54 protein-coding genes and 2 pseudogenes (1 of these 56 running past the window's edge) are annotated in these 54,647 nt (G+C 68.0%); 32 read left to right on the top strand and 24 right to left on the bottom strand.

From position 1 onward, the window contains the following. The 3 genes in view from ACIQ0W_RS11950 to ACIQ0W_RS11940 are tightly spaced (at most 9 nt apart) and all read left to right on the top strand, a layout consistent with a single transcriptional unit that may run on beyond the window. On the top strand, positions 1-470 hold the 3' portion of the coding sequence (locus ACIQ0W_RS11950; protein WP_396642968.1) for an SAF domain-containing protein. The gene continues 157 nt to the left of window position 1, outside the view; 470 of the gene's 627 nt are visible here — the last part of the coding sequence; its start codon lies beyond the left edge, outside the window; the stop codon is at positions 468-470. After that, positions 467-1,795, top strand: coding sequence for a CpaE family protein (locus ACIQ0W_RS11945; RefSeq protein ID WP_396642967.1), 1,329 nt, complete (start codon positions 467-469; stop codon positions 1,793-1,795). Before ACIQ0W_RS11950 ends, ACIQ0W_RS11945 begins: the two co-directional genes overlap by 4 nt. A gap of 9 nt (positions 1,796-1,804) precedes the next feature. Continuing rightward, a complete protein-coding gene (locus tag ACIQ0W_RS11940; RefSeq protein WP_396642966.1) occupies positions 1,805-3,298 on the top strand; it encodes a sensor histidine kinase in 1,494 nt (497 codons plus the stop codon). A 6-nt stretch (positions 3,299-3,304) separates the two neighbouring features. On the opposite strand, the gene ACIQ0W_RS11935 is transcribed toward ACIQ0W_RS11940, so the two are convergent. Then, positions 3,305-3,553, bottom strand: a complete 249-nt coding sequence (locus ACIQ0W_RS11935) for a WhiB family transcriptional regulator (RefSeq protein WP_036295594.1) — start codon at positions 3,551-3,553, stop codon at positions 3,305-3,307. Between the two features lie 257 nt (positions 3,554-3,810). Here ACIQ0W_RS11935 and ACIQ0W_RS11930 point away from each other — a divergent pair, with 257 nt between their 5' ends. Beyond that, on the top strand, positions 3,811-4,236 hold the full coding sequence (locus ACIQ0W_RS11930) for a histidine kinase (RefSeq protein WP_396642965.1): 426 nt from the start codon (positions 3,811-3,813) through the stop codon (positions 4,234-4,236). Positions 4,237-4,239: 3 nt separating this feature from the next. On the opposite strand, the gene bcp is transcribed toward ACIQ0W_RS11930, so the two are convergent. The 3 genes from bcp to aroA are packed head-to-tail and all read right to left on the bottom strand — an operon-like array spanning position 4,240 to position 7,195. Next, a complete protein-coding gene (gene bcp / locus ACIQ0W_RS11925) occupies positions 4,240-4,716 on the bottom strand; it encodes a thioredoxin-dependent thiol peroxidase (RefSeq protein ID WP_396642963.1) in 477 nt (158 codons plus the stop codon). Beyond that, positions 4,713-5,810, bottom strand: coding sequence for a ribosome small subunit-dependent GTPase A (rsgA, locus tag ACIQ0W_RS11920; protein WP_396642962.1), 1,098 nt, complete (start codon positions 5,808-5,810; stop codon positions 4,713-4,715). Before rsgA ends, bcp begins: the two co-directional genes overlap by 4 nt. Before the next feature lie 14 nt (positions 5,811-5,824). Then, on the bottom strand, positions 5,825-7,195 hold the full coding sequence (gene aroA / locus ACIQ0W_RS11915) for a 3-phosphoshikimate 1-carboxyvinyltransferase (protein ID WP_396642961.1): 1,371 nt from the start codon (positions 7,193-7,195) through the stop codon (positions 5,825-5,827). A gap of 34 nt (positions 7,196-7,229) precedes the next feature. Between aroA and ACIQ0W_RS11910 the strand changes: the two genes are divergently transcribed. From ACIQ0W_RS11910 to ACIQ0W_RS11900, 3 genes are all read left to right on the top strand, one after another. After that, the gene (locus tag ACIQ0W_RS11910) at positions 7,230-7,910 is read left to right on the top strand and encodes a sigma-70 family RNA polymerase sigma factor (protein WP_396642959.1); all 681 of its coding nucleotides are present in this window, start codon (positions 7,230-7,232) and stop codon (positions 7,908-7,910) included. Then, positions 7,907-8,152 (top strand): zf-HC2 domain-containing protein, encoded by a 246-nt coding sequence (locus tag ACIQ0W_RS11905; RefSeq protein ID WP_396642957.1) that lies wholly within the window; start codon positions 7,907-7,909, stop codon positions 8,150-8,152. The genes ACIQ0W_RS11910 and ACIQ0W_RS11905 overlap by 4 nt, the downstream gene beginning before the upstream one ends. A gap of 99 nt (positions 8,153-8,251) precedes the next feature. Beyond that, entirely contained in the window at positions 8,252-9,556 is a 1,305-nt protein-coding gene (locus ACIQ0W_RS11900; protein ID WP_396642956.1) for a GNAT family N-acetyltransferase, read from the top strand. Between the two features lie 85 nt (positions 9,557-9,641). Here ACIQ0W_RS11900 and ACIQ0W_RS11895 read toward each other — a convergent pair whose 3' ends face one another. After that, positions 9,642-13,418: a multifunctional oxoglutarate decarboxylase/oxoglutarate dehydrogenase thiamine pyrophosphate-binding subunit/dihydrolipoyllysine-residue succinyltransferase subunit gene (locus ACIQ0W_RS11895; protein WP_396642955.1), complete on the bottom strand. Its 3,777-nt coding sequence runs from the start codon at positions 13,416-13,418 to the stop codon at positions 9,642-9,644. A 156-nt stretch (positions 13,419-13,574) separates the two neighbouring features. Between ACIQ0W_RS11895 and ACIQ0W_RS11890 the strand changes: the two genes are divergently transcribed. From ACIQ0W_RS11890 to ACIQ0W_RS11875, 4 genes are all read left to right on the top strand, one after another. Next, positions 13,575-15,029 (top strand): GuaB1 family IMP dehydrogenase-related protein, encoded by a 1,455-nt coding sequence (locus ACIQ0W_RS11890; RefSeq protein WP_396642954.1) that lies wholly within the window; start codon positions 13,575-13,577, stop codon positions 15,027-15,029. A gap of 249 nt (positions 15,030-15,278) precedes the next feature. Next, on the top strand, positions 15,279-16,649 hold the full coding sequence (locus ACIQ0W_RS11885) for a hemolysin family protein (RefSeq protein ID WP_396643006.1): 1,371 nt from the start codon (positions 15,279-15,281) through the stop codon (positions 16,647-16,649). Next, positions 16,646-17,692, top strand: coding sequence for a hemolysin family protein (locus ACIQ0W_RS11880; RefSeq protein ID WP_396642953.1), 1,047 nt, complete (start codon positions 16,646-16,648; stop codon positions 17,690-17,692). The genes ACIQ0W_RS11885 and ACIQ0W_RS11880 overlap by 4 nt, the downstream gene beginning before the upstream one ends. A gap of 67 nt (positions 17,693-17,759) precedes the next feature. Continuing rightward, positions 17,760-18,851: an epoxide hydrolase family protein gene (locus ACIQ0W_RS11875; RefSeq protein WP_396642952.1), complete on the top strand. Its 1,092-nt coding sequence runs from the start codon at positions 17,760-17,762 to the stop codon at positions 18,849-18,851. Positions 18,852-18,886: 35 nt separating this feature from the next. Here ACIQ0W_RS11875 and ACIQ0W_RS11870 read toward each other — a convergent pair whose 3' ends face one another. Then, positions 18,887-19,975: an NADH:flavin oxidoreductase/NADH oxidase gene (locus tag ACIQ0W_RS11870; protein ID WP_396642951.1), complete on the bottom strand. Its 1,089-nt coding sequence runs from the start codon at positions 19,973-19,975 to the stop codon at positions 18,887-18,889. 43 nt (positions 19,976-20,018) lie between these two features. Here ACIQ0W_RS11870 and ACIQ0W_RS11865 point away from each other — a divergent pair, with 43 nt between their 5' ends. The 7 genes from ACIQ0W_RS11865 (at position 20,019) to ACIQ0W_RS11835 (ending at position 26,616) form a co-directional block, all read left to right on the top strand. Further along, positions 20,019-20,918, top strand: a complete 900-nt coding sequence (locus ACIQ0W_RS11865) for an NAD(P)H-hydrate dehydratase (protein ID WP_396642950.1) — start codon at positions 20,019-20,021, stop codon at positions 20,916-20,918. Between the two features lie 57 nt (positions 20,919-20,975). Continuing rightward, positions 20,976-22,244 carry a hypothetical protein gene (locus tag ACIQ0W_RS11860; protein WP_396642949.1) on the top strand — a complete coding sequence of 423 codons (1,269 nt, stop codon included), beginning with the start codon at positions 20,976-20,978 and terminating at the stop codon, positions 22,242-22,244. A 14-nt stretch (positions 22,245-22,258) separates the two neighbouring features. After that, entirely contained in the window at positions 22,259-22,606 is a 348-nt protein-coding gene (locus tag ACIQ0W_RS11855) for an MTH1187 family thiamine-binding protein (RefSeq protein WP_396642948.1), read from the top strand. Positions 22,607-22,736: 130 nt separating this feature from the next. Next, positions 22,737-23,186, top strand: a complete 450-nt coding sequence (locus ACIQ0W_RS11850) for a DUF6855 family protein (protein ID WP_396642947.1) — start codon at positions 22,737-22,739, stop codon at positions 23,184-23,186. Between the two features lie 67 nt (positions 23,187-23,253). Continuing rightward, entirely contained in the window at positions 23,254-24,516 is a 1,263-nt protein-coding gene (locus ACIQ0W_RS11845) for an MFS transporter (RefSeq protein ID WP_396643005.1), read from the top strand. Between the two features lie 71 nt (positions 24,517-24,587). Then, positions 24,588-25,925 (top strand): TrkH family potassium uptake protein, encoded by a 1,338-nt coding sequence (locus ACIQ0W_RS11840; protein WP_396643004.1) that lies wholly within the window; start codon positions 24,588-24,590, stop codon positions 25,923-25,925. Continuing rightward, positions 25,918-26,616: a potassium channel family protein gene (locus tag ACIQ0W_RS11835; protein ID WP_396642946.1), complete on the top strand. Its 699-nt coding sequence runs from the start codon at positions 25,918-25,920 to the stop codon at positions 26,614-26,616. The genes ACIQ0W_RS11840 and ACIQ0W_RS11835 overlap by 8 nt, the downstream gene beginning before the upstream one ends. A 17-nt stretch (positions 26,617-26,633) precedes the next feature. On the opposite strand, the gene ACIQ0W_RS11830 is transcribed toward ACIQ0W_RS11835, so the two are convergent. Together ACIQ0W_RS11830 and ACIQ0W_RS11825 are read right to left on the bottom strand one after the other, a co-directional pair. Continuing rightward, positions 26,634-27,839, bottom strand: coding sequence for a homoserine O-acetyltransferase (locus ACIQ0W_RS11830; protein WP_396642945.1), 1,206 nt, complete (start codon positions 27,837-27,839; stop codon positions 26,634-26,636). 299 nt (positions 27,840-28,138) lie between these two features. Then, the gene (locus ACIQ0W_RS11825) at positions 28,139-29,461 is read right to left on the bottom strand and encodes a bifunctional o-acetylhomoserine/o-acetylserine sulfhydrylase (RefSeq protein WP_396642944.1); all 1,323 of its coding nucleotides are present in this window, start codon (positions 29,459-29,461) and stop codon (positions 28,139-28,141) included. A 168-nt stretch (positions 29,462-29,629) separates the two neighbouring features. Here ACIQ0W_RS11825 and ACIQ0W_RS11820 point away from each other — a divergent pair, with 168 nt between their 5' ends. From ACIQ0W_RS11820 to ACIQ0W_RS11805, 4 genes are all read left to right on the top strand, one after another. Next, a complete protein-coding gene (locus ACIQ0W_RS11820; protein ID WP_396642943.1) occupies positions 29,630-30,415 on the top strand; it encodes an SDR family oxidoreductase in 786 nt (261 codons plus the stop codon). 69 nt (positions 30,416-30,484) lie between these two features. Beyond that, positions 30,485-30,979, top strand: coding sequence for a phosphoribosyltransferase (locus ACIQ0W_RS11815; RefSeq protein ID WP_396642942.1), 495 nt, complete (start codon positions 30,485-30,487; stop codon positions 30,977-30,979). 4 nt (positions 30,980-30,983) lie between these two features. Beyond that, positions 30,984-31,676 carry a uracil-DNA glycosylase gene (locus ACIQ0W_RS11810; RefSeq protein ID WP_396642941.1) on the top strand — a complete coding sequence of 231 codons (693 nt, stop codon included), beginning with the start codon at positions 30,984-30,986 and terminating at the stop codon, positions 31,674-31,676. Positions 31,677-31,685: 9 nt separating this feature from the next. Beyond that, complete coding sequence (locus tag ACIQ0W_RS11805; protein ID WP_396642940.1) at positions 31,686-32,303, top strand: GNAT family N-acetyltransferase; 618 nt, start codon at positions 31,686-31,688, stop codon at positions 32,301-32,303. 51 nt (positions 32,304-32,354) lie between these two features. Here ACIQ0W_RS11805 and ACIQ0W_RS11800 read toward each other — a convergent pair whose 3' ends face one another. The 7 genes from ACIQ0W_RS11800 to ACIQ0W_RS11770 form a co-directional block, all read right to left on the bottom strand. Next, a complete protein-coding gene (locus tag ACIQ0W_RS11800) occupies positions 32,355-33,221 on the bottom strand; it encodes a potassium channel family protein (RefSeq protein ID WP_396642939.1) in 867 nt (288 codons plus the stop codon). A gap of 66 nt (positions 33,222-33,287) precedes the next feature. After that, complete coding sequence (locus ACIQ0W_RS11795) at positions 33,288-34,088, bottom strand: ABC transporter ATP-binding protein (protein WP_396642938.1); 801 nt, start codon at positions 34,086-34,088, stop codon at positions 33,288-33,290. Continuing rightward, a complete protein-coding gene (locus ACIQ0W_RS11790) occupies positions 34,085-34,906 on the bottom strand; it encodes an ABC transporter ATP-binding protein (RefSeq protein ID WP_396642937.1) in 822 nt (273 codons plus the stop codon). Before ACIQ0W_RS11790 ends, ACIQ0W_RS11795 begins: the two co-directional genes overlap by 4 nt. Next, a complete protein-coding gene (locus tag ACIQ0W_RS11785) occupies positions 34,903-35,829 on the bottom strand; it encodes an ABC transporter permease (protein WP_396642936.1) in 927 nt (308 codons plus the stop codon). Before ACIQ0W_RS11785 ends, ACIQ0W_RS11790 begins: the two co-directional genes overlap by 4 nt. Beyond that, positions 35,826-36,776 carry an ABC transporter permease gene (locus tag ACIQ0W_RS11780; protein WP_396642935.1) on the bottom strand — a complete coding sequence of 317 codons (951 nt, stop codon included), beginning with the start codon at positions 36,774-36,776 and terminating at the stop codon, positions 35,826-35,828. The genes ACIQ0W_RS11785 and ACIQ0W_RS11780 overlap by 4 nt, the downstream gene beginning before the upstream one ends. Then, a complete protein-coding gene (locus tag ACIQ0W_RS11775) occupies positions 36,773-38,284 on the bottom strand; it encodes an ABC transporter substrate-binding protein (protein ID WP_396642934.1) in 1,512 nt (503 codons plus the stop codon). The genes ACIQ0W_RS11780 and ACIQ0W_RS11775 overlap by 4 nt, the downstream gene beginning before the upstream one ends. A 183-nt stretch (positions 38,285-38,467) precedes the next feature. Beyond that, positions 38,468-39,406, bottom strand: a complete 939-nt coding sequence (locus tag ACIQ0W_RS11770; protein WP_396642932.1) for an alpha/beta fold hydrolase — start codon at positions 39,404-39,406, stop codon at positions 38,468-38,470. 119 nt (positions 39,407-39,525) lie between these two features. Here ACIQ0W_RS11770 and ACIQ0W_RS11765 point away from each other — a divergent pair, with 119 nt between their 5' ends. Both ACIQ0W_RS11765 and ACIQ0W_RS11760 read left to right on the top strand, forming a co-directional pair. Continuing rightward, entirely contained in the window at positions 39,526-40,008 is a 483-nt protein-coding gene (locus tag ACIQ0W_RS11765) for a carboxymuconolactone decarboxylase family protein (protein WP_396642930.1), read from the top strand. Beyond that, positions 40,005-40,724 carry a tyrosine-protein phosphatase gene (locus ACIQ0W_RS11760; protein ID WP_396642929.1) on the top strand — a complete coding sequence of 240 codons (720 nt, stop codon included), beginning with the start codon at positions 40,005-40,007 and terminating at the stop codon, positions 40,722-40,724. Before ACIQ0W_RS11765 ends, ACIQ0W_RS11760 begins: the two co-directional genes overlap by 4 nt. Positions 40,725-40,908: 184 nt before the next feature. Here ACIQ0W_RS11760 and ACIQ0W_RS11755 read toward each other — a convergent pair. Together ACIQ0W_RS11755 and ACIQ0W_RS11750 are read right to left on the bottom strand one after the other, a co-directional pair. Then, a pseudogene (locus ACIQ0W_RS11755) lies at positions 40,909-41,874 on the bottom strand (DUF222 domain-containing protein); the annotation flags it as partial. A gap of 21 nt (positions 41,875-41,895) precedes the next feature. Next, positions 41,896-43,245: an IS256 family transposase gene (locus ACIQ0W_RS11750; RefSeq protein WP_100813506.1), complete on the bottom strand. Its 1,350-nt coding sequence runs from the start codon at positions 43,243-43,245 to the stop codon at positions 41,896-41,898. Between the two features lie 122 nt (positions 43,246-43,367). Here ACIQ0W_RS11750 and ACIQ0W_RS11745 point away from each other — a divergent pair. The 5 genes and pseudogenes from ACIQ0W_RS11745 to ACIQ0W_RS11725 form a co-directional block, all read left to right on the top strand. Beyond that, positions 43,368-44,264: pseudogene (locus tag ACIQ0W_RS11745) on the top strand (DUF222 domain-containing protein); the annotation flags it as partial. Positions 44,265-44,425: 161 nt separating this feature from the next. Then, entirely contained in the window at positions 44,426-44,782 is a 357-nt protein-coding gene (locus tag ACIQ0W_RS11740) for a hypothetical protein (RefSeq protein ID WP_396642928.1), read from the top strand. Continuing rightward, the gene (locus ACIQ0W_RS11735) at positions 44,779-45,360 is read left to right on the top strand and encodes a putative glycolipid-binding domain-containing protein (RefSeq protein ID WP_396642927.1); all 582 of its coding nucleotides are present in this window, start codon (positions 44,779-44,781) and stop codon (positions 45,358-45,360) included. Before ACIQ0W_RS11740 ends, ACIQ0W_RS11735 begins: the two co-directional genes overlap by 4 nt. 113 nt (positions 45,361-45,473) lie before the next feature. Further along, entirely contained in the window at positions 45,474-46,820 is a 1,347-nt protein-coding gene (locus tag ACIQ0W_RS11730; RefSeq protein WP_396642926.1) for an FAD-binding oxidoreductase, read from the top strand. Between the two features lie 171 nt (positions 46,821-46,991). Next, positions 46,992-48,119: a Fic family protein gene (locus ACIQ0W_RS11725; RefSeq protein ID WP_396642925.1), complete on the top strand. Its 1,128-nt coding sequence runs from the start codon at positions 46,992-46,994 to the stop codon at positions 48,117-48,119. 25 nt (positions 48,120-48,144) lie between these two features. Here the strand turns inward: ACIQ0W_RS11725 and ACIQ0W_RS11720 are convergent, their stop codons facing one another. Genes ACIQ0W_RS11720 through ACIQ0W_RS11710 form a run of 3 tightly spaced genes read right to left on the bottom strand, consistent with a single transcriptional unit; the run spans position 48,145 to position 49,185 of the window. Further along, complete coding sequence (locus tag ACIQ0W_RS11720) at positions 48,145-48,366, bottom strand: hypothetical protein (protein WP_396642924.1); 222 nt, start codon at positions 48,364-48,366, stop codon at positions 48,145-48,147. 37 nt (positions 48,367-48,403) lie between these two features. Then, entirely contained in the window at positions 48,404-48,730 is a 327-nt protein-coding gene (locus ACIQ0W_RS11715) for a DUF86 domain-containing protein (RefSeq protein ID WP_396642923.1), read from the bottom strand. After that, a complete protein-coding gene (locus ACIQ0W_RS11710; RefSeq protein WP_396642922.1) occupies positions 48,727-49,185 on the bottom strand; it encodes a nucleotidyltransferase domain-containing protein in 459 nt (152 codons plus the stop codon). The genes ACIQ0W_RS11715 and ACIQ0W_RS11710 overlap by 4 nt, the downstream gene beginning before the upstream one ends. 206 nt (positions 49,186-49,391) lie before the next feature. Here ACIQ0W_RS11710 and ACIQ0W_RS11705 point away from each other — a divergent pair, with 206 nt between their 5' ends. Further along, positions 49,392-50,678 carry an APC family permease gene (locus ACIQ0W_RS11705; RefSeq protein ID WP_396642921.1) on the top strand — a complete coding sequence of 429 codons (1,287 nt, stop codon included), beginning with the start codon at positions 49,392-49,394 and terminating at the stop codon, positions 50,676-50,678. Between the two features lie 166 nt (positions 50,679-50,844). On the opposite strand, the gene ACIQ0W_RS11700 is transcribed toward ACIQ0W_RS11705, so the two are convergent. Then, a complete protein-coding gene (locus tag ACIQ0W_RS11700) occupies positions 50,845-51,501 on the bottom strand; it encodes a hypothetical protein (RefSeq protein WP_396642920.1) in 657 nt (218 codons plus the stop codon). A 221-nt stretch (positions 51,502-51,722) separates the two neighbouring features. Continuing rightward, on the bottom strand, positions 51,723-52,163 hold the full coding sequence (locus ACIQ0W_RS11695) for a MarR family winged helix-turn-helix transcriptional regulator (RefSeq protein ID WP_396642919.1): 441 nt from the start codon (positions 52,161-52,163) through the stop codon (positions 51,723-51,725). A 141-nt stretch (positions 52,164-52,304) separates the two neighbouring features. Between ACIQ0W_RS11695 and ACIQ0W_RS11690 the strand changes: the two genes are divergently transcribed. Together ACIQ0W_RS11690 and ACIQ0W_RS11685 are read left to right on the top strand one after the other, a co-directional pair. Continuing rightward, positions 52,305-52,739, top strand: a complete 435-nt coding sequence (locus tag ACIQ0W_RS11690) for a DUF1398 family protein (protein ID WP_396642918.1) — start codon at positions 52,305-52,307, stop codon at positions 52,737-52,739. A gap of 30 nt (positions 52,740-52,769) precedes the next feature. Further along, the gene (locus ACIQ0W_RS11685; RefSeq protein WP_396642917.1) at positions 52,770-53,288 is read left to right on the top strand and encodes a DUF6790 family protein; all 519 of its coding nucleotides are present in this window, start codon (positions 52,770-52,772) and stop codon (positions 53,286-53,288) included. Positions 53,289-53,430: 142 nt separating this feature from the next. Here the strand turns inward: ACIQ0W_RS11685 and ACIQ0W_RS11680 are convergent, their stop codons facing one another. Together ACIQ0W_RS11680 and ACIQ0W_RS11675 are read right to left on the bottom strand one after the other, a co-directional pair. Beyond that, positions 53,431-53,619 (bottom strand): hypothetical protein, encoded by a 189-nt coding sequence (locus tag ACIQ0W_RS11680; RefSeq protein WP_396642916.1) that lies wholly within the window; start codon positions 53,617-53,619, stop codon positions 53,431-53,433. A gap of 123 nt (positions 53,620-53,742) precedes the next feature. Continuing rightward, positions 53,743-54,345: a thermonuclease family protein gene (locus tag ACIQ0W_RS11675; protein WP_396642915.1), complete on the bottom strand. Its 603-nt coding sequence runs from the start codon at positions 54,343-54,345 to the stop codon at positions 53,743-53,745. Between the last annotated feature and the right edge of the window lie 302 nt (positions 54,346-54,647).

The raw sequence follows: 54,647 nt of genomic DNA, 5'->3' as shown, positions 1-54,647 counted from the left end.
CATTCGTGCCGGGGGACGAGGTGACGGCCGACGATCTGCGGGTCGTCGAAGCATCACTCGGGGCTGCCGAGGGCGTCTACATGAGTCCGGATGCTCTGATCCCCGGTTCGATCGCGACGCGTACCGTCGCCGAAGGCGAGTTGGTGCCCGTGAGTGCGCTCGAGGACGGCGTGCGGGCGCGGGTGACGACGGTCGTGGTCCAGACGACGACGGCGGTGCCGTCGGACGTTGTCGCGGGAAGTGTCGTTGAACTCTGGGCGTCGCCGGTTCTGGAACAGGGCGTGTTCGGCACACCCGCCATCCTCGTAGCGGACGCAACGGTGGCGGCGGTCGAAGAGGCCGACAGCCTGCTGGGGGCCCGTGGCTCGGCGCTCGAACTCGTCGTGCCGCGGTCGGATGTCGCGGCCGTGCTTCAGGCGGTCGCGGCGTCGGCGGCTCTGTCGATCGTGCCGGCGGCGGGTGGCGCGTGAGCCCGCGTGTGCTGCTGGCCGTCGCGGGGCAGCGGGGTGAGCGACTGGCGACGGAACTCGAGCGAGCGGGAGTTCGCATCGAAGCGGCGATCGATCCCGTCGTGCTCGAGGACGCGAACCTCGTGAGCGCGCTCGAGGTGTTCGAGGAAGTCGACGTCCTCGTGCTGACGGCTGACCGTCGGACGCTCGGCTCGCACCTGGTGTCGGTGTGCGATCGGCGGGGGATTCGGATCGTGACGCTCACGGGCGACGCGGACGGTGAGCGGGTTGCTGCGGCATTCGGACTGACCGCGTCCCTCGTCGCGCCGCGGGTGGAAGACATCGCGGCCGCCGTTCGGGGCATGGCGCGGGAGGATGACCTCGTCCCGGATGCGGCGGCGGGACACGTCGTGGTGGTGTGGGGTCCGGAGGGTGCGCCGGGCCGCTCGACGGTGGCGAGCATGCTCGCCTTCGAACTCGCCCGGGGCGGAGCGGGCACCGCGCTGATAGATGCAGACTCGCACGCGCCGTCGCTCGCGTTGGCCCTGGGCCTCGCGGACGAGGGTCCCGGGTTTCCGTCGGCCTGTCGTCAGGCGGGCCTCGGCACGCTCGATGAGCGCGAACTCGTCCGCATCAGCACGCCGGTACGGGTGGCGGGAGCCGGCGTCGACGTGCTGTGCGGGATCAACCGCCGGGGCCGTTGGCCGGAACTGGCGGCGGACCGCGTCACGATAGCGCTCGAGGCCGCGCGACGTTGGGCGCCGTACACGATCGTCGATGTCGCGGCGCCGGTGGAACAGGACGAAGAACTGATGAGTGATGTCGAGGGTCCGCGCCGCAACGCCGCGACGATCTCGGCTCTGCGCTCCGCTGATGTGATCGTCGCGGTCTGCACAGCCGACCCCGTCGGCATCGCGCGGTTCGTCCGGGGATACGCCGAGGTGCGCGCCATCGCCGGGTCGACCCCGGTGCTCGTCGTCGCCAACCGGCTGCGGCCGGGCGGGCTGGGGATCGACGCCCGTGGTCAGATCCGGCGGACACTCGATCGGTTCGCGGGCATACGCGAGGTGGCATTCCTGCCGGAGGACCAGCGCGCGGCGGACGCCGCCGTACTGCAGGCACAGCCGATCGTGGCCGTAGCGCCTCGTTCGGCCCTGGTGGGTGCGATACGCCGGTTCACGGGCGACACGTTGTTGCCGGTTCTGGGGGGCGATCATCGCAACACCGCGGCGCACGGCGCGGCTGTCGGCGGTGGCAACCACGGACGGCCCGCCCGGCGGGCGTCGGTGTTCCGGCGCGTATCCCACGGAGGGGAGGAGGGACGGCAGAACCGGCTCACGGCATAGGCTGGATCGGTGCCGACCCTCAGTGAACTCGTCTCCGCCCAGGGCCGTTCGAGCGCCGATGACATCGAGTGGCTGCATCGCCTCGCGGGTGATGGACAGCTGCTCGCGGACCTCGCCTTCGCCGACATCGTGTTCTGGGTGCCGACGAGCGACGACTCCTTCATCGCCGTGGCTCATACCCGTCCGTCAGGAGCGGCGACGCTCTTCTACCGCGACATCGTCGGTGACCGGGTGCGGCCGCAGTGGCGAACCCAGGTGCAGGATGCGGCGCAGGGTGTCCGCATCATCGACTCGGCCTCGCCCGACTGGTTCGAAGAGACGCCCACCCGGGTCCGGGCGGTGCCGATCGTCCGCGGCCCGCTCCGCGACGGATACCCGCCGGTGGTCCTGGGGGTCCTCACACGTCACACGAACCTCGGCGAAGCCCGCACGCCCAGTCGACAGCAGATCACCTTCAACGATTGCGCCGACGACCTGTTCGGCATGATCGCGCGCGGCGACTTCCCCGACCTCTCGGCCCCGACCGGGCCTCGGCGCGGTGCACCGCGCGCATCCGACGGACTCATCCGTCTGGATGTCGACGGCACCACGACTTTCGCCAGCCCCAATGCGCTCTCCGCATGGGGACGTCTCGGGTTCGACGACGAGCTCGAGGGCGAGTCGTTGAGCGAGGTGACGACCCGTGTCCTCCCCGCGAAGGAGACGATCGACGAATCCCTCCCGCTCGTCGTGACCGGTCGTGCACCATGGCGCGCGGACATCGAGGCGCGCGGCGTGACGGTGTCGCTCCGCGCGATCCCTCTCCGCGAGAACGGGGAGCGTTCGGGCGCGATCGTCCTCTGCCGCGATGTCACCGAACTGCGCCACCAGGAGCAGGAACTCATCACCAAGGACGCGACGATCCGTGAGATCCATCACCGGGTGAAGAACAACCTGCAGACGGTGGCGTCCCTCTTGCGCATCCAGTCCCGCCGCACCCACTCGGAGGAAGCGCGCGAGGCCCTCACCCAGGCGATGCGTCGTGTCTCGGCGATCGCCGTCGTGCACGACACGCTCTCGGAGGGCCTGACGCAGACCGTCGACTTCGACGAGGTGTTCGACCGGGTGCTCAAGCTCGTCGCCGAGGTGGCCGCGGGTGCGGGAACGCGCGCACAGACACGCTCGACCGGGACGTTCGGCAAGCTGCCGAGCGCCTATGCCACGCCCCTCGCGCTCGCCCTCACCGAACTCGTCACCAACGCCGTCGAGCACGGACTTGCCGGTCGCGAGGGCAAGGTCGAGATCGAGGCGAAGCGCTCGTCGTCGCGGCTCAAGGTCAGTGTGAGAGACACCGGCGTCGGCCTGGCCGAGGGTCAAGTGGGGCGCGGGCTCGGCACACAGATCGTTCGCACCCTGATCCAGGGTGAGCTGGGAGGAACGATCGACTGGCACACGATCATGGGCAGCGGAACGGAAGTCACCATCGATATTCCGCTGCGGTGGATCGACAGGCCGCGGGCCTGACGGGGTTTACGAGGCGCGGCGGGCGCGCGCGGCGCGACGCTTGAGGGCGCGGCGCTCGTCTTCGGAGAGGCCGCCCCAGACACCGGAGTCCTGACCGGACTCGAGGGCGTACTGCAGACAGATCTCGGTCACGGTGCAGCGGGCGCAAACGGCCTTCGCCTTCTCGATCTGGTCGACCGCCGGCCCGGTGTTGCCGACCGGGAAAAACAGTTCGGGATCGACCGTGAGGCATGCGGCCTTGTCGCGCCAGTCCATGCAGATGCTCCTTGTTGCGTGGTGGGGTGTGAGCGAGTGCTCAGAGATCGGTTTCGGGTCCGGTACCCTGGTAGGTGCGAGCAGAATGCTCGCCCCACGGCGCTGTGGGAGCACATGGCTTTCACTATCGTCCCACACGGCTTCGGTCCGATCAAGGGTCGAGTGCGTGAATTCTGTGCAGGATGCTGAGCATCAGCCCGGTGGCTTGGTGATTCGTCACAAAATACCGGGCGCATAAAGCGGGGTGAGGTAGAGGAATGGAACCGGAAGCCACGACTCCGCAGCCGATCGAAGCGAATGCCACAACGTGGGCCGCCGCCGTCCTGGTCGGGTTGGAAGGCATCGCCGTCGCCGCGCTCGCGGGGTGGATGATGCCATCCCTGATCGCGGGGGAGACGACGGATCTCGGCACCGCGTGGGCGCTCATCCTGATGACCGTTATTGCCGCGGTCGCGCTGTTCGCCTTCGCGATCGCGATCCTTCGAGGCCACGGATGGGGTCGCTCAGGCGCGATCGTCGCACAGCTGTTGATTCTCGCGGTGGCGCTCGGTGCCGCGACCGGTGCATACGCGCATCCGCTCGTCGCGTTGGCCCTCGCCGTGCCCGCGGTGATCACACTGATCCTGGTGATCGCGGTCGCACGAGCGGCAGGCCGACGCGACGCGCCTCCCGCCGAGTCGTAGTCCTTAGGCGTCGATGCCGACGAGCTTGCGGATGCGGGCGACGTGTCCCGTGGCCTTGACGTTGTAGAGGGCCTGGTCGACTTTTCCGTCCTCGTCCAGGATGAAGGTCGAGCGGATGACGCCCTCGATCGTCTTTCCGTAGTTCTGCTTCTCGCCCCAGGCGCCGTAAGCGTCGTGGGCCGAGTGATCGGGGTCACTCAGCAGGTCGTAGGTCAGTCCGTCGCGCTCGCGGAACTCGCGAAGCGTCGCCGGGTCGTCGCGCGAGATGCCGAGGACGACGTAGCCCGCCGCTTGCAGAGGGGCGAGGCTGTCGCGGAAGTCGCAGGCCTCGGTTGTGCAGCCGGGCGTCATGGCCTTCGGGTAGAAGAACAACACGACCCGCTTGCCGCGGAGCGAGGCGAGCGAGACGGGGGATCCGTCCTGATCGGGCAGGGTGAAGTCGGGGGCGGGTGTACCGGGCTCGAGGCGTACAGTGCTCATTCGTCCAGCGTAGGGTGCCGCTCGCGCCCCGCCACCTTTCCGAAGGTCATCAGCAGGCGCTGCAGCGAGTCGAACCGTGCGGCGCCGTTGGGCCCCAGCCGTCCTTCGGCAACAGCATCCGCGATCGCGCAGTCCGGCGCATCCGGCAGGTGCGTGCACCCGCGGGGGCAGTCCTTCGCGATCTCGTCCAGGTCGGTGAACGAGCGCAGGATGTTGGCCGGGTCGACGTGGCCGAGGCCGAAGGAGCGGACTCCCGGGGTGTCGATGACCCATCCGCGTCCGCTGTCGCCGACGTACCGCAGCGACACGGTGGATGACGACGTGTGCCGACCGCGGCCCGTGACCTCGTTGACATGCCCCGTGGCGCGCCCCGCGCTCGGCACGAGGGCGTTGATCAACGTGGACTTGCCGACGCCCGAATGCCCGACGAAGACCGTCGAGTGCCCGACGAGTTGCGCCCCGATGCGCTCGATCGGCACCTCGCCTTGCGCGCTCGTGAAGACCTCCACGTCGAGACCCTCGAAGTGACTGAGGAATTCTGCGGGATCGGCGAGGTCGGTCTTCGTCACAACGAGCATGGGGCGGACGCCCGCGTCGAAGGCCGCCACCAGGTAGCGATCGACGAGGCGCGTGCGCGGTTCGGGATCCGCCGCCGCGACCACGATCAGCATCTGATCGGCGTTCGCGACGATGATGCGCTCGACCTGGTCGGTGTCATCCGCCGACCGGCGCAGCAGGGTCGTCCGCTCCTCGATGCCGACGATGCGGCCGAGCGTCCCCTCGTCACCGGACGTGTCGCCGACGACCCGAGCCCGGTCGCCTGTCACGATCGGCTGCTTGCGCAGCTCACGAGCACGCACGGCGGACACCTCGTGTTCGTCCGGGGCGTCTTCGTCCATCAGAACCGAGTAGCGGCCGCGGTCCACGCCGATCACGCGGCCGATCTCGGCGTCGGCGTGTGCGGGGCGTCGCTTGCTGCGCGGCCGATTCGCCTTGGGATTCGGGCGCATCCGGATGTCGGACTCGTCGAGCTCGTCCGCCTCGTCCGTCTCGGCGTCGTCGTAATCCCACCAGTTCGGATCCGAGCCGCTCATCGTCTGCGCATCGTCTACTCGGTCGCGCCGGGCTTCGCGGACGAGCCGGCCAGCATGCTGTTCCACAGCTGCTCGAACTGCGGCAGGGTCTTGGCGGTCACGCTGAGGTCGTCGACCTCGATGCCGGGAACGCTCAGGCCGAGCACGGCGCCTGTCGTCGCCATCCGGTGGTCATGGTGAGATCTCCACAGGCCGCCGTGGAGCGGACGCGGCACGACGCGGATGCCGTCGGGCAACTCGCTCGCCTCACCGCCGAGCTCGTTCAGTCCGTCGACGAGAGCACGGATCCGGTCGGTTTCGTGCAGACGGATGTGTCCGATGCCCGTGATGGTCGAGGGGCCCTCGGCGAGAGCCGCGAGTCCCACGATCGTCGGAGCGAGTTCTCCCGCGGCGGACAGATCGACATCGAAACCGCGGAGCGGAGCCGTGCGGGTCACGGTGAATGCACCGCCGCGGCGGGCGACGCGCGCCCCGGCGCGGTGCAGCAGGTCGCCGAGAAGGGCTCCCGGTTGCGTGGAGTGGGCCGGCCAACCCTCGATCGTGACAGAACCGCCCGCGACCATCGCGGCCGCAAGAAAGGGCGCCGCGTTCGAGAGGTCCGGCTCGATCGTGATGTCTTTGGCCCGGACCGCTCCGGGGGCCACGATCCATTCGTTCGGCGCGGGACGCTCGACGTGGATGCCGCGGTGTGCGAGCGCCTCGATCGTCATCTCGATATGGGGGAGACTCGGCAACCGCTCGCCCGTGTGGACGAGGTGCAGCCCGACATCGAACCGCGGAGCCGCGAGCAGCAGACCCGACACGAACTGGCTCGAACGGGATGCATCCATCTGCACCTCGCCGCCGCGCACGTGACCGTGCCCGCGCACGACGAAGGGGAGGGACCAGTGACCGCCGTCGTCGATGTCGAGCCCGATGTCCCGGAGAGCGCGGATCAGCTCGCCCATCGGGCGGTGAAGGGCCGTCTCATGCGCCGTCAACCGGACGTCTCCGTGCGCGAACCCGGCGAGGGGAGCCACGAAGCGCATCACCGTTCCCGCCTGGCCGCAGTCGATCTCGCTGTTCCCGGCGAACGGGGCGGGGGGAGTGATGATCCAGTCGTGGCCGAATGGGCCTTCGCCCGGCGCCGGCTCGATCTGTGCGCCGAGGGCCCGCAGCGCCCCGACCATCCGCTCGGAGTCCTGCGAATGCAAAGGAGAGAGGATCCGACTCGGTCCGTCGGCCAGCGCGGCCAGGACCAATTCGCGACTCGTCAGCGACTTTGAGCCAGGAATCGCCAGACGGGCATCGAGCGGAGAACCGGCCACGGGCGCTCGCCAGGCAGGGGGCTGGGGAGCATCAGAAGATGTCTCGTCGGCGCGAGGGGAATAGCCGTGCGGTGTCATCGGGTTCTACTCTATCGAGCCCCGAGAGGACACGATGATTCAGACGATGGAACGCACGCCTTCGGCGGTTGTTCTCGCGCGCCTAGACTGGGAGGTGATGGACGAGCAGCCCGAAGAAGAGGTCGACGTCGCGCCGGCGCAGATCGCCCGCGCCCAGTTCGAGGACCAGGCGCTTCCGTTCATGGACCAGCTGTACGGCGCGGCCATGCGGATGACGCGCAATCCGGCCGATGCTGCGGACCTGGTACAAGAGACGTTCGTCAAGGCTTTCGCCTCGTGGGCCACGTTCCACCAGGGCACGAACCTGAAGGCGTGGCTGTACCGCATCCTCACCAACACCTACATTAATACGTATCGCAAGAAGCAGCGCGAGCCGTACCAGGGCACGATCGACGACCTGGAGGACTGGCAGCTCGGGGGAGCGGAGTCGACGACCGCGTCGACCAACCGTTCCGCCGAGGCCGAAGCGATCGATCACATGCCCGCATCCGTCGTAAAAGACGCCCTGCAGGCTATCCCGGAGGACTTCCGGTTGGCGGTGTACCTCGCGGATGTCGAGGGCTTCGCCTACCAGGAGATCGCCGACATCATGAAGACACCGATCGGCACAGTCATGAGCCGCCTTCACCGCGGAAGGCGATTGCTTCGCGAAATGCTGGCCGAATACGCACAAGAGCGGGGCATCGTCTCCGCCGGTCCGGGAGCGAAGAAATGACCGATTGCGGTTGTGACCAGGCGAGGCGAGACCTCGAGGAGTACCTGCGAAACGAAGTGTGCAAGACGCAGCACGCCGACATCCGCGAGCATCTGGAGAACTGCCCCGGATGTCGCGATGAGGCTCTTGTCGCCAAGACCCTGACCGATGTTCTGGCGCGGGCCTGCCGCGAGAGCGCGCCCGAGGACCTGCGCGATCAGGTGCTTGCGAAGCTGCGCACGGTCCAGGCGGCGCACCACTAGCATCCGGCGTCGACCTGTCACGAACGGCTCGATCTGCACGAATCATCGAGCGTTTCGTGACGGCTCGAGGGGTCCGGTGGCGACGAGTAGCCTCGAAGGATGGCAACGACTGACGCCCGCACCCTTTCCCTTGACGAAACGTCCGCAGCTGCGCTCGCTCAGCGTGGACTGATGTACCGCTTGGTCGACCCGGGAGATCCCGAAGCGCTGCGCGCGTATTCGACCGCAGAGGCCCGTGGATTCCTCGGCGAAGAGCCGACGGATGACGAAGCGCGGGAGTTCGGCGAGTCGATCGGCTACCGTCGCCGCATCGGCGTCTACGACGAGGCCGGGCTCGACCCGCAGGTTCCCGTTGCGACGGTGAACTCGTGGGTCGGTGAGCTCTCCGTTCCCGGCGACCGGGTGACGCCGTTCTGGGCGATCAGTGGCGTGACAGTGTCGCCCACCCGACGCCGTCGCGGCATCGCGCGCGCGATGCTTGAGGGCGAGCTGCGCACCGCCCGCGACGCAGGGATGGCCGTCGCGGGGTTGACCGTCTCCGAGGCGACGATCTACGGCCGCTTCGGTTTCGCGCCCGCTGTCGAGGCGACCACGTGGGACATCGACACACGCCGGGCCGGATGGCGGGGCGGCGACGTGCCCGGGTCGTTCGACTACGTCCGCCGCGAAGAGGCGGTGGCGCTGCTGGAAGACGTGCACGAGCGCGTTCGCGTCACGCGACCGGGTGATGTGGATGGTTGGACGGGCCGATGGCGCCAGTTCGCGATGATCGCGGGCGGCTCCAAAGAACCCGGCCGCACCCGCGTCGTGCGCTACGCCGACACGGCGGGCGTCGTACGCGGCGCCCTGGTCTATCGCCTGTCCGAGGACCCGGCCGACATGGCCCGGCACACGCTCGACATCACCTACCTCGTGGGCGATGGCGACGAGGCGTACCGCGCACTCTGGGGTTTCGTCCTGCGCCACGATCTCGTGTCGCGCGTGCGCGCGCCGCTGCGGTCGGTCGATGAGCCGCTCCCGTGGCTGCTCGCCGATCGGCGCGGTGCTCACGTCGCCGTTCATGATCACGAGTGGTTGCGGATTCTCGACGTCCCCGGGGCTCTAACGGCGCGCGGGTACGCCGCCGCGGGAACCCATGTCATCGCGGTGAGCGATCCGCTCGGCTTCGCCGAAGGGACATGGATGCTCGAGGTCGGGGCGGACGGCGCGGCCCGGGTCACGCCCACCGACGCGACGCCACAGGTATCGATGCCCGTCGCATCGCTTGCAGCGCTCTACCTCGGGGGAGTGCGCGCGGTGACGTTGCGTGCCGCCGGTCAGCTGACGGGTGAGGACGCCGCGTTGCGTGAACTGGACCGGGCCTTCGCCGGCGACACCGCGCCGACGCTCGGCATCTGGTACTGACGCGCGGGTCGGGACGTTTCGTCTCGAACCTGCGAGCCTCGCTCAACGACTGAGGACGATCACGGTCGTTGAGCGAGGCGAAACGTCAGGCGAGAGGCGCGAGGGCCTTCTTCATCAGCTCGGCGTGCTCGATCGCGTGGACCTTCGGCGAGCCCGTCGCGGGCGAGGCCGCGGCGCTGCGCGAAACGACGCTCATCGTGCGGCCCTTCAGGTGCTTGACGACCTCGAGCGCGATGAACGGCCACGCGCCCTGGTTTTCGGGCTCATCCTGCACCCACACCAGCTCGGCACCCGGGTATCCGGCGATGACGGCGTTCAGCTCATCGACCGGCGCCGGGTAGAACTGCTCCAGGCGCACCAGGGCGACCGAGGGGTCCGGGTTCTTGTCGAGCTCGCCGCGCAGGTCCCAGTGGGTCTTGCCGGAATGAAGCAGGACCTTCTTGACCTGGGACTTGTCGATGCCGCGGTCATCGTCGAGCACCGGTTCGAAGCGGCCGCTCGTGAAGGCCTCGACCGGGCTCGTCGCGCCACGCAGCCGCAGCATGGCCTTCGGGGTGAAGACAATGAGCGGTCGGCGCGGACGCGCATAGGCCTGACGGCGCAGCAGGTGGAAGTACGACGCCGGAGTCGACGGGCGCGAGACCGTCATGTTGTCCTGCGCACACATCTGCAGGAACCGCTCGATGCGGGCCGACGAGTGGTCGGGGCCCGCACCCTCGTAGCCGTGCGGCAGCAGCAGCACGACACTCGACTGCTGGCCCCACTTCTGATCGGCCGACGTGATGAATTCGTCGATCACGGACTGGGCGCCGTTGGCGAAGTCGCCGAACTGACCCTCCCACAGCACGAGCGCGTCGGGGCGCTCGACCGAGTAGCCGTACTCGAAGCCCATCGTGGCGTATTCGCTGAGGTACGAGTCGTACACCCAGAAGCGCCCCTGGCGATCGCTCAGGTTCGTCAACGGGATCCACTCCTGGCCGTTGGCCCGGTCGTGCAGCACCGAATGGCGCTGGACGAACGTGCCACGGCGCGAGTCCTGCCCGGCGAGGCGCACGTTCGTGCCCTCGAGCAGCAGCGAACCGAAGGCGAGCAACTCGGAGAAGCCCCAGTCGATCGTGCCGTTGCGGCTCATGTCGTAGCGCTTGTCGAGCAGCTGCTGCAGCTTCGTGTGCACCGTGAAGCCCTCGGGCTTGTTCACGAACGCATCGCCGATCAGGTGCACGACGTCGGTTCCGACCCCGGTCGTCTCGATGTCGCCCCAGGTCAATTCCTCGACCTCGGCGTCGGCATCCGTGATGACCGCGTGCGAACCGGTCTCGGCGGCGTGCGTCTCGGCGAAGGCGATCTCGAGGCGATCCTGGAAGTCGCGCTTGGCCTCTTCGTACTCTTCCTCGGTGATGTCACCGCGACCGACGAGGGACTCGGTGTACAGGCGGCGTACCGAACGCTTGGCCTCGATGAGGTTCGTCATGAGCGGCTGCGTCATCGAGGGGTCATCGCCCTCGTTGTGACCGCGTCGGCGGTAGCAGACGAGGTCGATCACGACGTCGCGGTGGAACTCTTCGCGATACTCGAACGCCAGCTGCGCGACGCGCGTCACGGCCTCCGGGTCATCGCCGTTGACGTGGAAGATCGGTGCCTGGATGGTCTTCGCGACATCCGTGGCATACACCGACGAGCGTCCGTCCTGCGGGAGCGTGGTGAAACCGACCTGGTTATTGACGACCACGTGGATCGTGCCGCCCGTGCGGTACCCGCGCAGCTGCGACATCTGCAGCGTCTCGACCACGACGCCCTGGCCCGCGAAGGCCGCGTCGCCGTGGACGAGGATCGGCAGCCACGAGAACGTCCCGATGGCCTTGCGGTCCTGCTTGGCGCGGACGATGCCCTCGAGCACGCCGTCGACGGTCTCGAGGTGCGACGGGTTGGCGGCCAGGTAGATCGGCAGCTCGACGCCGTGGTCGTCGACGAAGGTTCCCTCGGTGCCGAGGTGGTACTTCACATCGCCCGAGCCGCGCTTGTTGCCGAGTGCGACGCTTCCCTCGAACTCGCGGAAGACCTGGCCGTAGGTCTTGCCCGCGATGTTGGTCAGCACGTTCAGGCGGCCGCGGTGGGCCATGCCGATCGCCGCCCCGTCGAGCCCGGCGCCCGCGGCGCCCTGCAGGATCTCATCGAGCAGCGGGATGAGGGACTCGCCGCCCTCGAGGCTGAAGCGCTTCTGCCCGACGTACTTGGTCTGCAGGAAGGTCTCGAAAGCTTCGGCCTCGTTGAGCTTGCTGAGGATGCGCAGCTGCTCGTCGTGGGTCGGCTTGGTGTACTTGATCTCGACCTTCTGCTGGAACCAGCGGCGCTGGCCCGGGTCCTGGATGTGCATGTACTCCAGGCCGATCGTGCGGCAGTAGGAGTCACGCAGCACGCCGAGGATGTCGCGCAGCTTCGCCATCCGCCTGCCACCGAAACCACCGGTCACGAATTCGCGGTCGAGGTCCCAGAACGTCAGGCCGTGTTCTTCGATCTCGAGGTCGGGGTGCGTGCGCTGCTCGTACTGCAGGGGGTCGATGTCGGCCATCAGGTGCCCGCGGACGCGGAACGAGTTGATGAGCTCCTGCACGCGGGCCTGCTTGTCGATCCGCTCGGCGATGTCGACGTTGATGTCGGCGGCCCAGTGGATGGGCGCGTAGGGGATGCGGAGCGCGGCGAAGATGTCCTCGTAGAAGTGGTGCTGGCCGATCAGGCGCTCGTGCACCTTCTTCAGGAACTCGCCGGAACCGGCGCCCTGGATGACGCGGTGGTCGTAGGTGCTCGTGAGCGTGATCGTCTTGCCGATCGCGAGCTCGTTGAGCGTCTTCTCGCTCGCGCCCTGGAACTCCGCCGGGTACTCCAGCGCGCCGGCGCCCACGATGCAGCCCTGGCCGCGCATCAGGCGGGGGACCGAGTGGACAGTGCCGATACCGCCCGGGTTGGTGAGCGAGATCGTCGTGCCCTGGAAGTCGGCGGCCGTGAGCTTGTTGCCGCGGGCCCGCGAGACGATCTCTTCGTACGCGGTGAGGTATTCGCCGAACGTCATCGACTCGGCGCGTTTGATGCTCGGAACGAGCAGGGCGCGGGTTCCGTCGGGCTTGGGGATGTCGATCGCGATGCCCAGGTTGATGTGGGCGGGTGCCACGACCGAGGGCTTGCCGTCGATCTCGGCGTAGAAGACGTTCTGGCTCGGGAAGTCCTTCAGCGCCTGGATGATGGCCCAGCCGATGAGGTGCGTGAAGCTGACCTTGCCGCCGCGGGTGCGGGACATGTGGTTGTTGATGACGATGCGGTTGTCGATCATCAGCTTGGCCGGGATCGTGCGGACGCTGGTGGCCGTGGGGACGGTCAGCGACTCGTCCATGTTCGCGGCGAGGGCCTTCGGCATGCCGCGGAGCGGCGTGATCGTGTCTTCTTCGAGCGGCTCCGGGGCCGGCGCGGCCTTGGGCTTCTCGGGCGCCTGCGCCGGGATCGGGGGCGGCGATGCGGGGCGCGTCGTCGTGCGTGCCACCGGTTGTGCGCCGATGACGGGTATCGGCGCCGTGACGGGTCGCGGCTCGCTTTTCGGCTCGGCCACAGCGGGCTTGGCCGGCTCTGCGGACGAGTTCTGCGGAGCGGCGCTCGATGCCGACGGGGCGGTGCTCGGCGCCGCGGAAGCGGAGGAGGCATCCGATGCGTCGTCGACATCGACCGGGTGATACGCCTCCAGAGTCGGCCACCACGCCTTGTCTACGGAGTTCTTATCGACCTTGAACTGCTCGTAGAGCTCGTCGACGAGCCATTCGTTGGCCCCGAACTCTCCCTCGTTCGAAGTCCCGACGCCTGTCACCTGGCTCGACACGCTGGATCGCCCTCTTTCTTCGATGAAGGTAGCCGCGCAGAGCATCTTCGTGGCCCACGCGCACGAACATCTAGGCTATCCCAGATCCGTTCCGCCCGTCGCGGAACAGGCCGCCGCACGAGCCACTCGGTGAGATGGAGTGGCTAGCGTAGAGCTATGGAATTCTCGGGTGAGCGGCCGATGGTGGATCTGACCTATTCGGATGTCTTCCTGGTGCCGCGGCACTCGGCGGTCACCAGTCGCCTACAGGTGGACCTTGCGCCGCACGACGGCACCCCGGCGACGATCCCGATCGTCTCGTCGAACATGAACTCGGTGACCGGTGCCCGCCTCGCCGCGACGCTCGCGCGCCGAGGCGGTCTGGGCGTGCTGCCCCAGGATCTGCCGCTGCAGGAGTTGGACTCCGCGATCCGCTGGGTCAAGCGCCAACCCGTGCTGTGGGACACGGCGCTCGTGCTGCCGCCGGAAGCGACCGTCGCGGCCGCGCTGCGCATCCTGCCCGCGACGCCCGGCCACGGGATCGTGGTCGCCGACGGTGGCGAGAACGTGTCGGCAGCGGAGATCCGGGGCATCGTTCCCGCGTCGCGGCTCGCCACGGCCCTGCCGGATGCTCGGCTCGGAGATCTCGCGCGGGGCGACACGCCCTCGCTCGAAGCCGAGGACATCGAGGATCCCCGTGCGGCTTTCGACACGATCGTCGCGGCCGGCGTCGACGTGGTCTGCGTCATGCGGCACGGGCGCCTGGTCGGCACGCTGAGCCGCCGGAGCGCGCTGCGCTCCACGCTTTATCGGCCCGCTGTCGACGCAGCGGGACGCCTGGCCGTCGCGGCGGCGGTGGGCATCAACGGCGACGTCGCGGCCAAGGCGAAGGCTCTGGCGGCGGCGGGAGTCGACGTGCTCGTGGTGGACACCGCGCACGGACACCAGGACGGGATGCTCACGGCGCTCCGAACGGTTGCCGAGCTCGGTCTCGACATCCCCATCGCGGCCGGCAACGTGGTCACGGCCGAGGGAGTGCACGATCTCGTGACCGCGGGCGCCTCCATCCTGAAGGTCGGGGTGGGACCGGGCGCGATGTGCACGACCCGCATGATGACGGCAGTCGGGCGTCCGCAGTTCTCGGCCGTGCTGGAGACCGCCGAAGCGGCGCGGATCATGGGCGCGCACGTGTGGGCGGATGGCGGCGTGCGTTACCCGCGCGACGTTGCGCTCGCATTGGCGGCAGGTGCGGCATCCGTCATGATCGGCTCGTGGTTCGCCGGCACGATCGAGGCGCCGGGTGAGCTGCTCGCGGACGCGAACGGGCGCGTGTTCAAGGAATCGTGGGGGATGGCCTCGACCAAGGCCGTGCACGACCGCTTCGGACGCCTCGACCCGTACGAGCTGGCGCGCAAGGAGCTGTTCGCGGAGGGCATCTCGTCGTCGAAGATCTACCTCGATCCGCTCCGCCCGGGCCTCGAGGACCTGCTCGACATGATCACGTCGGGCGTTCGGTCCTCCTTCACCTACGCGGGCGCGGCGACGGTCGCGGAGTTCCACGACCGGGCCCTCGTCGGTCTGCAGTCCGCCGCGGGCTACGAAGAGGGCAAGGCGCTTCCGGTCAGCTGGTGAGGCGCGACGCCGTCGCGAGTGCACGACCTCGCCGCGAGTGCACGCGCTGAGACCCGCACGCACGTCGTGCACTCGAAGCGAAGCCGTGCACTCGGTATCGCGGGTGGCGCGAGGTGTGGGTTCGGCGGTCGCTGGTCCGCGGACCTCGGGTAAACTCGACCCCACGATGGACGACCCCCCCAGTTGTAGACGCTCGCCCCACCCCCCGATCGATTCCGCGAGGGTCGACGCGTGACGTACGAATTGGTCATGCTGGGAGTGGGGCTGCTGCTCATCGTGGGCACTGGCCTGTTCGTGGCCAGCGAGTTCGCCCTCGTCAATCTGGATCGTGCCGACCTCGAGGCGCGGCGCGAGCGCGGTGAATCCCGACTTTCGCTCACCATCGGCGCGCTGAAGATCACATCGACCCACCTCTCGAGCGCGCAGCTGGGCATCACGCTCACGACGCTTCTCACGGGTTACACCATGGAGCCCGCGCTTTCGAGCCTGTTGCGCCCCGTGCTGACGGGATGGGGGCTTCCCGAAGCGGTGGTCTCGCCGATCGCGGTCATCGTCGCCATCTCGGTCGCGACGATCTTCTCGATGATCCTCGGCGAGCTCGTGCCCAAGAACTTCGCCCTCGCCCTGCCGAGGCAGACCGCAAAGCTGGTGCTGCCGTTCCAGGTGGCGTTCACCATGGTGTTCCGCCCGGCGATCGTGCTGTTGAACGGCTCGGCCAATGGGGTTCTGCGTGCCATCGGCATCGAGCCCAAGGAAGAGCTGTCGGGCGCACGCACGGCCGAGGAGCTCTCGTCCCTCGTTCGCCGCTCCGCGAGTGCGGGTCTGCTCGAGCAGGACACCGCTTCGCTCCTGAACCGGACCCTCCTGTTCGCTCGGCTCACGGCCGACGACGTCATGACCCCTCGCCCGAGCATGCACTTCGTTGCGCGTGACGACTCCGCCGACGACGTCATCCAACTCGCGCGTCGCACCGGCCACAGCCGCTTCCCCGTCATCGGCGACTCGCTCGACGACATCGTGGGTGTCGTACATTTGAAGGCGGCCGTCAGCGTGCCGCGCGAGAAGCGAGCGGATGTCCCGGCCGCTGCGCTCGCGACGGAACCCCTGCGTGTCCCCGAAACCGTGCATCTCGACGTTCTGATCGCCGAGCTTCGTGCCCGTGGTTACCAGCTCGCGATCGTCGTCGACGAGTACGGCGGAACGGCCGGTGTCGTGACCCTCGAGGATCTTGTCGAAGAGATCGTCGGCGAGGTATCGGACGAGCACGACCGCAGCCGCGCCGGACTTGTCCGCGGCAAGGACTCGGTCACGTTCCCCGGCAACTGGCGACCGGACGAGCTCCAGGACCGCACGGGCATCCGCGTCCCCGAGGGAGAGGTCTACGACACGATCGGGGGATTCATCATGAGCCGCCTCGAGCGCATCCCCACACCGGGCGACACGGTCGAAACCGACGGCGGGGTGCTCAGCGTGCAGCGGATGGATGGACGCCGCGTCGACCGCATCCGCTACACACCTCACCCGAGCGACGCCGATGGTCTCGATAGCGAGCCGTCGCAGATGACGGGAGCCGAACGCATCCTGCGGGGCCGCGGGACGAAGAACGGGGGTGCGTCGTGAGCGATTGGGCCGGAATCGTCTGGTTGGTCGTCCTCCTGGCGTTCAACGCATTCTTCGTCGGCGCCGAGTTCGCCGTGATCTCGGCCCGACGCTCGCAGATCGAACCCCTCGCCGAGAAGGGTTCCCGCGCCGCGAAGACCGCGCTATACGCGATGGAGCACGCGACGCTGATGCTCGCGACGTCGCAGCTCGGCATCACGATCTGTTCGCTGCTGATCCTGAACGTCTCGGAACCGGCGATCCACCATCTGCTCGCGGTGCCGTTCGGGTTGACCGGGCTGTCCGAAGCCGTCGTCGACGTCGTCGCGTTCGTCGTGGCGCTGCTGATCGTGTCGTATCTGCATGTGGTGTTCGGCGAGATGATCCCGAAGAACCTCGCGTTCTCGATCCCGGACCGTGCCGTGCTCATCCTCGCCACACCGCTCGTCTGGGTGTCCAAGGTCTTCCACCCGGTCATCGCAACCCTCAACTGGATCGCGAACGCTGTGCTGCGCCTGTTCCGCGTCGAGCCGAAGAACGAGGCCGCGTCGACCTTCACGCTCGACGAGGTGGCCACGATCGTGACCCAGTCGACCAGCGAGGGCGTGCTCGATGACTCTTCGGGCGCGCTCGCCGCGGCTGTGGAGTTCACCGACAAGAAGGCCCGCGACATCGCGGTGCGCTTGGACCAGCTCGTGACCCTGCCCGAGACGACGACGCCGGCGCAGATCGAGCGAGCCGTCGCCGTCCACGGTTTCTCGCGCTACGTGATCGTGGATGCCGCGGGCGAGCCGGTCGGATATGTGCACCTGAAGGACGTGCTGCGGGCAGCGGATGTCCCGGACGAGCGGCTCGACAAGCCCGTGCCCGCCAAGCGCATCCACCACATGGTTCCGGTGCAGGAGACGACGGACCTCGAGGACGCGCTCGCGACCATGCGTCGCACGGGTCGTCACCTGGCGCGCGTGCGTGACCAGAGCGGCGAGACCACGGGTGTGCTCTTCCTCGAGGACATCATCGAAGAACTCGTCGGAGAGGTGCAGGACGCCACGCGCCGACGCTGAGCTCCGTCGTCCGCGCGTGGTTTCCCCCGTTTGAGCCGGGGACGCTGGCGGGGTCTAGCGTGGCGGCATGACCGCGTTTCGCATCGACATCCCGCAGACCGTCCTCGACGACCTCGAGGATCGTCTGGCACGGACCCGGTGGCCCGATTCGGTCGCCGAGGACGACTGGTCGTGGGGCACAGACCCCGCGACCCTGCGCACGCTCGTCGATCGGTGGACGAACGGCTACGACTGGCGCGCGACCGAGGCGCGCCTGAACGAGCTCGAACACGTGCGCATCGGAAGCCCCGCCGTTCACGCGGTCCGTGCGGGAACGCAGGGGACGACCCCGCTCCTGCTCGTTCACGGATGGCCCGATTCGTTCCTCCGATTCGAGAAGGCGTTGCCACTGCTCGCCGATCGATTCGACATCGTCGTGCCGAGCATCCCCGGCTTCGGATTCTCCGAACGACCGACGGAGCCGGGCTCGGGCGCCGCGCGTGTCGCGGACCTGCTGGCCGCCACGATGTCGGAGCTCGGGTTCGAGCGCTTCGTCGTGCACGGCGGCGACGTGGGCAGCACGATCGCGGAGACGATCGCGCACCGTCATGCAGATCGGGTGATCGGAGTCCATCTCGGCGATGTGCCGTTCTGGCACCGCTACACACTCGATCCGGCATCCCTCGATGACGACGAGACGGCCTGGGCCGCCTCGATGACCGAGTGGAGTCAGACCGAAGGTGCTTACGCACTCTTGCAGCGCACGAAGCCGCAGACGATCGCGTACGCCCTCACCGACTCGCCGATCGGTCTCGCGGCGTGGTACCTCGAGAAGTTCCGAGCCTGGAGCGACAACGGCGGTGACGTGTTCCGTGTGTTCACGCCGGACGAGCTTCTCGACGACATCACGTTGTACTGGGTGACGTCCACCGCGGGGTCGGCAGCACGGTATTACCGCGATTCGGCGCTGTACCCGCCGGGCACGACAGGGTCCGCACCCGTTCCCGCCGGATTCGCGATCTTCCCGAGGGACATCCACCCGGCGCCGCGCGTTTACGCCGAGCGCTATTTCGACGTTCGCCGGTGGACACAGATGCCGCGCGGCGGTCACTTCGGGCCGTGGGAGCAGCCGGAGCTGTTCGCCCGTGAGCTACGCGGGTTCGTCGACGACCTGAGCTGAACTCTGTTCGGCTGGCCCATCGGCCTGACCCGGGGTCAGGCCGAGTGCGCGGGAACGAGCGCTGCCCGGGCGTACTGTGCCGGCCAGAGGTCGACGCTCTCGCCCATTTCGACGGCGGCGCGCAGTCCGAAGTGAGGGTCGCGAAGCCACTCGCGCGCGGCGAAAATCGCGTCGGCATCGCCCTGCTGCAGGATCTCTTCCGCCTGCGAACCCTCGGTGATCGATCCGACCGCACTTACGAGCAATCCGGTTTCGCGACGGACGTGCGCGGCGAGAGGAACCTGGTAGCCGGGGCCCGTGACGATCTGCTGGTGCGCGACCAATCCGCCGCTCGAGATGTCGAACAGGTCGGCTCCCGCCTCGGCGGCCCACACGGAAACCTTCGCGGTCTCTTCGACGTTCCAACCGCCTTCGGCCGCATCCGTGCCCGAGAACCGCACGAACAGCGGCACCGCGTCGCCGACCTCGGCACGCACGGCGGCGACGATGCGAAGCAACAGGCGGGCTCGGTTCTCGAGGCTGCCGCCGTACTCGTCGGTGCGGTGGTTGCTGAGCGGCGAGAGGAACTCGTGCAGGAGGTAGCCGTGCGCCGCGTGAATCTCGAGGATGTCGAACCCTGCCTCGATCGAACGTCGCGCCGCCGAGACGAACCCGTCGACGACGGCTTCGATGCCCGCCGCATCCAGTTCGCGGGGTTCGGCGTACCCCCGGTACGCGATGGCCGAGGGAGCGAAGGTGGTCCAGCCGCCCTCGTCGAGACCCACACTGCCGTGCCCGCGTCCGGCGAAGGGCCACCAGGTCGATGCCTTGCGGCCCGCGTGGGCGAGCTGAATTCCCGCCGCGGCGCCGCGGGCGTGGATCGACGCGACGATGGGGGCCCAGGCATCCCGCTGCTCGTCTGTCCAGATACCCGTGTCGCGCGGCGAGATGCGGCCTTCGGCGACGACGGCGGTCGCCTCGGCGACGACCAGGCCGGCACCGCCGGACGCGAACTGGGAAAGATGCACGTGGTGCCAGTCGTTCGGAACGCCCGCCTCCGCGCTGTACATGCACATGGGCGCGACCCACAGCCGGTTGGCGATCTCGGTGGCGCGGATGGTCATGGGCTGGAACAGCAGGGTCAAAAGGGCTCCTCGGGAAATGTCGCCTCGGCGGTAACGTGTGGGGATGTCGCATCCGTCGCCGTGGTCTGCAGCCGAGACGGCCGCGCACCTGCAGAGGCCAACGGGCGACGACGACAAGTATTCCCGGGGCGTCGTCGGAATGCGAACGGGCTCGGCCCGGTACCCGGGTGCGGCGGTGCTCGGCATCGAGGCTGCATGGCGTGCGGGCGCCGGGATGGTGCGCTACGTCGGGCCGGACGCCGCGGCATCCCTGGTCTTGGCGCGCAGACCCGAGACCGTGCGTGGGACGGGACGGGTTCAGGCATGGGTGATCGGCTCGGGAATGCCTGCTGGCGACGCCGACGGTGACGCGGACGGTGACGCGCACGGTGACGCGGAAGCGGGGTTCGCCGACATCCTGGACGGTGCGGAACCCGTCGTCGTCGACGCGGGGGCACTCGGCTTCGCGGGTGCGACGGCGCCGCGCGTGCTGACCCCGCATCGGGGAGAACTCGCCCGCCTGCGGGAAGAGCTCGGGCTCTCACGGGAATGGCCGGATGACGCATCCGCCGCTCGCGAGACCGCGGTCGAGACGGGCGCAACCGTGTTGCTGAAGGGTGCGCGGACGTGGGTCGCGACGCCGGGCGGATGGCTGGGGCTGGTCGAATCCGGGGCGCCCTGGCTGTCGACCGCGGGTACGGGCGACGTGCTGGCCGGTGTCGTGGGTGCGCTCGTCGCGGCGCGCAGCTCGGCGGTGATCGCCGACCCGGAGATGCTCGGGCCGCTTGCCGCCTCCGCGGCGTGGCTGCACGGCGCCGCGGGACGTCTTGCCTCGGGCATGGCGCCGCTCGATGGCGCAACCGACCAGCCCGATCGCCGCGGGGGAGCCGCGGCGGGACATCCCCTCGTCGCTCTGGAGGTCGCCGAGGCGATCCCGGCCGTCTGGGCGCTGTTGTCGACCTGAAGCGCGGGGCTGGCGACCTCAGACTCGGCGCAGCGGTCGCGCGCTTAGGATGAGCGGGTGTCGGGTGGCCTGTGGCGGGAGTGGATGAAGCACCGCACTGTCTTGTGGGTCGCCTTCGCCGTCGTTCATCTGAGCGTCGCGGTTCTCGGCTGGGTCCTGCCGAACTACCCGATGGGCGACGTCTATCTGGTGTACGAACCGTGGGCCGACGCCGCCGTCGATGGGCGTGAGATCGTCGGCATCACGACTCCGTTCGTGTACCCGCAACTCGCGCTCGTGCCCATGATCCTCGCGCGTGCGCTGGCGTGGCTCGGCGGCTACATCATCGCGTGGTCGATTCTCGTGACGGCACTGAACGCGGTCGCCTTCGCCCTGCTCATCGGTCGCGCCCGCTCGCGCGCCCGCGTCTCCGCCGCCTGGTTCTGGCTGGCGTATGCGCTGCTGCTCGGGCCGATCGGGATGTACCGGATCGATGCCGTCACCGTGCCGTTGGCCGTTGCCGGGCTGCTGTGGCTCGCGGGCCGGCCGGCCGTGGCAACTGTCCTGCTCGCGGTCGGGACGTGGATCAAGATCTGGCCGGCCGCGCTCATCGCCGCGAGCGTCGTCGTCCTTCGTCGCCGGCTGACGGTGATCGCCTCCGCCGCCCTCGTCACCGCCCTCGTGCTCGGTGGGGTCATCGTGCTCGGCGGATGGGCCCACGCATTCGACTTCATCGGAGAGCAGACCGGACGGGGCCTACAGCTCGAGGCGCCCGTGAGCACCTTCTACCTCTGGCAAGCCGTAGCGGAGATTCCCGGATCGTTCGCCTTCTACGACAACGACATCCTGACCTTCCAGGTGACGGGTCCTCACGTCGACATCGTGATCGCCGTGATGACGCCGCTACTGGCGGCGGCGGTGGCGGGCGTCGCCGGGCTGGGCGCATACAAGGCGTGGCATGGCGCATCATACGTGCGCCTGCTGCCGCCCCTTTCGCTCGCCTTGGTGCTCGTGCTGATCGTTTTCAACAAGGTCGGCTCGCCCCAGTTCCAGACGTGGCTGATCGCACCGCTCGTCCTCTGGATCGTGTTGGATCGGACGCGCGCGAGCACGGTTGCCGCGTTGTCGCTGGTCAGCGCCGCCCTCACGCAGGTCGTCTACCCGATCGTCTACGGCGGGATTCTGAACACGCAGCCCGTTCCGGTCGCTCTTCTCACCGCCCGCAACACCCTCACGATCGTCCTGCTCGTCATCACCGTCACGGCGCTCGTTCGGGTGCCGACCCGCTCCGCTGCGATGGTCAGCGCGCGTAAGCGCGAACTTCGCCGTTTCGTGTCCGCTCGCTGAACCTCGGGAGAATCATGCTCATCGCCTTCTCGGTAGCCCCCAGTGGCACCCCCAGTGGAACCGCCCGGCGCCCGTCGGACTCCGGCGGCGCTGCGGACGGCTCGGTTCACGACGCGGTCGCCGCCGCGGTGCGCGTCGTTCGCGAGTCCGGGCTGCCACATCGCACCAGCTCGATGTTCACCGAGATCGAGGGGGAGTGGGACGAAGTCTTCGATGTCGTGCGCCGGGCGACCGAGGCCGTGATGCCGTTCGGATCGCGCGTTTCCCTCGTGCTGAAGGCCGACATCCGCCCCGGCTACTCCGGCGAGATCGACGGCAAGGTCGAGCGGCTGGAGCGTGCGCTGTCTGAGAACGACGGGTAGCGGGCAATGGTCGGGCGTCGTGACCGGCGTCGTGACGGTCGGTGCGATGACGGTCTTGAATGGGGATCGCGCGCAGCGGATACTCGGAGTGCGCGTCGTGCTCCGTCGCGCAGACGAAGGGAGTCCCGTCATGGCTGAACAGTCCGGGTCGGGGCCGGCGTCGGGTACCGCGGCCGACCCCTGGGTGCTGAAGACTGCACCGCTGACGTCCGCCTACACGATGTACCGCGACGATACGTCCGAACCGCCGCTGCTGGTGTGTCAGGTCGGGACGACAAAGCTGACCTATCTGGGACGAGCGATCGAGGACCTTCATGCCGAGCTCGTAAGGCGGGGCGACTGGGTCACACTCGGCGCAACCGGCGAGGGTAAGGAGCCGGCGGCCGACACGGTCGAAGCGTGGGGAAGGTCGAGGGACAATCCCGTCGGTGGTTGGTACGGGCAGCGGAAGGGGTACCGCGGTCGCTTCGGTATGTACCTCCCGCCATTGCTCGAGACGCTCGGTCTCGTGGAATTGGAGCACAACGCGCGGAATAACCGCGTGCGTGCGCTCGCGAAAGGGGTGGCTTCCACGGAGTGACGGGGCTTTCGAATCGTTTCGAAAGGCGGGATAGGATCGCTCGGTGACATCCGCAGCGTCTTCCGATATCGGCCTCTCCCGCGTCCCCACCCGACGTGTAGCGACCTGGGCCCTGATCTCGCTCGCGGTCGGCAGCTTCGGCATCGGCATGACCGAGTTCGTCATCATGGGCCTGCTGCCCGAGATCGCTCGCGACCTGCTGCCGAGCGTATGGGCGATCTCGCCGGACGACGCCATCGCGCAGGCGGGCTGGCTGATCTCGCTCTATGCGCTCGGCGTCGTCGTCGGGGCACCCACGATCTCGGGACTGGTCGCCCGCTTTCCGCGCAACCGCGTGATCGTGGCTCTGGCCGCCGCACTCACCCTGTTCACGGTGCTCACCGTCATCGCGCCGACGTTCGAGCTCGTCGCCCTATCTCGCTTCGCCGCAGGTCTGCCGCACGGCGCATTCTTCGGGATGGGTGCTCTCATCGCCGCCGACGTGCTCGGACCCGGCAAGCGCGCGAAGGGCGTCGCCATCGTCCTGATGGGCCTGACGGTCGCCAACGTCGTGGGCGTGCCGGTCGGCACGTTCCTCGGGCAGGCGAGCGGGTGGCGGCTCGCTTTCCTCGTCGTTGCCGCGATCTTCGCGGCCGGCACCGTGATGGTCTGGGTGTTCGTGCCCGCTCACGCGGGGGATGCGGGACGCACCTTCCGGGCCGAACTAGCTGTTTTCCGAATCGGCCAGGTGTGGCTGACGCTCGCCATCGGCGCGATCGGATTCGGTGGCTTCTTCGCGGTCTACAGCTACATCTCGCCCCTGGTCACCGAGATCTCGGGAAGCCCGCTGTGGGTCGTACCGATCGTGCTCGTGGTGATGGGGATCGGGATGACCGTCGGCAACCTCCTCGGCGGGGTGCTGGCCGACAAGAACCTTCGTGCAACGCTCATCGGGGGTCTCGCCGTGCTCGTGGTGGTCCAGGCGCTGCTGGCAGCGACCGCGGCATACATCGTGCCGCTCATCGTCTTCATCTTCCTCATCGGCGTCGCGTCAGCTGTGACGAGCCCGGCGATTCAGACACGACTCATGGATGTCGCGGGCGACAACCAGGCGATCGCCGCGGCCCTCAATCACTCTGCCCTCAACATCGGCAACAGTCTCGGTGCGGCACTCGGCGGTGTCGTCATCGCGCTCGGGTGGGGCTTCGTCATGCCGTCGTGGGTGGGTGCGGCACTCGCGGCACTCGGTGTGGGTATCGCCGTTGTCGCATTCGCGCTCGAGACCCGATCCGCGGCGCGTGGGGCCCGAAGGCGTGTCGAGGTTGCGGCGGGAGATACAGTTCTGCGGTGAGGAAGAGAACGCCGGCCGCGGCCGCGGCAGCGGCCGCAGCACGCGGTCGGCAGGCGGCGCGGGGCCGTCAGATGCGCGCGGTGCGCCATCACCTTCAGCCCGCGCAGGCTGTCGCCCTCGGGTTCGCCGCGGCGATCGCGGTCGGAACAGCGCTCCTGATGCTCCCGATCGCCAAGGTCGGGCCGGGTGGGGCGAGCTTCGTCGAGGCGCTCTTCACGGCAACGAGCGCCGTGTGTGTCACCGGGCTCATCGTCGTCGATACCCCGGTTTTCTGGACGGGCTTCGGGCAGGTCGTCATCCTGGTACTGATCCAACTCGGCGGCCTGGGCATCATGATCTTCGCGGCCCTGATCGGCGTCGTGCTGGCCCGCAAGATGTCCGTGCGGTCGCGGCTGAACACCGCGGCCGAGGCGAAGACGCTGGGGCTCGACGACGTACGCGGGCTCGTCCGCCGCATCGTCCTGATCTCGGTGATCATCGAGGCCGGAGCGTTCGTCCTGCTCTTCCTGCGGTTCCTGCTCGGCTACGGCTACACGGTCGGGGAAGCCGCCTGGTTCGCCCTGTTCCACGCGGTGTCGGCCTTCAACAACGCAGGATTCGCGCTCTACAGCGACAGCCTGATGGGCTTCGTGAGCGATCCGTTCATCTGCCTGCCGATCTGTGCCGCGATCATCCTGGGCGGCCTCGGTTTTCCTGTGATCATGCAGCTCCGTCGCGAGTTCCGTCGCCCGCTGCATTGGTCGATGAACACCAACCTCGTCGTGGCCGCCACGGCCGTGCTGCTCGTGGCGGGAACGGTCTACATCACCGCGATCGAATGGAGCAATCCCGCGACCCTCGGGGGACTCGATCCCTGGTCGCGCATTCTCGCCGGATTCTTCCAGTCGGTGCAGACCAGAACAGCAGGCTTCAACTCGGTCGACGTGGGTGCCATGCACGACGAAACCTGGCTGGGCATGGACGTCCTGATGTTCATCGGTGGCGGCCCCGCGGGAACCGCGGGCGGCATCAAGGTGACGACCTTCGCCGTACTGTTCTTCATCCTCGTGACCGAGCTGCGCGGTGAGGGTGCGGTCAACATCTTCGGCAAGCGCCTCTCCCGCGCGGTGCACCGTCAGGCGATCACGGTCGTCCTGTTGGCCGTCGCCGCGGTGATCGCGGGCACCGCACTCATCATGTTCTTGAGCGGCGAGAACCTCGACAAATCCCTGTTCGAGACGGTTTCGGCGTTCGCTACGGTCGGGATGTCGACGGGCATCACCGCGTCCCTACCCGAGAGCGCGCAGATCGTCCTGGTCATCCTGATGTTCCTCGGACGCATCGGCCCGCTCACCCTCGGCTCGGCCCTTGCGCTCCGCGAGCGACGGATCCTGTACGAACTTCCGAAAGAAAGGCCGGCCATTGGCTAAGTTCCCGCAGTTCGGCGCCAGCGAAAGATCGCGGCGCATCGCCGAGGCGGACTCGGTCGCCGTGATCGGCCTCGGCAGATTCGGACGTTCGCTCGCGCTCGAGCTCATGGCCTCCGGCACCGAGGTGCTCGGCATCGATCTCGACGAAGACATCGTCCAGTCCCTCAACGGCGAGCTCACGCAGGTCGTGCGCGCCGACTCCACCAAGCGCGAGGTGCTGCACCAGCTCGCGATCGACGAGTTCGACCGCGTCGTCGTGTCGATCGGCGGGAACATCTCGGCATCCATCCTGACCTGTTCCGTGCTGCTCAACATGGACATCCCGGTGATCTGGGCCAAGGCCGTCAACGACGAACACGGGTTGATCCTGGAGCAGCTCGGGGTGCACAAGGTGATCTATCCGGAGAAGGACATGGGCCGACGGGTGGCGCACCTCGTTCGCGGAGCGGCCCTCGACTTCATCGAGATCGCGCCGGGCTATGCGATGGTCAAGGCTCCCGTACCGGCATCGATCCAGGATGTTCCGCTCGGCTCGACCGGCATCCGAAAATCCCACGGCGTGACAATCGCTGCCTTCCAGCACGACGACGTGTGGGATAACGCGGACAATCAGACCGTGCTGCGCGAGGGCGACACGATCCTCGTGGTCGGCAAGACGCGTTCCGCGGAGGGTTTCGCTCAGCTGAGGTAGTCGCGCAGCGGGCGGGGTTACTCCTCGAGCAGGCGCCGCAGGTGAGCACCGACGACGTGTGTCTCGATGAGGAACCCGTCGTGCCCGTAGTCGCTCGTGATGACGCTGGGGGAGTTGCCGTCGAGCGTGTTCGGGATGGCTCGGGCGATCCGCTCCTGTCCTTCAACGGGGAACAGACGATCGCTGTCGATTCCGAGCACGAGCGTTCGTGCGGTGACCTGTGCCAGGGCCTGTTCGACGCCGCCGCGATCGCGTCCGACGTCGTGGGAGTTCATCGCCTCGACAAGACGGACGTAGCTGTTCGCGTCGAAGCGGCGGGTGAAGCGGTTGCCATGGAAGTCGAGATAGGACTCGACCGCGAAGCGTCCGCCGTGACCGAGGGGGCTCACTCCCGACTGCCACGACCGCTGGAAGCGCTGGTTGAGCTCGGTGGGGCTGCGGTAGTTCAGCAGCGCCATGCGTCGGGCAAGGGCAAGTCCGCGATGCGGGCCGTCCCCGTCGCCCGCGTCGTAATACTCGCCGCGCTGGAATCGCGGGTCGATGGCGATCGCGTCGAGCTGCACCGAGTTGAGCGCGATCTGATCGGCGGTGTTGATCGGCGGAGCCGCAATGATCGCCGCGCGGGCGACACGGCTCGGAAATCCTGCGGCCCACTCGAGGGCGTGCATTCCACCCATCGAGCCTCCGACGACGCCCGCCCACACTTCGATGCCGAGCTCGTCGGCGAGTTGCGCCTGGGCTGCGACCTGGTCGCGGATCGTGACATACGGGAAGCGCGAGGCCCACTCGTAGCCGTCGGGCGCGATGCTCGCGGGGCCGGTCGACCCCTGGCATCCGCCCAGCATGTTGGGTGCGACGACGAACCAGCGGTCGGTGTCGATTGCGGCTCCGGGGCCGACGATGTCGGACCACCACCCGTCGGTGGGATGCCCCGGACCCGCGGGACCTCGGACGTGGCTGTCGCCCGTCAGGGCGTGCAGGATCAGGACGGCGTTGTCGCGCGCGGCGTTCAGCGCGCCCCACGTCTCGAACGCGAGGCGGAAGCTCGGGAGTTCCGCGCCGCCCTCCGTTCGGAACGGTCCGAACGCGGCGAAACGTCGGTCGCCGACAGCGTCCCCGTCGCGCCAGGCTCCGGTAGCCGGGGGGCGGCCCAGCAGCATGCGCGCGTCGGCCTCCGTCACCGGCATCGCCGGGTAGGTGTCCTCAGAGCTCTGCCAGTCCATCCGTCCATTCTGGCGTGCCCGGCAGTGGCCGGGCCGACACGTTACGTCGATCCAGTCAGCCGCGCTGTGTCTCACGCGCACTCGAACGGACGCAACGCGCCGCACGAGTCGCGACGAAGCGGCGTGTTGCGTCCGTTCGGCGCGTGGCCCCGCCGGTGGCCGGGCCGAAACGTTGCGGGCGAGACCACCCTCGCGCGGGGGAGCGGCAACAGCGCAGGAGAAGTGGGGCAGGTTCGGTGCTGTGGGGCACGGCGAAACCTGCCCCACTGCACCGAACCTGCCCCACTCAGGGCGACGCGTCAGGCGCGCGCGGCCTCCGAGACCTTACGGGCCGCCGCGAGCGCCTGCTCGAGGTCGGCCTTGAGGTCGTCGATGTTCTCGATGCCGACCGACAGGCGCACGAGCCCGGGCGTGACACCCGAGGTGAGCTGCTGCTCGGGCGTCAGCTGCGAGTGCGTTGTCGACGCCGGGTGGATGACGAGCGAGCGCACGTCGCCGATGTTGGCGAGGTGGCTGAACAGCTCGAGCGAGTTCACGAACTCGCGACCCGCCTCGACACCGCCCTTGAGCTCGAACGACAGCACCGCGCCGACGCCCTTCGGGGCATAGGTGTTCGCTGCGGCGTACCAGGGCGAGGACGGCAGGCCCGAGTAGTTGACCGACGCGACGTCCTCGTGGTCTTCGAGCCACTCGGCGATTTCCTGTGCGTTCTGCACGTGGCGTTCGATGCGCAGCGACAGGGTCTCGATGCCTTGGATGAGCAGCCAGGCGCTCTGCGGCGCGATCGAGGCGCCGAGGTCGCGCAGAAGCGTGACACGGGCCTTGATGACGTAGGCGAGCGCGTCGCCGACCGCGGTGGTGTAGCTGGCGCCGTGGTACGACGGGTCGGGCTCGGTCAGGCCGGGGAACTTCTCGACGTTCTTCGACCAGGCGAACTTGCCGCCGTCGACGATGACGCCTCCGATGACCGTGCCGTGACCGCCGAGGAACTTGGTCGCCGAGTGGACGACGATGTCGGCGCCGTGCTCGAGCGGGCGGATGAGGTACGGGGTCGCGATCGTGTTGTCGACGATCAACGGCACGCCGCTTTCGTGGGCGACGCCCGCGACCTTCGCGATGTCGAGGATGTTGATCTTCGGGTTGCCGATCGTCTCGCCGAAGAACAGCTTCGTGTTGGGGCGGACGGCCGCGCGCCACTCGTCGGCGTCGTCCTGGTTCTCGACGAACGTCGTCTCGATGCCGAGCTTGGCGAGGGTGTACTTGAACAGGTTGTACGTTCCGCCGTAGATCGACGAGGACGAGACGATGTGGTCACCGGCCTGCGCGATGTTGAGCACCGCGTAGGTCTCGGCGGCCTGCCCGCTCGCGACGAGGAGGGCTCCGGTGCCGCCCTCGAGCGCGGCGAGGCGCTGCTCGACGACATCCTGCGTCGGGTTCATGATGCGGGTGTAGATGTTGCCGAACTCGGCCAGCGAGAAGAGGTTCGCGGCGTGCTCGGTGTTGTCGAAGACGTACGAGGTCGTCTGGTAGATCGGCGTCGCGCGTGCCTTGGTGGTCGGGTCGGGCTGCGCGCCCGAGTGGACCTGCTTGGTTTCGAAGCGCCAGTTCTCCGGTGCGGACATGGTGGATACTCCTGTGGTTCGCGGGGCGCGGCGGGTGTCGCGTCAGTAGCGAGGCTACGGATCGACGGATGCCTCGACAACGGTCGGGAAATGTTACGTAATACTCTGCGTCCCCCGGCCGAGGCCGCCGAGTTCGTTCACTCCGCCGGGGCGGACTAGCGTGGGTCCGTGACGAAGAGGCGTGCGGTTGTGACCGGTGCGAGTTCGGGAATCGGTTGGGCGACCGCGGTGGCCCTCCGTGAAGCCGGTTGGGATGTGGTCGGTGTGGCTCGTCGCGCCGAACGTCTGGCAGAGCTCGCGCACGAGACCGGCGCCGAGGTGTTCGCCGCCGACCTGACGAACCAGGCCGACGTCGATGCGTTCGCCGGCTGGCTCGCGGGCACAGGGCCGGTGCACGCGTTGGTGCAGATCGCCGGTGGCGCTCGAGGTACGCAGCGCGTCGAGGATGGCGATCCGTCCGATTGGACATGGATGTACGAGGTCAATGTCCTCGCCACGCAGCGGCTTGTTGCCGCGGTTCTTCCCCTCGTGCGCGCGGCGGCGGCGGTAGACGGCCATGCCGATGCCGTTTTCGTGACGTCGACGGCCGCGCAGGTCGCCTACCCGGGCGGCGCCGGCTACAACGCCGCGAAGGCGGCTGAGGCGATGCTCGTGCACGCCCTGCGCCTCGAACTCAACGGCGAGCCGATCCGCGTGGTCGAGGTGGCACCGGGCATGGTGCACACGCCCGAGTTCACCCTCAACCGGTTGGGTGGCGACTCGACGGCGGCGGACCGCGTGTACGACGGTGTCGAAGCACCCCTCGTCGCCTCCGATGTCGCCGATGTCATCGTCTACGCGATGAATGCTCCGGCTCACGTCAACCTGGATCTGGTGACGATGCGCCCCGTGGCGCAGTCCGCCCAATACCTTCTGGCCCGCGGGCCCCTGCGGGTTCGCACGGATTACGAGTGATTCCTGCGGCGGCGCGAGCCGGAACCGAGAAGCACGACGGCGGCATGAGCCGGGAAGGAGTCGCCCCGCATGGGTGAATACACGGGAGAGCGCGAGCATCTGACCTGGGACGGTTTCGGCGAGGCGTGCCGGGATCTTGCCCGGACGATCGTGGCCGATGGTTTCGTGCCCGAAGTCGTCGTCGCCATCGCGCGAGGGGGTCTGTTGCCCGGCGGTGCGATGGCGTACGCCCTCGGTGCGAAGAACTGCGGTGCCCTGAACGTGGAGTTCTACACCGGCATCGGCACGGTCCTGGATGCCCCCGAACTCCTGCGCCCCGAGCTCGACATGGAGTACCTCGGCGGGCGTCGCGTGTTGCTCGTCGACGATGTGGCCGACAGCGGTCGGACTCTCGCGCTCGCCGTGCGCCTGCTGAGTGAGCGCGGAGCGGACGTACGTTCGGCGACGATCTACATCAAGCCCGGTTCGATCGCGATGCCGGACTACTCCTGGCGCGAGACGGCGTTGTGGATCGACTTCCCCTGGTCGTGGAAGGGCTCGGTCATCGAAGAGGATGCCTCCTGATCCCATGGCTCGCTCGCTCGCGCAACTCGCCGACGACGGCCTGATCGACGCGGGCTGGGCCGACGCGCTCGAACCCGTCGCTGCGGACATCGCCGCGCTCGGCGAGAGGCTGCGTGCGGAGGTCGCGGCCGGGCGGGGCTATCTGCCCGCGGGCGACCGTGTGTTGCGGGCGTTCCAGCGCCCCCTCGACGACGTCAAGGTGCTGATCGTCGGGCAAGACCCGTATCCGACACCGGGGCATCCGATCGGTCTCTCCTTCGCGGTGGAGCGGGATGTCCGCCCTCTCCCGCGGAGCCTCGCGAACATCTACAAAGAACTCGACAGCGATCTCGGCATCCCACCGGCGCCGCACGGTGACCTGTCGGCCTGGGCCGACCAGGGCATCATGCTGCTGAACCGCGTACTGACCGTTGCGCCCGGGGCATCCGGGTCTCATCGGGGGTGGGGGTGGGAGAAGGTCACGGAACTTGCGATCCGCACGCTTGCCGCGCGCGATCGGCCGCTCGTCGCGATCTTGTGGGGGAGGGATGCCGCCAACCTGCGCCCGCTGCTCGGTGCCACGCCGATCATCGAGTCGCCGCATCCGTCGCCGTTGTCCGCTTCGCGCGGATTCTTCGGATCGAAGCCATTCTCGCTCGCCAATCAGATGCTCGAAAAGGCCGGAGCGACCGCGGTCGACTGGCGTCTGCCCGCGTAGGCTGGCGGCATGCTGGAGGAGGAATACGACAAGCAGAAGCGGCGTCCTCCTCGTCACCTGCGCAGGGTGCCCGAGCCCGAGCGGCCGTTTTCGTACGAGATCCGTCCGGTGAGCGCAGCGGATATCCCGGACATCCGCGAGATCTACAACTACTACGTCACCAACTCGGTCGTGACGTTCGATGAGAAGCGCTGGACCCTTCGTCAGTGGCGGGACAAGTTCGATCATCTGGCCAAGCTGGAGCTGCCGTTCCTGGTCGCGGAGTCACCGAGCGGACAGATCCTCGGCTACGCACTCGTGCAGCCCTGGGCAGGCAAGTCCGCCTTCCGCTACACGGTCGAGAACTCGATCTACCTCGGTCATGCGGCCGCGGGTAAGGGCCTCGGTCGCGCCCTGCTCGAAGCGCTGATCGAGGCGTGCGAAGAGAAGGGCATTCGCGAGATCGTCGCTGTCATCAGCGACAAGGGAGCGGATGCCTCGATCGCCCTGCACGAGAAGCTGGGTTTCACCGAGGTCGGGCGGATGGGGCGGGTGGGTTTCAAGTTCGGCCGCTGGCTCGGCACGGTCTACCTGCAGAAGTCGCTGTCGCCGAAGAAGAAGAACAAGCGTGGCCTGTTCCGCCGCTGACGTGCGCTCGCTCGTGGAGGGCGTTTTCGTCTCGCGGCAGCCGACGTGACATCACGCGTGGTCGCGCGCGAACGAGTCGATGAAGTCCGCGCGGGACTCTCCGTGCGCGCCGAAGTTGTCGCGCAGACACGCGCCGAGATCTTCGAGCGCATCGTCCAGCATCGTGCCCGCCGTGACCAGATCGATGCTCGACGACGCGCGCGCCTCACGGGCGAGGGTGACGGCGACCGGAAGCGCGCGCCCCAGCGACGTCGGTGCCTCTCCTTCGCGGAAATAGTACGACTCGGGACTCTGGCTGAGGTCGACGCGCACCTCTGCGATCTGCTGAGCGACGCCGAGCACGACCGTTGCGGCGGACGCCGGATCCATCTCGCGCAGGCGCTCCGGGTATCCCGCTCTGCCGAGAATCGTCAGGGACAGCGCGATTGAACGCCGGCGTCCGAGCGTCGGGAACAGCTGCAGCAGCCAGGTCGCCGAAGCAGTCAGGAGAGCGAATCCCATCACCGCCTGCACGGGGGTGAGGATCCGGATGATCGGCTCGGTCGGAATGACCTCTCCGAACCCGACGGTCGAGAGGGCTACGAGCGAGATGTACACGGCCTCGAAGAAGTCGACGTAGCGGTCCGGATCGATTCCCTCGTTGTACAGGAAGCCTTGCGGGATGTGCGGAAGGTAGACGAAGGCCCAGCCGAGGGTCTGCGCGATCGCCCACGCGAGAACGACGGCGAGGGTTGCGAGCGGACCGGATGCCGCACGAGCCCGCGGGCCCAGCCCGGATGTCAGGTGCCAGACCCCGGAGACGATGCCTCGGGTCATCCGTCCGCGCGCGTGCGGGTGCAACAGCGTGAGGAAGATGTCCACCAGCCCGTACACGATGATGGCCGCGCCCAGCACGGTACTGCCGACGCTCCAGATCACGTGCTCACGCTACTCCGAGCTCAGCGACGCAGCTCGATCTGCACGTTCTCGATCGGTGGAGGAACCTCAGGTGCCGGGCGCAATGGTGGGGATCGAGTCCAGCAGGCGCCGGGTGTAGGCGACCTGCGGCTCGAGCAGCACACGTTCGGTCGGGCCCTCTTCCACGACGCGCCCATCCTTCATGACAATGACCGTGTCGCAGACGTTCTGGACGACACCGATGTCGTGGGAGACCAGCAGCAGGGCCATGCCCTGCTCGTCGCGCAGCTTCTTCAGCAGCGCCAAGATCTGCGCGCGCACCGTGACGTCGAGCGCGGAGAGCGGCTCGTCGCCCACGAGCAGGCGCGGCCGGTGCACGATCGCACGGGCGAGTGCGATGCGCTGGCGCTGACCCCCCGAGAATTCGTGCGGGAAGCGCTCGGCCATCGCGGGGTCGAGACCGACGAGATCGAGCACCTCGCGTACCCGCGCGCGGCGGTCGCCCTCGATGCCGAGGGCCCACAGCGGCTCGCCGACGATCCGGCCGACGCTCATGCGCGGATCGAGCGAGGAGTACGGATCCTGGAACACGATGCCGGTGCCCCGCCGCAACCAGTGCAGTTCGCGGGCGGACGCCGTGGCATCCACGTCCTGACCCTCGAACGACACGGAGCCGGAGGTGGGGGTGTCGAGCGCGAGCAGCAGGCGCACGAGGGTGGACTTACCCGACCCCGACTCGCCGATGATGCCGACGGACTCACCCGCGCGCACATCGATGTCGGCGTCCTCGAGTGCGGTCGTCATGCGCCGCGGGTCGAACAGGGTGCGGCGAGGGAGGGCGTGGCGCCGGGTCAGGCCGCGCCCGGTGAGCAGCATGTCGCGGTTCATGTCGCATCCTCCGCGTCGTGGGATTCCGCCTCGAGTTGATCCGCCGAGCGCCAGAGCGTCGCGGTGGCATCGCGCAGCAGCCCCTGAGTGACGGGTGAGCGCGGTGCCGTGAGGAGCTCGCGGACGGGCGCCGATTCGACGACGCGCCCATGCTCGAGCACGATTCCGTACGTGGCGATCTGCGAGAGCACCGCCAGGTCGTGCGTGATGAACACCAGCGACATCCCGTCCTCGTTGACGAGCGTGTGCAGCAGCCGCAGGATCTCGGCCTGGATCGTCACATCGAGCGCGGTCGTAGGCTCGTCCGCGATCAGCAGCCGCGGGCGGCACGCGAGCGCCATCGCGATCGCCACGCGTTGCAACTGACCCCCGGAGAGCTGGTGGGGGTAACGCGGCAACAGCTGCGGGGGATCGGGCAGCCGCACACGTTCCGCCTCGGTCAGGGCGCGCTGCCATGCCTCGCGCTTCGACGCCCGTTCGTGGATGCGGATCGACTCCGCGATCTGGCGCCCGACCGTGCGGATCGGGTTGAGCGCCGCGCGCGGCTCCTGGAAGACGATGCCGATGTCGTCGCCGCGGAGGGCGGCGAGTTCGCGATCCGACATCCCGATCAGCTCGCGGTCGTCCCAGACGATACTGCCGGATGCCTCGGCCCCCTCAGGGAGCAGCCCCAGGATTGCGAGCGCGGTCAGCGATTTGCCCGACCCGGATTCGCCGATCAGCCCGAGTCGGGTGCCATCGGGAACGTCGAACGAGATCCCGTCGACGACACGATTACCATCGATCTCGATCACGAGGTCACGCACCACGAGGCTCACGAGATGACCTCGGGAGTGTGCGTGCGGGCGCGGCGTGCTGACGGGCCAGCTTCGCGCAGGGTCGGGTCCGTGGCCTCGCGGATGGCGTCGCCCAGCAGGTTGAGAGCGAGCACCGTGATCGTGATCACGAGCCCTGGCCAGAGCACCGAGAGGGGATACACCGTCAGGAATCCCTGCAGATCTGCCAGCAGCCGGCCCCATGAGGGTTCGGTGACCGAGGCGCCGAAGCCGAGGTACGACAGTCCCGCCTCGGCGAGCACGGCGACCGCCATCGACCACGACAGCTGCACGATGAAGACAGGCGCGACGTTCGGGAGCAGGTGACGGCCGAGGTTCTGCAGGGGCGTCAACCCCGAGGCCTTGCCCGCCATGACGAAGTCGCTGCGCAGCACCCGTCGCAACTCCGGTCGCATGACGCGGGCGATGTTGACGCCGAACCCGATGCCCACGGCCCACACCACGACCCAGAGCGAGCCGCCCCAGACGGCGGAGATCATCATCGCGATCAGGAGGACGGGGAAGGCGATGAGGATGTCGACCAGCACCGCGACAGTCTCTCGAACCCAGCGGGCCGTGAGCGCGCCGAGCGCCGCGAGCAGCACGCCGAAGACGGTGGCCACGATGCCCGCCCCGACGGCGACGAACACCGTCGTTCGGGCGCCTGCCATGATCATGCTCAGCATGTCGCGACCCGTGTTGTCGGTACCGAGCAGGTGCGGCCAACCGGGAGGCGCCCAGCGGTCGGTGATCGCGACTCGTTGCGGGTCGAACGGGGTCCAGACGAGCGAGACCGCCGCTGCGAGCACGACGAGCCCGACGACGATCAGGCCGAACCGGCCCGTCGACTGCCGCCACAGGCGACCCAGGGCGCTGCCACGACGCCGCCGTGCGGGTGCCGGCTGGTTCACGACTTCGCCGCTCATTGCGCCTCCCGCTGCCGCGGGTCGAGCGCGCGGTGGACGAGATCGACGACGAACCCGAGTACGAGCACGAACCCGGTCAGGACGAGCAACTCGCCCTGCACCTTGGGCAGATCGCGTGCCCCGACATCCGCCACCAGCATCCGTCCGATCCCGGGCAGAGCGAAGAGCTCTTCGATGATGACCGAGCCCACGATGATGCCGGCAACCTGTAGTGCGAGCACGGTGATGACGGACAGGCCGACGCTCGGCAGGCCGTGGCGCAGAAGGGCCTGGGTGCGCGTGAGGCCTTTGGCTGCCGCGGTCCGCACGAAGTCCTGACCTGCGGCCTGCATCGTGGCGCTCCGGACGAACCGCAGCAGCAACGCACCCTCGACGATGCCGATCGTCAGCGCGGGGAGCAGCAGCGACCGAATGGCGGCGCCGGGGTTGCCCCACCCTTCGCGCGGGAAGCCCTGGGCGGGCAGCCATCCGAGCCATACCGCGAACACCACGACCAGCATCATGCCCGCCCAGACGACCGGCACCGCGGCCAGCGCCTGCGAGCCGACGTTGATCGCCGTCCCGCCCGCTCGGTTTCTGCGGACGGCCGAGAGCACACCGAGCGGCAGGCTGAACAGCAGGGCGATGAGGAGCGACATCAGCCCGAGAGGCACCGTGACATCGGCCTTTTGCGCGAGCTCCGTGGCCACGGGCGCCCCGGTGATCAGCGAGGTGCCGAGGTCGCCGCGCAGCAGTCCGCCGATCCACTCGAGGTACTGCGTGACGACGGGTTGGTCGAGATTCAGGCGTTCGCGGATGGCCGCAACCTGCTCGGGCGTGCCTTGCGCGCCCGCGATCAACTGCGCGACGTCACCCGGCAGCACCCGAAGGGTTGCGAAGATGAGCACGCTGGCGACCAGCAACCCCGCAATGAGCAGGAGCAGCCGTGTCAGCGCGTATCGGATCAATCGGAGCTCTTACCCAGCCCCGCGACATTGAGACGCTCGTTGACGTTGGTCGACGGCATGCCCGACACGTTCATGCCGACAGCGACGACGGATGCCCCGTTGTACAGCCAGTCGGCGGCCATGTCTTCCGACACCAGGCGCGCTGCCTGACGCAGCAGGTCGGCAGCAGTCTCTTCGTCGAGCGAGGCGACGGATGCGGCGTACAGCCGCTGCACCTCGGGGTTGTCGTAGGTGAAGTAGTACTCCGGGTTCGCCCAGTTCTCGAAGTCGCGAGCCTCTGTGTGCAGCACGAAGCTCAGGTCGTAGTCCTGGTTGACATAGACATCCTGCAACCACGTCGCGAAGTCGACCGAATCGACCGTGAGGGTGATGCCGACGTCGGCGAGCTGCGACACGAGAACCTGCGCGATCGTCGTGGAGTAGAACGACGGGATCGTCAGCGTCAGCTCGAGGTCTTCCTCGCCCGCCTCGGCAAGCAGTTCTCGTGCCGCTTCGGGGTCGAACGGGGCGACATCCGAGAGGTCTTCGTAGCCCGGGTCGAGCTCAGGGATCGGACCGTACAGGGTCTCCCCACCACCCAACGCTTCGATGATCGCGTCGTGGTCGATCGCGCGGCGGATCGCCTCGCGCACGCGGATGTCGTCGAGCGGCTCCGCACGGGAGTTGAACGCGAGGGTGCCCTTGTCCGTCGAGGGGCCCGTGACGACGTCGAAGTCGCCGTTCGCCTCGATCTGCTCCTCGAAGTTGGGGTCGAACCCGGTGACGACGTCCACCTCGCCGGCAAGGGCCGCGTTGAGTGCTGCGTTGCCGTCCGGAATGTAGTCGAAGACGACTTCGGCAGCTGCGGCCGGCTCGCCCCAGTAACCGTCGTAGCGGGCGAGGGTGATGCTGTCGCCCTGTCGCCAGTTTGCGAGGGTGAACGGACCCGTGCCGTTCTCGGCGGTGTTGAGGTCGGTGGCATCGCCCTCCTTGAACACCAGACCGGCGCGCCCCGTGAGCGTCCAGAGCAGGGTCGAGTCGGGCGCGGCGAGCGTGAGGACCACGTTCTGGCCGTCGGCCGTGATCGACGTGATGCCGGCCAGGCGTCCCGAGTCCACGAACGCGGGGTTGTCGCGGGCCGTGGTCAGCGAGCTCACGACATCCTGCGGCGTGAGGGGTTCGCCGTTGTGGAAGGTGACGCCTTCTCGCACCGTGAAGCTGTAGGTCAGGCCGTCCTCGGACACCGTGTAGTCGCTGGCGAGCGAGGGGACGATCTCTTGCTCGGGCGTGCGGGCGATCAGGCCCTGGTAGACGTTGTCGACGAGAACCTGATCGAGCGCGGCGCCGGACGTCTCGCGGATGTTGAGGTTGCTCGGCTCGAGCACCAGGCGCACCGTGACGGTAGCGCTCGGGTCGGCCTCGGCCGCGGGTGTCGATGGGTCGGGCTCGGCGCCGCCGGAGCAGGCGGAGAGGACGAGAGCTGCGGCCGCGAGCGTTGCGGCGGCGAGCAGTGCGGGACGGCGGAACATGTGGGAGGTCCTTTCGCAGGTACCGCGGCGTCGGATTGCTGTGCGAGCGCCGCGGCTGGAAAAATCTCAGGGTGCGTCATTGCTGCGATCACCCAGCCTAGAGCGCTCAGCCCGGTGCATCCGACTCGACGCCTATCTGTAACGTCACACGCGCGTCATACGTTCCCGAGGTGCGCAGTCTGCTCAGTCGGCGATCCGATCGCGCACGAGGTTCGCAAGTTCTACGGGGATGTTCTCTTGGACGTTGTGACCCGCTTCCACCTCGACCACGGATGCGTGGGGCAGGCGCCGCTCGAACTCCTCGAGGTTCGCCGGAGTCACGTAACCCTGCGTTCCCCGGATGAGCATCAGGGGTGCGCGAACCGCCGCGAGGTCGTCCCAGCCGCGGCCGCCCAGCACCGGCTCGTGTGCGGGTGCGCCGGCGCCCGGTGCGGGGGCCTCGGATGAGGCGGGCGCGAGTGCTGTCGCGGCCAGGCGAGCCATGTGGTGCTTCCACTCGACGCGGCCGTCCGGGCGCACACGGGTGTTCAGGTAGACACCGCGCTCGGTGGCCCGACGATCCCCGCCGAGACCGAAGGCCATGGCCCGCTCGACGAGTTCGTCGCGGGTGGCGTAGTCGGTCGGACCGGAGAAGAATTCACGAAGCACCGCGGGACCCTCGCCGGGGTCGATCCCGGGAGTGACGTCGACGATGACGAGCGATTCCACGAACGCCGGATGCGCCGCACCCACGGCCGCCGCGACGATACCGCCGAGAGATTGACCGACGAGCAGCTGAGGGGCATCCGTCCATGCCTCCAGGGCGGCAGCGATGTCGGGTGCGATCGTTCGCGGGCGGTAGTCGGCGTCGTCGCGCCAGGACGAGTCGCCGTGCCCGGGCAGGTCGATCGCGAGCGCGGGAATGCCGAGCGCCAGGATCGTCGTGTCCCACGTGTGGGCATTCAGGCCGGCGCCGTGCAGGAACGTCACCCTCGGGCTCTCGGATCCCCAGCGCAGCGCGCTCAGGCTGCGTCCGTCCTCGAGCCGGATCGTGAGGCGCTCATGGGCCGTCTCGGGCTTCGTGATTCCCGCGGCCTGGGCCTGCTCGGCGACGAACGAGAACTCGTCGAAAGTGTCACTCATCGGGGAGGGTCCTCTACGGCTCGGAAGCACGGTCGTGCCCATTCTGCCGCTGTTTCGCCGCGGTGCGCCGAATTCGCGGTACCGGGTATCGTGGGGCGGCGCGCGGATAGAATGAGCTCATGACTCAGCCGCGGGTGCACCTCTCCCGCGCGGAGCCCACCGCTTTCCACACTCTCGATGCGTTCTCGAAGGCTGTCGGCCTCATCGCTCGCGAGAACGGCATCGACGAGCGTCTGCGCGAGATCGTGCTGCTGCACATCTCGCAGTTGAACGGGTGTGCCTACTGTGCCCGCATCCACGTGGCACGGCTGATCCAGGCTGGTGGGACGGCGGACCTCGTCGCTCAGCTGCCGACGTGGGAAGAGTCGGGGGTGTTCTCGGAGCGGGACAGAGCGGCTCTCGAACTCGCGGAGGCCTTCACGTTCATCCACGAGGGCGGCATCTCGGACGAGGTCTACGATCGCGTCGGAGGCGTCCTTTCGGAGAAGGAGTACACCGCCATCAGCTGGTTGAGCGTCTCGATCAACGCGTTCAACCGTGTGGCGATCGCGGGTCGGTACCCCGTGCCACCGCTCGAGACGGATGCGGCGAGCACGGCGTGAGTGATGCATCCCTCATTCCCGGAGTGCTGAACTTCCGGGACACCGGTGGTCTGCCCGCCGACGGCGGGGTGACGCGGCACGGCGTCCTGTTCCGCTCCGGCAACCTCGCCGCCGTCGCCGATCCGGGGCGTACCGCTCTCGGCACCCTCGGTCTGCGGCGTGTGGTCGATCTCCGTGCGGACGAAGAGGTCGAGCGCTCGCCGAGTCTCGGGACCGAGGGCGCAGAGACCGTGCGCGTGCCGCTTTTCCACGGTTCGGTCGGGTCTTTCTTCGCGCAGGACATGGATCTGGATGCGATGTACGGGCAGATGATCGATGCCTCGGCCGCGCGGGTCGTCGAGGTCGTCCGCGCAATCGTCGAAGATCAGCCGGTGTTGGTGCACTGCACGGTCGGCAAAGACCGGACCGGCGTGACCGTCGCGCTCACCCTGCTTGCCGCGGGTGTCGATCGCGACGCCGTCATCGCCGACTACGCGCGCACCGAGACGCTGCTGCCGGAGAAGCGCAACCGTGAGGTCGTCGAGCGGATCCGCGCCGTGCATCCCGAGGCCGTCAACATCGAGCAGCTCGCGACGCGTTCGCCGGCGCCGGTCATGCAGCGACTTCTGGATCGATTGGGCGAGCGATACGGGTCGCCGGTCGGATTCCTCGAGGCCCACGGACTCGCGGACGACGAGATCGCCGAGCTGCGTCGCGTGCTGGTCGCCTCGTCCTGATCGCCTCGTCCTGATCGCCTCGTGCTGGTCGCCTCGTCCTGATCGCCATTTCGATCGTTGAGCGGGGGAACGACGCGATGAGTCGAAACGTGCGTGCGTGCGTGCGTGCGTTCGTCTCGGTGCTCTCGGTGTTCTCGGTGTTCTCGGTGTTCTCGATGTTCTCGCTGAACGGGCGGGACGTGGGTCAGAAGGGGATGGGTTCGAGTGGGTCGAATTCGAGGTTGTCGTATTCGATGTCGTCGGGGTCGAGTTCGTCTGGCACGCGCGTCATCGTCTCGGGTGCCCATGGTTCGGGTAGTTCGTGTTCGGGGTCGGGTGCGAATTCGATGGTGCTGATGGGTTTGTCGAGGTAGATGCGTCCGGTGGGGCTGGTCCATTCGAGGACGCCGCCGGGGAGTTGTTTGACGGTCCAGGCAGTGTTGTGTTTGAGCATGTGGTGTCTCTCGCAGAGCAGTGCGAGGTTGTATTCGCAGGTGACGCCGCCGTGGGCGTGGTCGAGGGTGTGGTCGACATCGCAGCGTTTGGCGGGCATGCGGCATCCGGGGAATCGGCAGTGTTGGTCGCGGATGGTGAGGTGTCTGCGTTGTTGTTCGCTGGGCCGGTATCGGTCGACGGCGAGGACTTGGCCGGAGATGGGGTGGGTGAGGATCCGGTCCCATCCGGGTGCTCCGGCGGTGAGCATGCACGCGGTTTGCGGGTCGACGGGGGAGTGTCCGACGAGGAATGCGGTTTCGTAGGGGTCGGTGATGCGTTTTTCGATCAAGCTCATCACCGGGACGGTGATCTGCACGCTCGCGCGGATCGCACCGAGGTCGGTGGGTCCGCCGTCGTGCGCGGTGGGCGCGGCCGTGAGGAGCAGATCGCCGAGGATGTCGGCACGGATCTGATCGGTCGTGCGGGAGTCATCCGCTTCGCCCTCGCGCTCCTTATCGCTGAGGCGCGCGTCGATGACGGATCGTGCCATCTCGCTGAGCCGGTCGTGCACGCCGTGTGCGACGACGGCGGGCAGAAGCGCCCGAAGCTCGGCCATCCCATCGTCCAGGTCGGTGACCCACACGGCGCGGTCTTCGAGGGCGCGGCGGTGGCGTTGCTCGAACGTGGTGTCGGCGTACCATTCAGCCCGCCGCTTGAGCCTGTCAAGTTGTTTGTGTAAGCGGGCATCGGTGGGTGGTCAGAGGTAGGGGTTGATTCGGTCGGGGAACGCGATCGCGAGCTGCGAGAGCGCCTTCTTCCAGTTCGTGGTGACGGCGCCTTCGACCAGCCGCGGTGGGGCTTTGCGTTCGTTCGAGGGCTTGCCGCGTTCCTTCGCCCGCTCGAGGGCTCGCTTGTCTTCGATGTTGCAGATCGCGAGCCAGAGCAGCTTGACGACTGCCGCGTCGTTCGGGAAGTGACCCCGGTTCTTGGTCACTTTCCGCAGCTGGAAGTTCAGCGACTCGATCGCGTTCGTCGTATAGACCACCCGCCTGACTTCGGGCGGGAACCCCAGGAACGGGGTGAACCGCTCCCACGCGTTCTCGAACGCGGCGACCGTGTGCGGATTGCCCTGACCCAGATCGGAGGCCGCGAACGCCTCCAGCGCTGCCCTCGCCGCGTCCGCGTCGGGGGCTTGATAGATCAGCTTCAACGCGGCGGCGACGGCTTTGCGTTGCCCGTAGGAGACGAACCGCATTGACGCTCGGATCAGATGAACGACGCAGGTCTGCACGAGCGATTCAGGCCAGGTCGCCTCGATCGCTTCTGGGAAGCCGGTGAGCCCATCGCAGCAGACGATGAGCACGTCGCGGACGCCGCGATTGGCGAGCTCGGCGCAGACGGAGGCCCAGAACTTCGCGCCCTCGGCTTGCTGCACCCAAATGCCCAGGACGTGCTTGACGCCTTCCATATCGACGCCGACCGCGATGTGAGCGGCCTTGTTGCGCACGTGTCCGCCGTCGCGGACTTTCACCACGATCGCGTCCAAGTAGATGACCGGGTAGAACGCTTCCAGCGGCCGAGACTGCCAGGCAAGGACCTCGTCGGAGATCTCGTCGACGATCTTGGAGATCGTCTCGCGACTGATCTCGGTGCCGATCGTCGACGCCAAGTGGTGTTCGATATCGCGCACCGTCATTCCGCCGGCATAGAGCGACACGATCATCTCGTCCAACCCGCCGAGGCGACGCTGGCCGACCGGCACCAGCCTCGGGATGAACGTCCCGTTCCGGTCCCGCGGGATCGAGAGTTCGACATCGCCAGCGACCGTCGAGACCGTCTTCGGGAACGAACCATTGCGGGAGTTGTCATGCAGCGGCGCCTCGGGATCACCACGCTCGTAACCGACATGTTCGGTCAGCTCAGCGCCCAGACCACGCTCGAGACCCGTCTTGATCAACTGCTGGATCAACCCGTCCCTGCCATCGAGCTGCACCTCGCCAGCATCAATCTTCGCGAACAGATCATCCAGCACCCCCGACTCACGCAGCCGTCTGGAGCCTTCCTCCTGCCGTCGCCGTCGCTCCGCTCGAGCTTCTTTGTCGATCATGGTCATCAGTGTCGTCCTTCCATAAGAAGCAGACACCCCTTACACAAACGATCTGACACCCTCCGCCCCTCGCGAAGCGGCGGGCGGAATGGTACGCCGATACGACGTTCGAGCAACGCCACCGCCGCGCCGTCGAAGACCGCGCCGTGTGGGTGACCGATGTCGACGATGGGATGGCCGAGCTCCGGGCACTCCTGCCCGCCGTCGTCGCGCACGGCGTCCACGACCGACTCAGCGAGATGGCACGATCCGTGATCGATGCGCGCCTCAGCGATAAGGAGCGCGAGGGCGAAGCGGATGACTCCCGCACGACCGATCAGGTCCGTGCCGACATTCTCGGCGATCTGCTCCTCACCGCCGCGCCCACCGCGCACGACGGCGGACCCACCGACCTCGCTGCGATCCGCGCGAGCGTCCAGATCACCGTCCCGGTCATGTCGCTGATCGAGAAGCGCATCACCGATCCGTATGAGACCGCTTTCTTGGTCGGCCACTCCCCCGTCGACCCGCAAACCGCGTGCATGCTCACCGCCGGAGCACCCGGATGGGACCGGATCCTCACCCACCCCATCTCCGGCCAAGTCCTCGCCGTCGACCGATACCGACCCAGCGAACAACAACGCAGACACCTCACCATCCGCGACCAACACTGCCGATTCCCCGGATGCCGCATGCCCGCCAAACGCTGCGATGTTGACCACACCCTCGACCACGCCCACGGCGGCGTCACCTGCGAATACAACCTCGCACTGCTCTGCGAGAGACACCACATGCTCAAACACAACACCGCCTGGACCGTCCGACAGCTCCCCGGCGGGATCCTCGAATGGACCAGCCCCACCGGACGCATCTACATCGACAAACCCATCAGCACCATCGAATTCGCACCCGACCCCGAACACGAAATACCCGAACCCTGGGCACCCGAGACAATGACGCGCGTGCCCGAAGAACTCGAACCCGACGACATCGAATACGAGAACCTCGACTTCGACCCCCTCGAACCCATCCCCTTCTGAGCACGCACGCACGGTCGCTGAGCTCGTCGAAGCGACCACCTGCGCAACACGGTGGCTGAGCTCGTCGAAGCCACCACCCGCGCTCCACGGTCGCTGAGCTCGCCGAGCGGAACCCGCGTACGATCAAGCCCGCAGCTCGCCCCCTCGCTACCCTCGAACCCATGGACCCCGATTGGATCGAGCACCGTCGCTCCGACGACGGCGAACGCGTGGGATGGATGAAGCCCGCCGGCGACGGCTTCGTCGCGATCGACCTGCTGGGCCGCCCGCGCACCGACTCCGTCGACTGGATTCACGCCGAAGAGACCCTCGACGCACTCGGTATCGGATACCTCGCCGACCCCTATGAGCTCCGGCTCGAGAGCGGCGACTGGCTGCGCGTCCGGATCGCCGAGGTCTCCACCTCCGGTATCCGGGTGAAGAAGGATGACTGGGGAGACATGACCGCCCCGCAGACCTCCTACGCGGTGCCCTTCCCTGCTCCCGAGGACCTGCTTCGCCCGCTGGATCTCGCATGAGACTGCGGCCGCTTCCTGCGTCCGCCGGGTGGAGCCATCGAGGCGCGCGAGCAGGCTACGAGGTCGCGTTCTTCACAGACGTCCCATCCGGACACAGGCTGCGAGGGCGGACCACCGCAACGGAGGCGACAGCATCGTGGTCCGTCGGGTACGACGTGACGGTGGACCGTTCCTGGCGAACTCTGACCGTGCACGCCACCAACGAAACGGTCTCGGGAAAACGGGTGATCACACTGACTCGCAACGGCGCCGACGCATGGACCGTCGACGGCGATCCTCGCCCGGATCTCACGGGTTGCGTCGACATCGACTTCGAGTCCTCGGCGGTCACCAACACCCTGCCCCTGCACCGGCTCGAATTCGTGGTCGGCACAGCCGTCGATGTCCCGGCAGCCTATGTGCGAGCCTCCGACCTGCGCGTCGAGCGTCTGGAGCAGCGCTATACGCTCCGCGAGACCACCCCTGACTTCTCGACGTTCCACTACGAGTCGTCGACGTTCGGCTTCGAATGCGACCTCCGCTACGACGCCGCCGGGCTCGTGCTGGAGTACCCCGGCATAGCCACAAGAGAGGTGTAGCGCGGGAGCGGACCAAGGCCGTGAGCTGAGCTGATGGACTGCTAGCGACGAACGGGCTCGGCCTGGTGTGATGGACGCGACAAAAGCCAGCAGGGCAGGTGAGGAGTCCAGCCATGAGCACGATCGACGCCTTCCGCCGCGCGGGCATCTCGCACGTCCTCGCCCCCGGCGACGCCGGCTACGCGAACGCCGTGGCGGGCTTCGACCTGGGTGTCGAGGTCGCGCCGGCGGTGGTCGTGGATGCGCAGACGCACAAGGATGTTGCCTCGGCAGTCGATGTCGCCGCCGAACAGGGCACGCGGCTCACCGCGCTGGGCTCCGGCCACGGCCGCCTCGAGCCGCTCACCGAGGGCGCCGCGATCAGCCTGCGCCCTCTCGACACGGTCGAGGTGGATGCCGCGGCCCGCACGGTCCGCATCGGTGCCGGATGCTCGTGGGCGCCCGTCGTCGCGGCCGCCACAGCGCACGGGCTCGCCGCGCCGTGCGGATCGGCGCCGTCCGTGGGCGTCGCCGGCTACCTGCTGGGCGGGGGCATCGGCCCGCTCGCCCGCTCGTTCGGCTACAGCTCCGACCACGTGCGCTCGTTCGAGGTCGTGACCGCCGCGGACGGGCCGATCACCGTGTCGCGCGACGCGCACCCCGACCTGTTCTGGGCCCTGCGCGGCGGCAAGGTCGGGTTCGGCGTGGTCACGGCCGTGACGGTCGCGCTACTGCCGTACGCCGAGATCGTGGGCGGTGGCGTGTACTTCGGTGCGGATGCGGCATCCGATGTCCTGGGCGCATACGCCGGCTGGGCGCCCGCGCTGCCCGACTCGACGACGACCTCGGTCGCGCTGCTGCGCTTTCCCGACTCCCCCGCGCTGCCGCCTGCACTCAGCGGCAAGCACGTCGCGTACATACGTTTCGCGAGCCTCGACACGCTCGACGCCGCCCAGGCGCAGCTCGCTCCCCTGCGCGCCGTCGCGACGCCCCTGCTCGACACCGTCGGCGTGCTGCCCTACGCGCAGGTGGGGTCGATCCACGCCGACCCGACCGCGCCCATGCCCGTCGCCAACGGCACCGCGTCGCTTGAGACCCTCGAGCAGGCGACCGTCGACGCCCTGCTCGCCGCGGGCGGGCTCGACGTCGATCTGCCCCTGTCCGCCGTCGAGATCCGGACGATCGGCGGGGCGACGCTGCACGCGACCCAACCGGATGCCGTCGGTGGCCGCTCCACACAGCACCTGCTGAACGTCTATGCCGCGCCGGTGCCCACGCTCACCGAAGAGGTCCGGCTGTCCGCCGCTCGCTCGGTGCTCGACGCGACCGCGCCCTGGCACGCGCCCACGCCGCTGGTGAACTTCGTGGGACGTGCGAACGCTCCGGATGCCTTCGCCAACACGTGGAGCGCCGACCAACGCACCCGGCTCGACGAGGTGCGGGCCGCGCACGATCCGGGTGGGGTGTTCGCCCGGCGGTGAATAGGCCGGCGCGAAGCGAACCAGGAACAACACTCTCCTTTATTCCGCCTAGCGGACTAAAATGGAATAGTGCCAGTCGTTATTCCGCCCGCTAGCCCGTCATGGCCCGCTCACACGACCGAGCGACGCGAATGGCGACAGTCGGTGCGCGCGGGCAGCCGCGAAGACCGGATGCTTCGGCACGTCGACACGTCGGTCCCTCCGCGGATCGCCGAGCTGACGTATACCCCGGCGCAGGACGTCGCGGCGCTCATCGAGCGAGCCGTGGTGGAGATCGTGTCGACCGACAGCGACGCCCGGGGCAACTCCCGCGCGCTTGGCCGGTTCCTGCTCCGCACCGAGTCCGCCGCCTCGTCGAAGATCGAGCACGTATCGGCGAGCGTCGACGACTACGCCCGCGCGCTGGCGGGCAGCCGCGCGAACGCGAGCGCCACGAGCATGGTGGCCGCGTCCGCTGCGCTGCTACGCATGGTGGAACGAGCGGGCGAGAACGGGAGTATCGGGCTCGACGATCTCCTATCCGCTCACCAGGACCTCATGGCGAGCGACGCGACCGAAGCGCACTACGCGGGCAGGTTTCGCGACATGCAGAACTGGATCGGAGGAAGCGACCACAGTCCCCGCGGCGCGCTGTTCGTCCCTCCACCTCCCGAGCTCGTACCCGAACTGGTCGAAGACCTGCTCGGGTGGGTGTCACGAGACGACATACCGACCCTTATTCAAGCCGCGATCGCGCACGCCCAGTTCGAGTCCATCCACCCGTTCACCGACGGCAATGGCCGCATCGGCAGGGCCCTCATCAGCGCGGTCCTTCGGCGCCGCGGCGTCGCACGCAACATCGTCATCCCGCTGGCGAGCGGACTGCTCGCCGTGCGCGACGAGTACTTCTCCGCACTCACCGCCTACCGCGTCGGCCAGGTCGCAGCGATCACACAGATCATCGCGCGTTCGGCGCGGATCGCGGCGATCGAAAGCCGCGCTTCGATGAACGAGTTCAATGCACTGCCGGGAGAGTGGAAGCGGCTCCTGCCCGGGCGGGCGAGTCCCGTCGCCGAGCGAATCCTCGACGGCTTCCTCGACAACCCGGTGATGAGCGCGGAAGAGATCGTCGCCGCATCCGGCTCAGCGACCGCCGCCTCGTACAGCGCGATCGATCGATTGACCGATGCCGGCATTATCACCGAGATCACCGGCCGCAAGCGCGACCGGGTCTGGGCCGCGCCGGACGCACTGGGCGAGCTGGAAGAGCTGGATCGGCGCATCCAGGCGGCGATGATGAAGGATGCCTCCGGTCGCTAAGCCTGTCGAAGCGAGCAGCCGGTTTCTACTCGGGCCGCTCCGGACGCGAGGCCACGGCATCCGCGATCTGCGCAGTTCCGAGCAAGAACACGGCCGCGCCGGCGAACATCACCAACCACAGGGCGGGGTTCCAGCCGCTGATACCGGTTTCGTCCGCGATGATCGCGTGCCGGTAGAACGCGACGACGCCGGCCGCGACGGTCACCAGCCCAAACGCGATCACGCCGATCGCCAGCCATAACCTCATTGTCATCCCCCTCGTTTGCCAGAAGAGTATCGGGCGGTCAGCTCACCAGCTCGGAACGCAGCAGCGGAAAGCCGTCGCGCACCGTGCGCCAGAGGATGGCGTGGTCGATGCGGTCATAGTGATGTGCGACGAAGTCGCGGTTGCGCGCCGCCTGCCGGAACACCGCGCTCGCGAAGCGCTCGGGTGCCGCCGCGACAAGACGCTTCGCGAGCTCGCCGACACGGTTCGACAACGCCTCAAACGCGAGCGGCAGGGCCGGGTCCCGCGAGTACGCCTCTTCGCCTCGGGCCACCAGCTCGGCCGCCTGGTCGAGGGTGGAGATCAGGTCGGCGATCCAGCGCTCGACCCGGTCCTCGTCCCTCACAGCGCCACGCTCTCCCGCAGGATCTCGGAGTCACTGTCGGCATCCAGAGCCGCGATCGGCGTCACCGAGACTTTCGTCCCGAGCAACAGTTCGAGGTCGATCTCGAACTGTGCGACGTCGAAGAGCGTGGAGCCCTCCAGAGGAGTCACAAGCAGGTCGACGTCGCTCGCCCCCGTCTGCTCGCCCCGCGCGACCGAACCGTACACCCGCACGTCGGCGAGGTTCGCTGCGGTCGCGAGCTTGGCGATGATCGGCGCGAGGGAACGCAACGTGTCGAGAGAGACGCCGGATGGCTCGGCCGCCAGTCGCTCGAACGCGGCGAAGGGCATCAGCACGGCCTCGGGCTTGCGATGCGAACCGATCACGACAGCGCCCGTGGCGGGGTCGGCACGAAACGCCCGCAGCGTCCGCGAGAGCCCGTTGCGCGCTTCGGCTACCGGTACGACGTTCGACATACTCCACCTCCAGACGATGTACATATTTTTGCACATATTCTGCTCATCGCGAGCGAGCCGTGCGGTAGCTCCTCCCTCCGTCTCTCAGCGTCTCGGACAGTTTTCGCGACCATGTCAAGGCCGTGCGCATCGTCCGGGGCCCCACTACCGTGGCCGACGCAGCGACGGGTTGGCCGTTCGCCGACGGAGCGATCAGGGAGGCACGCATGAGTGACGACAAGGCTCGGATCTCGCTCGCCGGCTCGGTCTCGCTCGGAACCGGCGTCATGATCGGCGCGGGCATCTTCGCGCTCGTCGGCCAGGTCGCCGGCCTCGCGGGCGACTGGTTCCCCCTCGCCTTCCTGCTGGGTGCGATCGTCGCGGGCGCGAGCGCCTACTCCTACATCCGATACTCCAGCGTCAACCCCAGTTCGGGTGGCATCGCGATGCTGCTGAAGGATGCCTACGGCCCGGGTGTGATCGCCGGCTCCTTCTCGCTCTTCATGTACGTGTCGATGGTCGTCGCCGAGAGCCTGCTCGCGCGCACGTTCGGCACCTACCTACTCCGGTCGTTCGGGCTGCAGGACTCGGTCGTGCTCGTGCCGCTGCTCGGCGTGATCGTGATCGCCGCCGCCGCGATCGTGAATCTGCTCGGCAACCGGCTGGTCGAGGCATCCGCCACCACCACGGCCGTGGCGAAGATCCTGGGCATCGCAGTGCTCGCCATCGCCGGAATCGTCGGCACGGCCGTCGCGGGCGACGGACTCTTCGCCCATGCCTCGGGCGATGCACCCGACGTGTTCGGGCTCTTGGCGGGAACAACCCTGTGCGTGCTGGCCTACAAGGGCTTCACCACGATCACCAATCAGGGCGACGACATCCGCGACCCGAAGAAGAACATCGCCCGCTCGATCGTGATCTCGCTCGCGATCTGCGCCGCGCTGTACCTGCTCATCACGATCTCCGTCGCGTCGAGCATCGGCGCGGAGGGCGCAGCCGACGCCCGCGACTACGCGCTCGCGCAGGCGGCCGAGCCGCTGTTCGGTTCGTGGGGTGTGGGCATCACGGTGGCGATCGCGGTGGTCGCGACCGTCTCGGGGCTGCTGGCGAGCCTCTACTCGGTGTCTCGGCTCTACGCGATGCTGCAAGTCATGCGCCAGGCGCCCGCGCTGCCCGCGAAGGTGCACCACCAGCCGCTCATCATCACGGCGGGCCTCGCGATCGTCACGACCGCGTTCCTCGACCTCACGCAGATCGCCTCGATGGGTGCCCTGCTGTACCTCACGATGGACATCGCCGTGCAGTGGGGCGTCATCCGGCATCTGCGCGAGAAGATCCACGCGGTGCGCTGGTTGCCGGTGCTCACGATCGTGCTCGACCTCGCGATCCTGATCCCCTTCACGATCCTGAAGATTCAAGATGACCCGCTCACGGTCGTCGTCGCTGCCTCGGTGGCCGCGGCGATCTTCATCGGCCAGGTGGTTGCTGTGAAGGCGCGGGAGCGCTCGGCGTGATGCGCTCGGCCTGACGCGCCCCGATCGGAGCCCACAAGTCTTCGGTGACGGATGCTTCGCAGCAAGCCCACTCGCCGAAGGGCGCCGAGACCGAGCGTGGGAACAGACCCAACTGACCGATCCTGCGCAGCACGCGCCGCGGAGCACACGCACGACGCGGCCGCGGTCACTCCTCCGACGAAGCGCACCAGGCCTGTATGAGGGAAGCGCCGCGAGCGAGGTCGTTGGACGAGGAGTTGCTCGCGTAGAGGGTCCGTCGAGAGCCGTCGCGCAAGGTCAGCCGGACAGTTTCCATCACCGTCCGGTTCATCAGCGTGCTCAGGACGAATTCGGCGAGTCCGGTGACCGCGCCAACGCGAGCTCCAACGACCTCCTCCTTCGCGAACCGGCGCGAGACAAAGTACCCACGAGCGATCAGGTGGGTGTCCGTCACTTCGACGCCGAGCCATGACCCACGAAGAACCACCCAGGTCGCCGTCAGCGCGAACGCGTTGAGAAGAATGCCGAAGGGCAGCCCGACCAGCAGGTTCGGCTCGACGCCCGGGGTCCCTCCGAGCGCCGTCACAATCGTGAAGGGTGCCAGGGCCGCAAGGACCCCGATCAAGGGGATGGCGGCGAAGTGCCACGTCCGCCACCACCGAGCCAAGGGCCATACGAGACCCCTGATCGGGCGTTGCGAAGGCCGCGCCAGCACGGCACTCGGCGGCGTGAGTATCAGGATGACCGCGAGCACCCACGCACCGATGACGACGAGTGCGACCACCATGTCTGCGCCGAAGGGATACTCTCCCCCGCCGACACCCCACACGAGAATGGCGCGCACCAGAAACCACGCCCCTCCGACCATTCCGACCACCGCGACCACCGGCGAAAGACGGAAAAGAATCCGGTATTGATCAGGTGGGAGCAGACCCCCGCGGCGGTGGGGCCGCGCTCTGCTCGTCACGACTCGAGCTTAGGGGCGCCACAGCATGGACCAGCGGATGCCCGCTAGGTGCTTCAACTCGCTCCGCTCCCATCTAGACGAGAGCACACCGCTTCGCGCTAGCCGACCTCGTTCGACTTCACGATCGCCGTGAAGCGCTGAAGGAGCGAGCGCAACTGGGCGACGTCGTGCTCCGAAAGCTCCCGCAGCAGCGCCCGGTTCGACTCCGCCGCGGCCGTGTTGATCTCGGCGAGGGTCTCCCGACCGGCCGGGGTCAGCTCGATGAGCGGTGAGGTCTTGTGGTCGGGGTTTGGCACCAACTCGACCAAGCCCTCACGCGCGAGGTCATTCGTCAAGCGCAGGGTGTGCTGACGACTCACGCCCAGGCGCCGGGCGATCTGCGGCACGGTGAGTGATCCGGCGCCGATCGTCCACAGCGTCTGCCACCGAGCCTGCGTCTGCCCGGCTCGCGCGGCGATTCCTTCACCGAGCCGCCGCCCGGCTCCGGCCGCCTCGAAGAGTTCCGAGTACAGCCGCTCCACGTCGGTTTCGTCCGTCATAGCGATGACCTTACCCACTCGGCACGCGTGTCGCATCCTGACTCTTCATTCATGTCTTGACTCATAGGTGTCATGTGGACATACTGATGTCAATCCCCGCACAGACGACCGGGGAGTCCACCGAGCTGAAGGAGAAAACCCATGAGCGAACTCATCGACACAGTGACCGCCGCGACCGCATATGGTGCGGCCGTCCGCCCGAAGGTCGGCGGATTCCCCTACCTCGCCGAGGCCATGCGCCAGGCCGGCATCACCCGCAACTACTTCGATGTGCCGTCGATGTCGATGGTGTTCGTCACCGCCGAGGGTGCCGTGCTGCGACCCGGAGCGCTGCTGCACACCGAGCCGGTGGTCGTTCCGCCCTTCGACGAGGCCGCTCTGATATCCGCGCTTCGGGCCGACCAGCGAGGCGAGACCACGTTCCCGCAGTTCGTCGAGGCCAGCTTCAACGCCGGCGTCATCCGCTACGAGGTCGACACCGCCGAGCGCACCTGCACATACTACGGATGCTTCGGCGAGACGTACGTCGAGCAGTACGACGCCGTCGAGCTCCCCGCCGCGTTACCCGCCGCGTAAACACCAAACAGCCACAGAGGAGAGATAGAAATGGAAACGACCGAATCGACCCGAACCGTCCAGACCCCGCGATCCCGCAGGGGGTCTGTCATCGGGGGCCTGCTGCCCTTCATCGGGGTCATCCTGTTCATCGGCGCCACGATCCTCCAGTTCGCCGGCGGCGTCGAGGATGACGGGGGCCCGACCTTCCTCGCCAACGCGATCGTCTACCTCATCGGGTGGGCGGGTGTCGGCGCCGGCATCTCGCACATTTTCTTCGGCCGACGGATCTCACAGACCATCGGCTTCGACAAGAGCCCCTACGAGCTCGAGGTCGGCTTCGCCGATCTCGCCATGGGCATCGTCGCGCTCCTCGCGAGCGGCTACGGTCCCGACTTCGCGCTCGCCGTGATCTTGAGCAACGCGATCTTCCGGATCGGCTGCGGCATCGGTCACATTCGCGCCATGATCAGGGACCGCAACTTCGCCATCAACAACACCGCGATCTTGTTCATCGACTTCGCGGTGCCGGCGTTCCTTGTCGCCACCTACTACTCCGTGTGGGCGTAGACGGGATGACGCGTCGACCACACACGACGACACCGGATGCCGCCGCGCGCGCAGTGGCGTCCGGCGTCGTGCCGTCGCGGGCGAGTCCGTCCCTCGCGGTTCGCCTCCCGGCCCCTGCGGGGAAATGTCGCCCTGCTCAGTCCTACTGCAGCGGATGCGACCGGCGTCGACGCTCCTCGTCGGCCTTCAGGATGCCGTTCTTCACGGCCGTGCGGATGATCAGGTAGAACACCCACAGCGTGAGCGCGAGCATCCCGAGGTACAACACGATCGCGATGAGGAATCCGACGATTCCGAAGCCCGCGGCCCAGCCTGTGTAGTCGTTCTCCATGCGTCTCCCTCTCGATCCTGCGTTGAGGCTATCGAGCACGATGAGTCGACATGCCGTCGGCACACCGGGCGGCAGATGACCGGGGGCGGCGAACTCGGCTGTGCGGCACCCGGCGTCGCACTACTACTCGCAGGCGAGTCCGTCCCCGTCGCCGTCGCCGTTGTTGCCGGTGCCGAACGCGAACCAGTCATAGATCGCGGTCTGCGCGGGGTCGTCGCGGTTAAACGGCCCGGTCGGATGCCCGACCTCGTTGCGCGAGAGCTTCGTGCACGACGAGTACGTCTGCCACCAGCTGTCACCCAGCGGCGGAGCGGGAGCCACCCCGCCCTGGCACGCGGACGTGACCACGTTGCGGTCCGCACCCAGCACGGCGGTCTGAGCCGCGCGGTATTCGACCTCGAGCGGATGCGCCGGGTAGCCGTCGCTCGAGTCGTATCGCGCCACGGCGTTGCCCGCGTCGATCTGCACGCGCCCCAGATCGGTGCCATCGGCCGTCGCGACGCTGCGCAGCAACCGGCCGTAGTCGTCCCGATCGTTCTGCGCGGCGGGCAACGAGAGCACCAGCGGATCGCCGACGGAGACCAGACGACCAAGAGCGGCGGATGCCTCGTCGTAGCCGCATTCACCACGTTCGGGAGTGTCGATGCCGATGATGCGCACCGTTCCCGCGCTGGTCTCGATCGTGTCGCCGTCGATCACCGCGGCGAACGTGACGGCGTCGGCCATCGCAGGCGCCGGCGGAGAGGCGGGTACCGGGGCGGGCGGAGTCGGGGCTGGGGTGCAGGCAGCGAGCACCAGCGCGAAAGCAGACATAACCACGCCCACGGCGAGGCTACTGATTGACTGCCCCGGAGCAGGCCGGCATTCCACATTCCCACTCTTGCATAGCAAATCGAGCAACCAAGGACCGCACAGCTCCGGGACTGCTGCACGAATAGGTGACAGGTTGTAGTCACGCCGCCAGTGCGGCGGTCGTGTTCATGATGGTCTCGAACTCGATGGGCGTCAAACGGCCCAGGCGGAGTTGG

The organism is Microbacterium sp. (assembly GCF_044340635.1).
Lineage (GTDB): Bacteria > Actinomycetota > Actinomycetes > Actinomycetales > Microbacteriaceae > Microbacterium.
The sequence above is the reverse complement of the archived record's forward strand: the minus strand, read 5'-3'. Positions and strand labels throughout refer to the sequence as shown.

What these genes read in the sequence shown, in the direction of transcription:
- ACIQ0W_RS11750 (WP_100813506.1), bottom strand. Translation starts at nt 43,245, where the DNA reads ATGATCGACAAAGAAGCTCGAGCGGAGCGACGGCGACGGCAGGAGGAA.
- ACIQ0W_RS11740 (WP_396642928.1), top strand. Translation starts at nt 44,426, where the DNA reads ATGGACCCCGATTGGATCGAGCACCGTCGCTCCGACGACGGCGAACGC.
- ACIQ0W_RS11890 (WP_396642954.1), top strand. Translation starts at nt 13,575, where the DNA reads ATGGAATTCTCGGGTGAGCGGCCGATGGTGGATCTGACCTATTCGGAT.
- ACIQ0W_RS11850 (WP_396642947.1), top strand. Translation starts at nt 22,737, where the DNA reads ATGGCTGAACAGTCCGGGTCGGGGCCGGCGTCGGGTACCGCGGCCGAC.
- ACIQ0W_RS11735 (WP_396642927.1), top strand. Translation starts at nt 44,779, where the DNA reads ATGAGACTGCGGCCGCTTCCTGCGTCCGCCGGGTGGAGCCATCGAGGC.
- ACIQ0W_RS11930 (WP_396642965.1), top strand. Translation starts at nt 3,811, where the DNA reads ATGGAACCGGAAGCCACGACTCCGCAGCCGATCGAAGCGAATGCCACA.
- ACIQ0W_RS11695 (WP_396642919.1), bottom strand. Translation starts at nt 52,163, where the DNA reads ATGACGGACGAAACCGACGTGGAGCGGCTGTACTCGGAACTCTTCGAG.
- ACIQ0W_RS11730 (WP_396642926.1), top strand. Translation starts at nt 45,474, where the DNA reads ATGAGCACGATCGACGCCTTCCGCCGCGCGGGCATCTCGCACGTCCTC.
- ACIQ0W_RS11905 (WP_396642957.1), top strand. Translation starts at nt 7,907, where the DNA reads ATGACCGATTGCGGTTGTGACCAGGCGAGGCGAGACCTCGAGGAGTAC.
- ACIQ0W_RS11785 (WP_396642936.1), bottom strand. Translation starts at nt 35,829, where the DNA reads ATGAGCGGCGAAGTCGTGAACCAGCCGGCACCCGCACGGCGGCGTCGT.
- ACIQ0W_RS11775 (WP_396642934.1), bottom strand. Translation starts at nt 38,284, where the DNA reads ATGTTCCGCCGTCCCGCACTGCTCGCCGCCGCAACGCTCGCGGCCGCA.
- ACIQ0W_RS11825 (WP_396642944.1), bottom strand. Translation starts at nt 29,461, where the DNA reads ATGTCCGCACCGGAGAACTGGCGCTTCGAAACCAAGCAGGTCCACTCG.
- ACIQ0W_RS11865 (WP_396642950.1), top strand. Translation starts at nt 20,019, where the DNA reads ATGTCGCATCCGTCGCCGTGGTCTGCAGCCGAGACGGCCGCGCACCTG.
- ACIQ0W_RS11675 (WP_396642915.1), bottom strand. Translation starts at nt 54,345, where the DNA reads ATGGCCGACGCCGTCACGTTCGCCGCGGTGATCGACGGCGACACGATC.
- rsgA (WP_396642962.1), bottom strand. Translation starts at nt 5,810, where the DNA reads ATGAGCGGCTCGGATCCGAACTGGTGGGATTACGACGACGCCGAGACG.
- ACIQ0W_RS11935 (WP_036295594.1), bottom strand. Translation starts at nt 3,553, where the DNA reads ATGGACTGGCGCGACAAGGCCGCATGCCTCACGGTCGATCCCGAACTG.
- ACIQ0W_RS11765 (WP_396642930.1), top strand. Translation starts at nt 39,526, where the DNA reads ATGACTCAGCCGCGGGTGCACCTCTCCCGCGCGGAGCCCACCGCTTTC.
- ACIQ0W_RS11900 (WP_396642956.1), top strand. Translation starts at nt 8,252, where the DNA reads ATGGCAACGACTGACGCCCGCACCCTTTCCCTTGACGAAACGTCCGCA.
- bcp (WP_396642963.1), bottom strand. Translation starts at nt 4,716, where the DNA reads ATGAGCACTGTACGCCTCGAGCCCGGTACACCCGCCCCCGACTTCACC.
- ACIQ0W_RS11815 (WP_396642942.1), top strand. Translation starts at nt 30,485, where the DNA reads ATGGGTGAATACACGGGAGAGCGCGAGCATCTGACCTGGGACGGTTTC.
- ACIQ0W_RS11795 (WP_396642938.1), bottom strand. Translation starts at nt 34,088, where the DNA reads ATGAACCGCGACATGCTGCTCACCGGGCGCGGCCTGACCCGGCGCCAC.
- ACIQ0W_RS11720 (WP_396642924.1), bottom strand. Translation starts at nt 48,366, where the DNA reads ATGAGGTTATGGCTGGCGATCGGCGTGATCGCGTTTGGGCTGGTGACC.
- ACIQ0W_RS11770 (WP_396642932.1), bottom strand. Translation starts at nt 39,406, where the DNA reads ATGAGTGACACTTTCGACGAGTTCTCGTTCGTCGCCGAGCAGGCCCAG.
- ACIQ0W_RS11885 (WP_396643006.1), top strand. Translation starts at nt 15,279, where the DNA reads ATGCTGGGAGTGGGGCTGCTGCTCATCGTGGGCACTGGCCTGTTCGTG.
- ACIQ0W_RS11705 (WP_396642921.1), top strand. Translation starts at nt 49,392, where the DNA reads ATGAGTGACGACAAGGCTCGGATCTCGCTCGCCGGCTCGGTCTCGCTC.
- ACIQ0W_RS11840 (WP_396643004.1), top strand. Translation starts at nt 24,588, where the DNA reads ATGCGCGCGGTGCGCCATCACCTTCAGCCCGCGCAGGCTGTCGCCCTC.
- ACIQ0W_RS11685 (WP_396642917.1), top strand. Translation starts at nt 52,770, where the DNA reads ATGGAAACGACCGAATCGACCCGAACCGTCCAGACCCCGCGATCCCGC.
- aroA (WP_396642961.1), bottom strand. Translation starts at nt 7,195, where the DNA reads ATGACACCGCACGGCTATTCCCCTCGCGCCGACGAGACATCTTCTGAT.
- ACIQ0W_RS11725 (WP_396642925.1), top strand. Translation starts at nt 46,992, where the DNA reads ATGCTTCGGCACGTCGACACGTCGGTCCCTCCGCGGATCGCCGAGCTG.
- ACIQ0W_RS11805 (WP_396642940.1), top strand. Translation starts at nt 31,686, where the DNA reads ATGCTGGAGGAGGAATACGACAAGCAGAAGCGGCGTCCTCCTCGTCAC.
- ACIQ0W_RS11875 (WP_396642952.1), top strand. Translation starts at nt 17,760, where the DNA reads ATGACCGCGTTTCGCATCGACATCCCGCAGACCGTCCTCGACGACCTC.
- ACIQ0W_RS11680 (WP_396642916.1), bottom strand. Translation starts at nt 53,619, where the DNA reads ATGGAGAACGACTACACAGGCTGGGCCGCGGGCTTCGGAATCGTCGGA.
- ACIQ0W_RS11910 (WP_396642959.1), top strand. Translation starts at nt 7,230, where the DNA reads ATGATTCAGACGATGGAACGCACGCCTTCGGCGGTTGTTCTCGCGCGC.
- ACIQ0W_RS11855 (WP_396642948.1), top strand. Translation starts at nt 22,259, where the DNA reads ATGCTCATCGCCTTCTCGGTAGCCCCCAGTGGCACCCCCAGTGGAACC.
- ACIQ0W_RS11690 (WP_396642918.1), top strand. Translation starts at nt 52,305, where the DNA reads ATGAGCGAACTCATCGACACAGTGACCGCCGCGACCGCATATGGTGCG.
- ACIQ0W_RS11810 (WP_396642941.1), top strand. Translation starts at nt 30,984, where the DNA reads ATGGCTCGCTCGCTCGCGCAACTCGCCGACGACGGCCTGATCGACGCG.
- ACIQ0W_RS11830 (WP_396642945.1), bottom strand. Translation starts at nt 27,839, where the DNA reads ATGGACTGGCAGAGCTCTGAGGACACCTACCCGGCGATGCCGGTGACG.
- ACIQ0W_RS11710 (WP_396642922.1), bottom strand. Translation starts at nt 49,185, where the DNA reads ATGTCGAACGTCGTACCGGTAGCCGAAGCGCGCAACGGGCTCTCGCGG.